Here is a 57,671-nt window from a genome sequence, read left to right as displayed (position 1 = left end):
CCAGTCCTTGCCGTTGGGTTATGAGCATGCCGCGCAATGTCGGGTTACGCGCTGCGCGCTAACCCGACCTACCCCTAACCCGACCTACCCGACCTACCCTATTCTTTCCTCCAACGCCATTCTTTGGTGCGCTCGCGCCTGCGAAACCGGTGCATCGCGCCTCACTTTGGTGATTGTTGCGACAAAATGCAAAAAGCCCCAAATGCGGCTTTGCGCCGTCTGTTTTTTGTTGTACCGTTCTTCACACGTACCGCCATTCGAAGCGGTTTCACGAGACGCCGCCGTATCTTTATCCATTGGAGAATGTTTATGCTGCTCAAGACCAAAGTCCTTCCTCTCGCCCTCGCCCTCGCTTTTGCCGGTCATGCGGGCGCGCAGGAAATCATCAAGATAGGCCACGTCGCCCCGGTCTCTGGCGCCAGCTCCCACCTGGGCAAGGATAACGAAAACGCGGCCAAGATGGCCATCGAGGATTTGAACGCCAAAGGCTTCAAGATCGATGGCAAAGTCGTCAAATTCGTGCTGGTGCCCGAAGATGACGCGGCCGATCCCAAGCAGGGCACGGCCGTGGCGCAAAAGCTCGTCGACGCCAAGGTCAACGGCGTGGTCGGCCACCTGAACTCGGGCACGACGATTCCCGCCTCGCGCATTTACTTCAATGCAGGCATTCCGCAGATTTCGCCGGCCGCCACCAACCCGACCTACACCCAGCAAAAATTCAACACGGCCTTCCGCGTGGTGGCCAATGACAACAAGCTGGGGGGCACTTTGGGCGCGTATGCCGTGGGCAAGCTGCAAGCGAAGAAAATCGCCGTCATCGATGACCGTACGGCCTACGGCCAGGGCGTGGCGGAACAGTTCGTCAAGGGCGCCAAGAAGGCGGCGCCTGGCGTGCAAATCGTCGGCAAGGAATTTACCAATGCCAACGCGACCGACTTCAATGCCATTTTGACCAGCATCAAGTCAAAAAATCCCGACCTGATCTTCTTTGGCGGCATGGATTCCGTGGGCGGCCCCATGCTGCGCCAGATGAAGGCGCTGGGCATCAAGGCCAAGTTCATGGGCGGCGACGGCTTGTGCACGGAGCCGCTGGGCAAGCTGGCCGGCGACGCCGTGGGCGAAGACATGGTCACCTGCGCGGAAGCGGGCGGCGTGACGGGCGCGCAGCAAAAAGGCATGGACGATTTCCGCGCCCGCTACAAGCAGAAATACAATATGGAAGTGCAGCTGTACGCACCGTACGTCTACGATGCCGTGATGACCATGGCCACCGCCATGGCCGACGCCAAATCGTCGAAACCGTCCGTCTACCTGCCATTCCTGGCCAAGGTGCACTACCAGGGCGTGACAGGCCCGATCTCGTTCGATGCCAACGGCGACATCAAGGATGGCGCGCTGACTTTGTTCACCTATCGGGATGGCAAGAAAACCAAGATGGAAGTCATCAAGTAAGCGATTGGCTGGCAACGTAAGCGCGTAAACCTTCGGCCAGCGCGTCGAAGGTGGCGCGGCAGCGCAGGCTGCCGCGCAAGTCTTCATGCATGGTGACCCAGGTTTCCATCGGCAGCGAAAACGCTTGCGGCAACACGCGCCGCAGGGCCGGATCGCGCGCCGCCAGCCCCGCCTGGCACACGCCGATGCCGGCGCCCGCGCGTATCAGGGCCAGTTGCGCCAGGTCGCTGTCGCTGCGCCAGGCAAAGTTGTCCCGCGAAAATCCCTGAAAGGCCGCGCCCGCGTTGCGCACGAAGGGACTCGCTTCGTCGTAGCCGATGATGGTGTGTTGCGCTAAGTCAAGCAATGCGGCTGGCGTGCCATGGCGCGCCAGGTAATCCGCGTGCGCGTGCAAGCCCAGTTCGATCTCGCCCACCTTGCGCGCCACCAGCTGCTCCTGACGCGGGCGCAGCATGCGCACGGCGATGTCCGCCTCCCGGCGCAGCAAATCCTGCACCTTGTTGCTCAATACCAATTCGATGGTCAAGCCCGGATGGCGTACGCGCAGGCGGGCCAGTATAGTCGGCAGCACTTCCACGCCCACCACTTCGCTGGCCGCGATGCGCACGACGCCGGTCACGCCCTGCCCCAGGCTGCTGGCGGCGCGCTGCATCAGGGCGGCAGTGTGCTCCATGGTCTCCGCATGGGGCCGCAGCGCCAGCGCCACTTCCGTGGGCAGCAAGCCCTGCTGGGAGCGCGTAAACAGGATCGCACCCAGTGCCTGTTCCAGAGCGGCGATATGCCGGCCGACGGTGGGCTGCGTGATGCCCAGCGCGCGGGCCGCGCCGGACAGCGAGCCGTGTTTCAGCACAGCCAGCAGCGAACGATAGTATTCCCAGGCAATCGAGGTAGTCATGCATAAATGTATAGCTTGTACTCGATGTTCGTCAATTCCCAATTAGCCTCGCGCGGCAGATACTGGCGCCATCAACCACTCGGAGGCCATGATGGAAAACACGAAAACAGTTTTGGTACTGGGCGCGACAGGCGGCATCGGCGGCGAGATGCTGCGCCAGCTATTGGCGGCGGGCTGGCAGGTGCGCGCCTTGACGCGGGGAGCAACGCCATCGCCACGCGGCGACGGCATTGAATGGCTGCGCGGCGACGCGCTGTCGCGCGCGGACGTGCTGGCGGCCGCCAAAGGCTGCGCCGTCATCGTGCACGCCGTCAATCCGCCCGGCTACCGCCACTGGGGCCGGCTGGTGCTGCCCATGCTCGACAACACCATCGCCGCGGCGATGGCCGAAGGCGCCACCATCGTGCTGCCCGGCACCGTGTACAACTTTGGCCCCGACGCCTTTCCCGTGCTGACGGAAGAGGCGCCGCAGCACCCGCAGACGCGCAAGGGCGCCATCCGCGTGGAACTGGAAGCGCGGCTGGAACGGGCCAGCACGCAGGGCGCGCGCGTGCTGATCGTGCGCGCGGGCGACTTCTTCGGCCCCCGCGCCGGCAACAACTGGTTTTCGCAGGGCCTCGTCAAGGCGGGCCGGCCGGTGCGCAGCATCCTGTATCCGGGCGCGCCCGGCGTGGGCCACCAGTGGTCCTACCTGCCGGACGTGGCGCGCACGATGCTGCAATTGCTGGCCATGCGCGCCACCTTGCCCGCGTTCTCCCGCTTTCACATGGCCGGCCACTGGGACCACGACGGCCGGCAAATGACGGGGGCGATTGCCCGCGTGGTGGCACAGGCCACAGGCACGCCTCCGGCCATCCGGCGCTTTCCGTGGTGGCTGGTGGCGCTGGCGTCGCCGTTCGTGGCGACCCTGCGCGAAATGCGCGAGATGCGCTATCTGTGGCAAACGCCCTTGCGCATGGAGAATGCGCGGCTGCTGGCCGTGCTGGGGCAAGAGCCGCATACGCCGCTCGACGAGGCGGTGCGGGCGACATTGCAGGGCATGGGTAATCTGCAAAAGACAACGGGCAAAAAAAATGCGCCGGGATTGCCGGCGCGCTGATTGCTGGTACTGCGGCACAGATTATTTCTGTGCCAGTACCCATTTGACCAAGGTGTGGGCTTCCGCCTCGCTCACTTGCGGGTTCGCTGGCATCGGGATCGCGCCCCAGGTGCCGGAACCGCCCTTCATGACTTTCGCCACGAGCTTGGCTTCCGCGTCTTTTTGACCGGCATACTTGGCCGCCACGTCTTTATACGCAGGACCCACCAGTTTCGTGCTCACCGCGTGGCAAGCCATGCAGTTTTTTGCTTTCGCCAGGTCCGGATTGGCCAATGCTGCTTGCGATGCCAGAGCCGATACGGTCAATACACTCACCAACATAAAACGTTTCATTGTCTTTTCTCCAAAGTTACTTCCTGCGGCATTTTACTGTGTTTCCGCAGATGCACCACGAGCCCAGATCAAGCGTTTCAATGTAGTAACGCAATGTAGTAGCGATTAGGCACTCATATTCTGCCCCATCTGCGCGCATCTGACCATGTTGTTTGTAAGGCGATGTAACGACAGGCGGCCCCGTGCGGTCAAACGGGGCCGGCCGTCGCACATATACAACAAATCAGCGTTTCTGCTTTTTCAGCTGCGACAGGTCGCGCACGGCGCCGCGGTCGGCCGACGTCGTCAGCGCCGCATACGCCTGCAGCGCCTGCGACACGTAGCGCTCGCGGTTGACGGGCAGCCAGGCATCGTCGCCCTTCGCTTCCATGGCGGCGCGGCGCGCGGCCAGCTGCGCATCCGTGACGCGCAGGTTGATGCTGCGCTCGGGGATGTCGATGTCGATGAAGTCGCCCTCTTCCACCAGGCCGATGGCACCGCCTTCGGCCGCTTCCGGCGAGGCGTGGCCGATCACCAGGCCCGAGGAACCGCCCGAGAAGCGCCCGTCCGTGAACAGCGCGCACGCCTTGCCCAGGCCCTTCGATTTGATGTACGAGGTCGGATACAGCATTTCCTGCATGCCGGGGCCGCCTTTCGGGCCTTCGTAGCGGATGATGACGACATCGCCCTCATGCACGGTATCGGCCAAAATCGCTGCAACAGCGGTATCCTGGCTTTCGAACACGCGCGCCTTGCCCGAGAATTTCAAGATGCTTTCATCGACGCCGGCCGTCTTGACGATGCAGCCCTTTTCGGCCAGGTTGCCGTACAGGACGGCCAGGCCGCCATCCTGCGAGTACGCATGGGCCTTGTCGCGGATGCAGCCGGTGGCGCGGTCCATGTCGACAGCGGCAAAACGCTCCGACTGCGAAAACGCCGTCTGCGTCGGCACGCCGCCCGGCGCGGCGCGGAACAGTTCATGCACGGCCGGATTGTCCGTGCACATGATGTCGTTTTGCGCGATGGCGTCGGCCAGGGTCGGCGCGTGGATCGTTGGCAAGGTCGTGTTCAAGAGGCCGGCGCGCGCCAGTTCGCCCAGGATGCCCACGATGCCGCCCGCGCGGTGCACGTCTTCGATATGGTATTTGTCGGTCATCGGCGCGACCTTGCACAGGCACGGTACCTTGCGCGAGATGCGGTCGATGTCGGCCATCGTGAATTCCACTTCCGCCTCGTGCGCGGCGGCCAGCAAATGCAGCACGGTGTTGGTCGAGCCGCCCATGGAGACGTCGAGCGCCATGGCGTTCTCGAAGGCCGCCTTGGTGGCGATGGAACGGGGCAGCACCGAGTAATCGTCCTGCTCGTAATGGCGCTTGGCCAGTTCGACGATCAGGCGTCCCGCGCGCAGGAACAGCTGCTGGCGGTCTGAATGCGTGGCCAGAATCGTGCCGTTGCCAGGCAGGGCCAGGCCCAGCGCTTCGGTCAGACAGTTCATCGAGTTGGCCGTAAACATGCCGGAGCAGGAACCGCAGGTCGGGCAGGCCGAACGCTCGATTTCCGCCACGTCGGCGTCGGACACGCTGCTGTCGCCCGCCTTGATCATGGCGTCGACCAGATCGAGCTTGATGATCTTCTGCGTGCCGTTGACCACCTTGACGACCTTGCCCGCTTCCATCGGCCCGCCGGAAATAAACACGACGGGGATGTTGATGCGCATGGCGGCCATCAGCATGCCCGGCGTGATCTTGTCGCAGTTCGAGATGCAGACCATGGCGTCGGCGCAGTGGGCATTGACCATGTATTCGACGGAGTCGGCGATCAGGTCGCGCGAGGGCAGCGAATACAGCATGCCGCCGTGGCCCATGGCGATGCCGTCATCGACGGCGATGGTATTGAATTCCTTGGCCACGCCGCCGGCCGCCTCGATTTCGCGCGCCACCATCTGGCCCAGATCCTTCAGATGCACGTGACCGGGCACGAACTGGGTGAACGAGTTGACGACGGCGATGATCGGCTTGTCGAAGTCGCCATCCTTCATGCCGGTGGCGCGCCACAGGGCGCGGGCGCCAGCCATGTTGCGGCCGTGGGTGGTGGTGCGGGAGCGGTATTGCGGCATGATGGGGTCCTTCCAAGGATGATTGATGCCTGACTGCGCGGATTTTCAACAAAACCCTGCATGCAGTGGGGGTACGTCAGATTGCCTTGCGCGCGCCCCACTGTCAAATATATGATGCACATGCCTGTGAGTCGTTTTGCATATCACAGCAATCAATCCGCATGGAAACACATATGAATCTTGAGCTGCGCCAGCTGCGCTACTTTGTCACCGTCGCCGAGGAATTGCACTTCGGCCGCGCCGCCGCGCGCCTGCACATGACGCAGCCACCGCTGTCGCAAACCATCATGGCGCTGGAAGAACTGCTGGGCGCACCGCTGTTCGTGCGCACCCGGCGCGAGGTGCAGCTGACGCCGGCCGGCACGGCCCTGCTGCCCGAGGCGCGCCGGCTGCTGGCGCAGGCGCTCGATTTGCCCGCGCTGGTACGGCGGGCCGCGCAGGGCGAGGCGGGGCGTCTGAGCCTGGCGTTTGTCTCCTCGGCCGACTACAGCGTGCTGCCGCCCCTGCTGCGCGCTTACCAGACCGCCTATCCGCAGGTGCAGATCGCGCTGCAGGAAGCCACCTCCGACTTGCAGCTCGATGAATTGCTGGCCGGGCGCACGGATGCGGGCCTGTTGATCCCGCCCCTGCCCGAAAAGGCGAAGGGAGAACTCGATTACCTGCCCGTGCTGGCCGAGCCGCTGGTGCTGGCCGCGCCGTCCGGCCTCGACATATTAAATACGCCGGGCCCCGTGCGCCTGCGCGACCTGCCGCCCCTGCCTTTGATCATCTTCCCGCGCGCGATATCGCCCGCCCTGCACGACGCGATCCTTGGCGTATTCCGCGCGGCCGGCATCACGCCGCAGATCGGCCAGGAAGCGATCCAGATGCAAACCATCGTCAGCCTCGTCTCGGCTGGCATGGGCATCGCGCTTGTGCCACAATCGGTATCGAATCTGATGCGCCCGGGCGTAGAATACAGGCCGTTGCAGGACGCCACGCCGCTGGTGGAAACGGGCCTGGCCTGGCGCCGCGACAATCCGTCCGCCGTGCTGCAGGGTTTCCTGGCGCTGCTGCGCAAGCAACTCAGCGCGACCGCCGATTAAATTAAGTGGCCGCTAAGGCAAAAACCCGCAAGCGCCCCCATACTACGCAACCTTGGCTTTAAACAAAGAAAGAAACCCCATGCTGATACACCCGATGCCCGACCCGATAGCCATCCAGATCGGCCCGCTCGCCGTGCACTGGTACGGCCTGATGTATGTGCTGGCCTTTGCCCTGTTCATTATCCTGGGCAGAGTGCGCATCAAGCAGCCGCACATCGCCGTGCTGGGCTGGAAGAAGGAAGACCTCGATGACATGCTGTTCTACGGCATGCTGGGCGTGGTGATCGGCGGGCGCCTGGGCGAAGTGCTGTTCTACCGCCCCGAATACTTCATGCACAATCCGCTCGAGATCTTCATGGTCTGGCATGGCGGCATGTCCTTCCATGGCGGCTTCCTCGGCGTCATCCTGGCCATGTATCTGTGGAGCCGCAAGGCGGGCCGCAACCTGTTCGACGTGCTCGACTTCATCGCCCCGCTGGTGCCGCTCGGTTATGCGGCCGGCCGCCTGGGCAACTTCATCAATGCCGAACTGCCGGGCCGCATCGCGCCGGACACCCTGCCGTGGGCCATGCAGTGGCCAGGCATTCCGTATCCCGTGCATCCGTCGCCGATCTACCAGATGCTGATCGACGGTATTTTGGTGTTCATCATCCTGTGGCTGTATGCGCGCAAGCAGCGCCCGCGCATGGCCGTGGGCGCCATGTTCACCCTGTTGTACGGCTGCGCGCGCTTCTTCACGGAATACTTCCGCACGCCGGACTGGGAAGTCGTCTGGCTGGGCGTGCCGATCACGTCGGGCCAGATGCTGTCGCTGCCGATGATCGTCGGCGCCATCGCGCTGCTGGTGTGGGCGTATAAAAGCCAGGTGATGGGCACGCCGCCCACCAAGGCGCGCGCAGCCTGATGAACAGTTAAGCCTGCAACTTACTTGTAATCACCTTCCATTGCGCCGGCGTCACCGGCGTGATGGACAAACGGCTGCCCTTCTTCAACAGCAGCATGTCTTCCAGTTCCGGCATCTGGCGCATCTCGGACAGGGGCAGCAGCGCCGTCTTCTTCACGCCGCGCACGTCGACACTGATCCAGCGCGGCTGTTCAGGCGTGGCCTTGGCATCGAAATACTTGCCACCTTCTTCAAACTGGCTGTGATCGGGATACGCGCCGCTGGCCACTTCGGCCACGCCCGCCACGCCCGGCTGCGGGCAGCTCGAATGATAAAACAGCACGCCATCGCCCGGCCGCATGCCATCGCGCATGAAGTTGCGCGCCTGGTAGTTGCGCACGCCGAACCACGGCATGGTGTGATCGGGCGCCGCCATCAGGTCGTCGATGCTCACTTCATCGGGTTCGGATTTCATCAGCCAGTATTGTTTCATGCAGACTCCGTGTGAAAGCGACAGACGTAAAAAAACGGTTGCGCAGGATGCGGCAACCGTTTTCAGTTGTACTTAGTTGTACTTACAAATGCAATGCAAATTAGGCCCCGCCTGTGCCGCTATGCCGGCATCCCGAACCAAACGGTTCAAGGTGGTCACGTTAGTTCAATTTCGGGTTCGTCGAACGAGCGACGCTCACTCCCATCAAACAAAATTCGCAACCGATGCGCATAAATGGTTCAAGGAATATATGGCAATCGCGAACACCGCAGGGTAGACCCAAGTTTACTCCTTTGCTCGCGCATCGCAAAGACAAATCGTCGCGTGCACGCCTAAAAAAGGTTTTCCTGGGGCGTCAGTGCGCTGTCGAGCACAGTGTGCATGGCCGAGATTTTCTGCTTCACTTCGAGGATCGTCAATTCCGACAGCGGACCTTGCGGCGACTTCACGGAGAGGAATTCCGCGGCCACGCCCAGTGCGGCCAGCACGGCGATGCGGTCGTTGCCCTTGACCTTGCCCGCGTCGCGGATGGCTTTCATTTTGCTGTCGAGATAGATCGCCGCTTCGCGCAGCGCGCGCTCTTCGCCGTCGCGACACACCATGCTGTAGGACTGGCCCATGATATTGACATCGACACGCGGCATTACGCTTCCTTCTCGTTCTCGGCAATATAAGCGCCCGCTTCCGAAGCGGCTTGCTCCAGGCCAGCTTGCACCAGTTCGGGAATTTTTTCCAGCAACGCTTCCACCCGCTCCTGCGCCTCGCGCATGCGTTGTACATACAGGGCGTTCTCGGCGGCCAGCGCGGCATTGTCCTTGCGCAGTTGCGCGTTTTCACGGCGCAGCGCATGGGTCATTTCGGCCAGCAGGCCTATTTTGTCGGATAATTCGTTGAATTCGGAAATCATCCCGCCACTATAGGGCGGACGCTCCATGGGCGTCAATCGAATCACGCCGCTGTCACACATATTTACATCAATGCAGGGCAGTTGGCGGACAATACACGCTTTTTCTGGCGCTTTTCGCCATCTGCACGCATCCGCCAGCGCCGCGATGACCGCGTTTTACTCGTCGACGTAATCGGCTTCGATATCGAGTCCGCCATAGCGGTTTTCGCAAGAGCGGCGCGTCAGCGTCTGTTGTCCGCCCTTGCCGTCAAGCACCATCGTCAAGTCGCGGCAAGTACGGCGGTAGCTGCCAGGTTTGGCGTCCGTCCGCGAGGGCGTCAGGCGCACTGCCAGCGGCGCCGCATTGCCCAGGCCCTTGTTGCTCCACTGGCGCGTCTTGCCATCCTCTTCATCTTTCAAGGTACGCACGGCGGCCGTCAGCAAGGCTTGTTTTTCCTTGGCATTGAGCTTGACGATGGTCACGTCGGACAGGAAAGGCGGATACACGACGGCGGCCGGGTCCTTGCCCTGCACATCCCAGCGGCCGCTGTTCTGCGAACAGGTGCGGCGGCTCAGGTCTTGCGACTTGCCTGCCGCCGTGACGACGAATTTCAGGTCGCGACAGACGTGCGCCTTCAGGCTGTGTTCCGTCATGCCGGAGTTGCTGAAGTTATACGCGACTTTCACCAGCACGCCGTTGTCGGCGCCGTTGTCCCACACATGGGCTTGCTGGTCGTCGTCATCCTTGTTGAGGTCGTTGAACAGGTCATTGAGCAGCATGTCCTTTTCCAGCGGCGTGAGGGTGGCCACGGTGATCTCGTCGACAATGGTGGGCGTTTGCGCGGCGACATTGCCCAGGCAGGCAAGGCCGACGACGGTAGCGCCCAGCAGGCGCAGCACGGGACGGGAAACAGGAAATGGCATGGCGTTCTTTCTGGAGCAAGTGGCGATATTGATATGCAATTGCAATCATCTTATCAAATTCCATAGTAAAACTCTGTTTCCTGCGCGTACAGGAACGCCCCCCATTCGTACGGCATGCTAGAGTCGCTGCTGTTGCTGACGCCCGGGAACGCGACTTGCGCTGGCGCAAACCCAGTGCAGATGCAGGCTCTGCAGACCATCTATCTTTATGCGCTACTTGAATTAGCACCACACCGTCCCTATAATTAGCACTCGTTAGTAGAGAGTGCTAACAAACTCTTTCGTAGCAATCCTCAGGACTGATGGTACTTGCCAGACCACTGCAGGGAACGCTACGCGGCGGGCGACGCCGCGATGCACCACTGCCGCAGACAGGCAAGAACAAGATGACCCGGGGTTTGCTTGACCGTTGCGGGCTGCTTTCAACGGCGGTCACTGAAAGCACGTCTGGCGCTGTGCCGGACATGTATTCATTTAGCAACACTTATCCATTGAACTTTAAGGAGTTTTGTATGAATCTGCGCCCATTGAACGATCGCGTCATCGTCAAACGCCTCGACCAGGAAACCAAAACTGCGTCCGGCCTCATCATTCCTGATGCAGCCGCTGAAAAACCGGATCAAGGCGAAGTCCTTGCCGTAGGCAATGGCAAGATTCTCGACGACGGCAAAGTCCGTCCTCTGGATGTCAAAGTGGGCGACCGCGTCCTGTTCGGCAAGTACGCCGGCCAAACCGTCAAAGTTGACGGCGATGAGCTGCTGGTCATGCGCGAAGAAGACATCATGGCGATCGTCGTCAAGTAATTGTTTCCACGTTGTAGACAGATACATCCCGAAACTCAGGAGAATTGAACATGGCAGCTAAAGAAGTAGTATTCGGCGACGCAGCGCGCGCCAAGATGGTCGAAGGCGTCAATATCCTCGCCAACGCAGTCAAAGTAACGCTGGGCCCGAAAGGCCGCAACGTCGTACTGGAGCGCTCGTTCGGCGCCCCTACCGTCACCAAGGATGGTGTTTCGGTAGCGAAAGAAGTTGAACTCAAAGACAAGCTCATGAACATGGGCGCGCAAATGGTCAAGGAAGTTGCTTCCCGCACCAGCGACAACGCCGGCGACGGCACCACCACCGCCACCGTGCTGGCCCAAGCCATCGTACGCGAAGGCATGAAGTTCGTTGCCGCCGGCATGAACCCGATGGACCTGAAGCGCGGTATCGACAAAGCAGTTGCTGCGACCGTCGAAGAACTGGCGAAAATCGCCCGTCCTTGCACCACGACCAAAGAAATCGCCCAGGTTGGCGCGATCTCGGCGAACTCGGACTACTCGATCGGCGAGCGTATCGCTGAAGCGATGGAAAAAGTCGGCAAAGAAGGCGTGATCACGGTAGAAGACGGCAAGTCGCTGAACGACGAGCTGGACATCGTTGAAGGTATGCAGTTCGACCGCGGCTACCTGTCGCCATACTTCATCAACAACCCAGAGAAGCAAGTTGCCGTACTGGACAGCCCATTCGTCCTGCTGTGCGACAAGAAAATCTCGAACATCCGTGACCTGCTGCCGGTACTGGAACAAGTCGCCAAAGCTGGCCGTCCACTGCTGATCATCGCAGAAGACATCGAAGGCGAAGCGCTGGCCACCCTGGTTGTGAACAACATCCGCGGCATCCTGAAAACGTGCGCAGTGAAAGCACCTGGCTTCGGCGACCGCCGCAAAGCCATGCTGGAAGACATCGCTGTCCTGACGGGCGGCCAGGTCATCGCTGAAGAAGTCGGCCTGACCCTGGAAAAAGTGACCCTGGCCGAACTGGGCCAGGCGAAACGCATCGAAGTCGGCAAAGAAAACACCATCGTCATCGATGGCGCCGGCGAAGCTGCCTCGATCGAAGCACGCGTGAAACAAGTGCGTGTACAGATCGAAGAAGCGACCTCGGACTACGACCGTGAAAAACTGCAAGAGCGCGTCGCCAAACTGGCTGGCGGCGTTGCCGTGATCAAGGTTGGCGCAGCCACCGAAGTCGAAATGAAAGAGAAAAAAGCCCGCGTTGAAGATGCACTGCACGCGACCCGCGCTGCCGTGGAAGAAGGCATCGTACCAGGCGGCGGCGTAGCCCTGCTGCGCGCACGCGCCAACATCACGGTCAAGGGCGACAATCCTGATCAAGACGCTGGTATCAAGATCGTCCTGCGCGCAATGGAAGAGCCACTGCGCATGATCGTGCAAAACGCTGGCGAAGAAGCTTCGGTCGTCGTGGCAGCCGTACTGGCTGGCACGGGCAACTACGGCTACAACGCTGCCAACGGCACGTATGGCGACATGGTGGAAATGGGCGTCCTGGATCCAGCCAAAGTGACCCGTTCGGCGCTGCAAAACGCCGCTTCGATCGCTTCGCTGATGCTGACAACCGACTGCATGGTCTGCGAAATCGCTGACGACAAAGCAGGCGGCGGCATGGGCGGCGGCATGGGTGGTATGGGCGGCATGGGCGGCATGGACGGCATGATGTAACCCCGGCGGCTCCGTGCGCAGGCGACGGCGCGCGCGGCCGCACACGCCGGGACGGGACAGGCAGACCAAAAGCTGCGTGCCCCTGCCCGGCGGCCCCGAAAGCCATCTTCTACGGAAGGTGGCTTTTTTTCGCCTATTCATTTGGCAAACCCGTTAGCAAGCCCGTTGGCAAGCCCGGCGATTGCCCGCCTGCGCGTTTTGCTTTAGCATGGCCGCCATCGTCCCTCTTTCTCACGCCACCATCATGCAGCCACGCGCCTCCTCTTCCAAAACCACCATCATCGCCGGCATCCTGGCCGGCTTGCTGGCCGCCGGACTCGGCGCCTTTTACCTGCACCAGCAGTCCGCGCCGCAGGGCGGCCATGCGCCTGGCGCGAGCGGCCAGACGGCCGCCGAAGCGCAAAGCGCGCGCGCCGTCGATGCGCTGATGGCTTTGCCGGAAATCAAGGCCTGGTCGGCGCATATCGAAAAGGCATCGGGCGGCCGCGCCCATGGCGCCGTGATGGAAACGTCGCCCGATGCGCGTCTCATCGATGGCAAGCCTTACTATGACCTGAACTTTGTGGAAAACACGCCGGACGCGGCGCACCGCTGGGAGAGTTTCGTCGTCTCCCAGGATGGCAAGCGCATCCTCGTCGACGACATCGTCAGCGGTGAGCTGATCAGCCTGGAACAATGGCGCAAGGACAGCGCGCCCATGCAGCGCATCGCCACGCAATAACGCCCCAGGTCGGCTGCGGGCGCGACGACCAGCGACGCTTGCGTTGCAACGCAAGGTTTACTTTCTGACATCGAAGCGCGATACTCGCCCACATGCCCGCCACCTCTGTCCGCCCCCTTGCACCAGACGACGCGCCCGCCTACCGCGCGCTGCGCCTGACCGGCATCGCCGAACTGCCCGCCGCCTTCTGCACCACGCACGCAGCGGAAAGCGGCTTGCCGCTGGCACAGATCGCCCAGCGCTTGCGCGCCACCTCGCACCAAATAATATTTGGCGCTTTCAACGAAGAGCAATTGATCGCCATTGCCGGCCTGCGCCGCGAACCGATCGCTGTCGTGCATGACAAGGCCAGCCTGTGGGGCGTGTATGTGGCGCCGCAGGCGCGTGGACGCGGCGCGGGACGGCAACTGGTGCAGGCCGCCATCGACCATGCCTGCGCCATTCCCGAGCTGGGCCGCGTGCGCCTGGCCGTGGCGCAGGACAACCACGCGGCGTTGAGCCTGTACCTGGGCTGCGGCTTTACCCTGGCGGACAGCCCCGCAGCGGATGGCATGCTGCCACTGCAGCTGTTGCTGCCCCGCCCCGCTCGTGCAAGTGCCTGTGCAAGCGCAAGTGCCGAAAGTAATGTCTTTATGAAAATCAATACCTTACAAATCCCTGCGAAATAGCGGAGAGGCCGTTTTTTCTGTTGCAAGCAAACGCGGCAGGCCTTAGCATCGCGGCTTACAAAAAAAACTTGGGGGAGAGCCAATGTCATCGGCCGAGACACAAACCGCCACGGGCAAAATGCCGCGGCAAATACCGTACATCATCGCCAACGAAGGCTGCGAACGCTTCAGCTTTTACGGCATGCGCAACATCCTGACGCCGTTCCTCATCAGCACCTTGCTGCTGATGATCCCGATCGACCAGCGCACGGGCGAAGCCAAGCACGTCTTCCACACCTTCGTCATCGGCGTGTATTTCTTCCCGCTGCTGGGCGGCTGGCTGGCCGACCGCTTCTTTGGCAAGTACAACACCATCTTCTGGCTCAGCCTCGTGTATTGCGCCGGCCATGCCTGCCTGGCCCTGTTTGAAAACAGCGTCAACGGCTTCTATTTCGGCCTGTTCCTGATCGCCTTCGGTTCCGGCGGCATCAAGCCACTTGTCGCCTCGTTCGTCGGCGACCAGTTCGACCAGACCAACAAGCACAAGGCCAAGCTGGTCTTCGACCTGTTCTACTGGATCATCAACTTCGGCTCTTTCTTCGCCTCGCTGCTGATGCCGGTGTTCCTGCGCGACTTCGGCCCGTCGATCGCCTTCGGCATTCCCGGCCTGATGATGCTGGCCGCCACCCTCGTCTTCTGGATGGGTGCCAAGAAATACGTGCACGTACCGCCTGCGCCGCCGAATCCCCACTCATTTACCCGCGTCGCCCGCACCGCCCTGCTGGCGCGCGTCGATGGCGGTTCGCGCCCCGGCCTGTATGTCGCCTACGTCGGCGTGATCGGCGCCCTGTATGCGTTCTACAGCATTCCCGAATGGGGCTTCGTGATTGCCGCATGTACCGCGCTGGTCCTGCTGCTGGCCTTCGGCAGCATCGGCACGGCCATGCAGCTGGAACGCGCGCGCGGCATCCACCCGGACGAAGCCGTCGAAGGCGTGCGCGCCGTCTTGCGCATCCTCGTCATCTTCGCCCTCGTCACGCCATTCTTCTCGCTGTTCGACCAGAAGGCCTCGACGTGGATCGTGCAAGCGAACACCATGGAAAAACCAAGCTGGTTCCTGCCGGCGCAGATGCAGGCGCTGAACCCGATGCTGGTGATGCTGCTGATCCCGTTCAATAACCTGGTGCTGTACCCGATGCTGAACCGCTTCGGCCTGGAAGCGACGGCCCTGCGCCGCATGACGGCCGGTATCGGCTTTTCCTCGCTGGCGTGGATCGTCATCGGCTTGCTGCAGCTGGCCCTCGACAGCGGCAACGCCGTCTCCATCATGTGGCAGATTCTGCCGTACGCCCTGCTGACGTTCGGCGAAGTGCTGGTGTCGGCGACAGGGCTGGAGTTTGCCTACAGCCAGGCACCCGTCTCGATGAAGGGCGCCATCATGAGCTTCTGGAATCTGTCGACCACGGTGGGCAACCTGTGGGTGCTGATCGTCAACCGCAGCGTCATGAACGAGGGCGTGATCGGCAAGATCTCCGAGAGCGGCATCAGCGTGACGGCCTTCCAGATGTTCTTCTTCGCCGCCTTTGCCGCCGTCGCCATGCTGGCCTTCGGCCTGTATGCAAGGCGCTACAAGATGGTCGACAACTACCGCCAGGCGGTTATCCCGGCAAAAGCATGATGCCGGCTTGATCCGACGTAAAAAAGGGCGCCCGAGGGCGCCCTTTTTTTTACGTCGTCACGCTCGGCGCATCGCGTCCCGTGCGCTCGCGTATGCGCGCCAACTTTTCCGCCACGGCGATCAGTCCCGCCAGCGCCTCCTGGGTCGGGATGCCGTGTTGCGCGCCATCGGCTTCGTAGCGCTCCAGGTACAGGCGCAGGGTGGCGCCCTCGGTGCCCGTGCCGGACAGGCGCAGCACGATGCGCGCGCCGTCCGTCATGATGATGCGGATGCCCTGCCGCGTCGCCACGGAACCGTCGACGGGGTCCGTGTAGCTGAAATCGTCGGCCAGCGCCACCGTGTAGCCATCGAACTGCTGGCCCGGCAAGGCGGCCAGCTGGCCGCGCACGGCCTCCATCAGCTGCGCCGCGCACGTGCTGTCGATGTCTTCGTAATCGTGGCGCGAATAGTAGTTGCGGCCATAGGTCGCCCAGTGCGCGCGCACGATGTCTTCCACCGATTGTTTTTTCTCTGCCAGCAGGTTGAGCCAGAACAGCACGGCCCACAGGCCATCCTTTTCGCGCACGTGGTTCGAACCCGTGCCGTAGCTTTCCTCGCCGCACACGGTGGCCATGCCGGCGTCGAGCAGGGTGCCGAAGAATTTCCAGCCCGTCGGCGTCTCGTGGCAGGGGATCCCCAGCGCGCTAGCGACCCGGTCGGCCGCGCCCGACGTGGGCATGGAGCGGGCAATGCCCTTCAAGCCAGCACGGTAGCCGGGCGCCACCGTGGCGTTGGCGGCCAGGATGGCCAGGCTGTCCGAGGGCGTCACGTCGAAGCGCCGGCCGACGATCATGTTGCGGTCGCCGTCGCCATCCGAGGCGGCGCCAAAATCAGGAGCCGCATTGTCACCATCATCGGCGGCCATGATGGCGATCAACTCCTGCGCGTTGACGGGATTCGGATCGGGATGACCGCCGCCGAAGTCGGCCAAAGGCACACCGTTGATGACGCTGCCCTTCGGCGCGCCCAGCATGCCTTCCAGGATGGCCGTCGCATACGGGCCGGAAACGGCGTGCATGCCGTCAAAGCAGATGCGCAAGCCGCCCGCGAACAGGGCGCGGATGGCGTCGAAGTCGAACAGCTGCTGCATCAGTTCAGCGTAGTCGAGAACCGGGTCGATCACTTCGACCGTCATCTGCTCGATGCGCACAGTGCCCAAGGCGTCGAGGTCGATGTCGGCAGCGTCGCTGATGCGGTACTCGGTGATGGTTTGCGTGCGCGCAAACATGGCTTCGGTGACCTTTTCCGGCGCCGGGCCGCCATTGGCGATGTTGTACTTGATGCCGAAGTCGCCATCGGGGCCGCCCGGATTATGACTGGCCGACAGGATGATGCCGCCGCTGGCGCCATGCTTGCGGATCACGCAGCTGACGGCCGGCGTCGACAAAATGCCGCCCTGCCCCAGCAGCACGCGCGCGTAGCCGTGCGCGGCCGCCATGCGCAGCACCGTCTGGATGGCCGCGCGATTGTAGTAACGTCCGTCGCCGCCCAGCACCAAGGTCTGGCCGCGGCAGTCGCCGAGCGTGTCGAACACGCTTTGCACGAAATTTTCCAGGTATTGCGGCGTGCTGAAGACCGCTACCTTCTTGCGCAAGCCCGAGGTGCCGGGCCGCTGGCCGGCCATCGGTGCCGTATTGATAACTTGAATACTCATGTTGCCTCCCTATTAACTTCCCATGTTAACCGATGCCGGCCGCGGGGCAAAGCGTTGTACGCCTGCCACGGTGCGGCAAGCCGCTTAACGCGACATCCCGGCATGCCATATAATGAGAATCATTCTCATATGCGGCATTCCTGGCTGCGGACTCATACATCGGACGCCGTGGTTGCACGCTATTACCAAGAACTGTTGAACTTTTGCTGGCGCAGCTTGCGCAACCGCGAGGCCGCCGCCGACCTGGTGCAGGAAAGCTATCTGCGCGTGCTGGGCGAAGCGGCCGTGCGCGAGCCGCGCGCGCTGCTGTACCACACGGCGCGCAACCTGCTGATCGACCAGCACCGGCGCGCCGCCTTGCGCCAGCACGAGGAACTCGATGCCCTGCCGGAAACGGCGCATCCGGCCGCGCCGCGCCATTTGCAGCCGGAGCACGCGCTGGAAAGCAGCCAGGACTGGCAAGCCTGCGTGGCCGCCATCGACGCCCTGCCGCCGCGCTGCCGCGACGCCTTCGTGCTGCACGTCTTCGAGGAATTGCCGCACGCGCAAATCGCCGCGCGCATGGGCATTTCCGTGAGCATGGTGGAAAAACATATCGCGCGCGGCATGCTCAGTTGCCAGGCGCAGTTGCATTCTTTGCGGGAAGCCACATAATGGCGCCCATGACCGCCCTTCCACCCCGCCATGCTTTCGGCCCCTCCGCCCAGGAGCAGGCGGACTTGCGCGAGCATGCCGCTTTTGCCGCCACGCAGGATGGCGTGGCGCTGGCGGCGGCCACCTGGTTCAGCCGGCGCGGCAACCTTGATACGCAGCAACAGGTCGAGTTTGCCGCCTGGCTGGCGGCCGATGCGCGTCACGCCCAGGAGTATGCGCAGCTCAAAGATACGCACCGCGCGGCGCGCACGATTCCCGCGCAGGTGGCCGCGCGCTGGACGGTGCCCCAGGCTCCCTCTGCGCCAGTGTCCGCTCCCCGCCGGCACTGGCTGCGTGCGCTGCCGTATGCGGCGGCCGCCATGCTGCTGCTCAGCGTGGGCGCGGGCGGCTACCAGTGGTGGCAGCAACCCACGTTCAGCCAGTCGTATGCCACCATGCGCGGCCAGCGCCTGGCCGTCGCCCTGCCCGACGGCAGCAAGCTGCAGCTCGATACGGCCACGCAGCTGCACGTCACCCTGTACCGCCAGCGCCGCGAAGTGCGCCTGGCGCACGGCGAAGCGCTGTTCCAGGTGCAAGCGAAGCAAGGACAAGCGTTCGATGTGCTCAGCGGTCCTGTGACGGTGACGGTAGTGGGCACGCAGTTTTCCGTGCGTAACACCCTGGCCCAGGACGGCCAGTTGCGCGTGGCCGTGCAGCATGGCCATGTGCGCGTGGCCGGTACGCGGCAGGAGCAAGTCGACCTGATGGCCGGCCAGGGCGTGACGGCCGACGCCGCCGGGAATTTATCGGCCGTCGCCAGCCTGGCTCCCGGCAGCGTGGCGCCCTGGCGCGACGGCAGGATCACCTTCGACAATGTGCCGCTGGGCGCGGCGCTGGCCGAATTCGAGCGCTATGGCGACACGGGCCTGGTCGCGCGCGATCCCGCCGTCGCCAGGCTGCGCATCGGCGGCAGTTTCAGCCTGACCCAGCTCGACCGCTTCGCCGCCGCCCTGCCCCAGCTGCTGCCCGTGCACGTCGTACGCGATGGTGCCGTCAGCGAGATCCGCATGGCGGCAAAAATGCCGGCGCAAGCCCCTGCGATGCGGCGGCCTGAAAAATAAATGCAAATAGTTCGCATTCGCAGGTGAGGATTTGGCTCGCTGCCGCGTCTACCAAGTTAATCGACAACAAATTAACCTGGAGAAATGCAACATGTGGTCCCCCCGCCTCAATTTGACACCCGCCCCCCTCGCCCTGGCCGCCATGCTGGCCATGAGCAACATTCCCCTGGCACAGGCGCAAACCTCGTCACCCGTCAAACTGTCCATCGCCGCCCAGCCGCTGGGCCAGGCCCTGAATGAACTGGCGCGGCAAGCCAATCTGCAACTGCTGTTTTCGCCCGAGCTGGTGGCCGGCAAAACGGCGCCCGCCGTCAGCGCCACCCTCAGCGTGGCCGACAGCCTGGAGCGCCTGCTGGCCGGCAGCGGCCTGCAAGCGTCCATCAACGGCAATGCCGTCATCATCAAGGCGGCGCCCAAGGCCACGGGCGAGACGGCGACCCTGGCGGAAATCACCGTCACGGCCAATGGCGAGCGCACGGCCACCAGCGAGGGCACGGGTTCTTATACGACGCGCGCCGTGACCCTGGCGGGTGCCGAGCGCTCGCTGCGCGAGACGCCGCAATCGGTGTCGGTGGTCACGCGCCAGCAGATGGACGACAAGAACCTGTTCACGCTGGACCAGGTGCTCGAGCAAAGCACGGGCCTGACGCGCATGAACCGCAGCTTCGGCTCGCATGAATTCCTGTCGCGCGGCAATGCACTGTCTTACCTGATCGATGGCATGCCCGGCATTTCCGACAATGCCACGGGCTGGCTGATCCCCGACATGGCCGTGTATGACCGCGTGGAAATCCTGCGCGGCTCGGCCGGCCTGATCGTCGGCGCCGGCACGCCGGGCGGCGTGGCCAATCTGGTGCGCAAGCGCCCGCGCGCCGAAGCGCACGCGGACGTGACGGCCACCGTGGGCAGCTGGCAGCAGCGCCGCGTGGAACTCGATGCGGGCGCGCCCCTGAACGCGGCCGGCACCGTGCGCGGCCGCGCGCTGGTCGCCTATGAAGACCGCGATTACTTCTATGACGCGGCGCACAGCCGCATGCCTCTGTTCTACGGCATCGTCGAAGCGGACCTCGACGCCACCACCACCATGCGCGCCGGCGCGCGCCGCCAGCACACGGTCACGGACGGCTACTGGCTGTTCGGCCTGCCCCGCTACAGAGACGGCGCCACCTTGCAGATCCGCCGCTCGACCTCGCTGGCACAGGACTGGAACCGCCACGACGCCACCATCGGCGAACTGTTCGCCGACCTCGAGCACCGCTTTGGCGGCGACTGGACGACCAAGCTTGCCATCAACCGCACCTATGGGGCCTTCGACCAGCAGGCGGGCATCGTGCGCGGCAGCATCGCCCCCGCCACGCAGCAAGGGGCGCGCCTGTACACGGTCAATTACCGCAAGCAGGATATCGTCACCACAGGCCTGGATGCCAACGTGGGCGGCAGCTTCCAGGCCTGGGGCGGCAGGCATGAGGTACTGCTGGGCATGAATGCCTCGCGCGCCGTCACCGACGACCATGCGGCCTCGACTTCGCCCGGCCTGCCGTTCGACGTCTTTCATCCGAACAATACGCTGCTCGCGCAGCCCGCGCATCCGGCCTGGGACTCGCTGCCGCACTTGAACGAGCAGCATTACGGCGCCTACGCCAGCACGCGCTGGGAACTCAAGCCGCAGCTGCACCTGCTGCTGGGCGGCCGCCTGAGCTGGTTCGACAAGCAGACCACGGGCAAGCTGGCGACCGACCCCGTCAGCCGCTACAAGGAAAGCCGCGAATTCACGCCGTATGCGGGCCTGGTGCAGGACCTGGGCAAGCAATGGTCCGTGTACGGCAGCTATGCCAGCATCTTCCAGCCGCAGAGCCTGTACTACACGCTGGGCGGACAGCCGCTGAAACCGGTCGTCGGCGATACCTATGAGGCGGGCGTGAAGGGCGAGCTGTACGACGGGCGCCTGAACCTGGCGCTGGCCGCCTTCCGCATCAACAAGCGCGACACGGCCGTGTACGACGAGGCCAGCAATGACGATTGCCTGAAGTGGGACATGACGGGCAGCTGCTACCGCAATGGCCGCCCCATCCGCAGCACGGGCATCGACGCGGACGCCAGCGGCGAAGTGCTGCCGGGCTGGCAGCTGTCATCCGGCTACACCTACAATATCGCGCGCGGCGAAGGCGACGAGACGCCGCCCACCGTCACGCCGAAGCACATGCTGCGCGTGTCGACCAGCTACCGCCTGCCCGGCGAGTGGAAGCACTGGACGGTGGGTGGCGGCGTCTCGGCGCAAAGCGGCTATGTCTATCGGGCCGATGACAATCCCGACGTGCGTTTCCGCAACGGCGGACGCGCGGTGTGGGATGCGCGCGCTTCGTACGTGTTCAACCGCCACTGGAGCGCCAACCTCAGCATCGCCAACGTAACGGACAAGACCTACTGGGCCGCCACGGGCGAATTGCGCCGCGGCAATTACTTCGGTGAACCGCGCAACATCATCCTCACCGTGCGCTACACGCCGACGCTGTAGGCACTGACTTTCAACGCCGCCGCATGCCTGCGGCGGCGTCATTGCCATACCGCACTCTTGCATGTCTCACAACCTCACATTATAATAAGAATAGTTCTCATTCACATTTGGACTCCAGCCGGAGTCCGCCTCCCGCATTTCCCGCCTGCCATCCATCCATCCATCGGCCGGCACGGCATGGCTGGTGCGCAGCTGGATGACACGCTGCGCCAGCCAGGCATCCTCGCCAAGCAAGCCTTCCCATATCCATCACCACAATAAGGAGGTTTCATGGCACCAACATGTACACTGGCCGCCGCGGTTTCTCCCGCCGCTTCCGCCCCGCAGTCCGGCAAGGATCACGGATGACCATGCACGCACCTGCCGCACTTGAAAAAATCGCGCGCCTGCGCCTGTCCGCTGGCGCGCGCTACCGCCTCGGCGTGGCGTCGCGCAGCGTGGCCGCCATCGTTGGCGGCTATGTGCTGGCCGCGCTGGTCACCATGCTGCTGTCGGTGAGCCTGCCCATGGCCCGTTCCGAAGCCGTCATGACGGCCACCCTGCTATCGTTTGCCATCTACACCTGCGTGGTGATGTGGGTCTTCGCCACGCGCAGCGCCCTGCGCGCCTGGCTGGGCCTGCTGATTCCCGCCGCCGTCATCGCCGCCATCCTGCAGTCGATGGACGCACTATCCTGGAGTCTCGCATGAAAGAAGGTTTTCGCCAGTCGATGGCATGGCTGCACACCTGGTCCGGCCTGCTCGTCTGCTGGATCTTGCTGCTGGTGTTTTGCGCCGGCACGGCCAGCTACTACCGCAATGAAATCACCTTGTGGATGCAGCCCGAATTGCACGGCGCCGCCGCCAGCCAGGTCAGCACCGAGGAAGCGGCCAAGGTCGCGCAACAAGCGATGCAAGAGCGCGCCACGGGCGCCACGCGCTGGTTCATCAGCCTGCCCGGCGAGCGCAATCCCGCCACGCAGCTGGGCTGGAGCAAACCCTCGAAGCCCGGTGAAAAGAAGCGCGGACGGCGCGGCAATTTTCATAGCGAAAAAGCCGACCCGGCCACGGGCGAGGTGCTGTCCAAGCCGCGCGAGACGCGGGGCGGCGAATTCCTCTATCGCCTGCATTTCGACCTGCACTACATGTCGGCCATCTGGGGCCGCTGGATCGTGGGTTTCTGCGCCATGTTCATGTTCGTTTCCATCATCAGCGGCATCGTCACGCACAAGCGCATCTTCAAGGACCTGTTTACCTTCCGGCCGAAAAAGGGCCAGCGCTCGTGGCTCGACGCGCACAACGTGACGGCCGTGCTGGCCCTGCCCTACCACATCATGATCACCTACACGGGCCTGGTCACCCTGATGTTCCTGTACATGCCGTCCGGCGCCACGGCCGCCTACAAGGGCGACCAGGATGCCTTCTTCGCCGAAGCGTTTCCCGGCCGCTCGGGCGACAGCAAGCCGGCCGGCGTGGCCGCGCCGCTGACGCCGATCGCCCCCCTCGTGCGCCAGGCGGAACAGCACTGGGGCGGCAAGGTCGAACGCATCTCCGTGAATCATCCGGGCGACGCCAACGCCACCATTTCGCTGACGCGCGCCGGCGGACGCGACATGTCGTCGAAGCAGCCATCGATGGAGTTCGACGGCGTATCCGGCAAGCTGCTCTCAAGCGATGGCGACGCGCAGCCCGGCGCGGCCGCCACGCAGGGCGTGATGGTCGGCCTGCACGTCGCGCATTTCGGCGGGCCGCTGCTGCGCGCCCTGTTCTTCCTGTCCGGCCTGGCCGGCTGCGCCATGGTCGCCACGGGCGCCCTGCTGTGGGCCGTCAAGACGCGCCAGAAGCAAGCCAAGGCGCTGGCCGCCGGCAAGCGCGCCAGCTTCGGCCTGCGCCTGGTCGAAGCGCTCAACATCGGCGCCATCGCCGGCATCCCGATCGCCTTCGGCGCCTACTTCTGGGCCAACCGCCTGCTGCCGGTGGCGCTGGAAGAACGCTCGAAGGAAGAAATTGCCTGCTTCTTCGGCGCCTGGGCCCTGGCCGCCCTCATCGCCCAGCTGCGGCCCTCGCGCGCCATGTGGCGCATGCAGCTGGCCGTGGGCGCCTTCCTGCTGGCGGCGCTGCCCGTGCTGAACGTCTTCACCACCAATTCGCACCTGGGCGTGACCCTGTTCCTGGGCCGCGGCCCCGTGGCGGTGGCCGCCTTCGACCTGGTGGTGCTGGCGCTGGGCCTGGGCCTCGCGTATGCGGCGTTCAAATTGAAACCGCTGCCCGCGAAGGCGGCCAAGGCGGCACCCGTAAAACCGGCGCCAACGATGGAGGCCGCGTGATGGAACTGTTAGCCAATTTCCTCGTCTTCGCGCTGTGCTATGCGGGCCTGTCCGCGCTGTGCCTGGCCATGGACCGCCACTACGCCGACCTGCACGGGCGCGGCGCCGAACCGCCCGCGCCGCTGCGCCGCCGCCTGCAGTGGGGCGGCTGGCTGGCGCTGGCGGCCGGACTGGCCTGGGCCATGCACATCGCCGGCGGCGGCTATGGCCTCGTCTACTGGGTCGGCAGCCTGACGGGCTGCGGCTTGCTGCTGATCTGGCTGCTGCCCTATGCGCCGCACCAGGCCATGCGCCTGGCGCGCATCATCGGCGTGGCCGCCGTGCTGGCCGCCGTCGCGCTGGCAGTGCTGTAACGATCATGGCCATGCCACCCCTGCTGCCCACGCAGCTGGAAAGCCATTACCGCGCACACCACGGCTGGCTGGCGCACTGGCTGCAGCGGCGCCTGGGCAATGCTTTTGATGCGGCCGACCTGATGCAGGACACTTTCATCCGCCTGCTGGCCGGTGCCCCCGCGCAGCCGCAAACGCCGGCCACCACGCGCGGCGTCGAGGCGGAAGTCTCGGGCCAGCTGCGTCCCGACTGGCAACTGACGGCCAGCTATGCCTACAGCCGCATCCGCAACGCCGCCGGCGCGCGCATCCAGACCAGCCAGCCGCAGAGCATGGCCAAGCTGTGGACCACCTGGCGCCTGGCGCAGGGCGTGCCTGGCCTGGTGCTGGGCGGCGGCGTGAACTGGCAGAGCGATATCTACATGGATGACCGCGGGCCGCATGGCGAACGCTTCACGCAGAAGGCGTATGCGGTGGCGGGGCTGATGGCGCAGTATCAGGTCAGTGCGCAGCTGCTGGCGACCCTGAACGTCAATAACGTCTTCGACAAGCAGTACTACTCGACGGGCATGGGCGGCTACTACGGCGATCCACGCAACGCCATGCTGTCGCTGCGCTATCAGTTCTGAATGGCTTCACTACTTTTGAGCAGCACCTCGATGCCCTCGGGCGCCATGGCGCGGCCCAGGTAGTAGCCGAACGCCTCGTCGCAGCCCATCTCGGCGAGCAGTTCCAGCTGCGCGCCGCTTTCCACACCGCCGGCGATGCTGCGCAGTCCGAGCGTGCGCGCCATCGCCACGATGGCGCGCACCATGGCGCCGTCGCCACCGGGCTTGCCCAGGTCGTCGACGAAACACTTTTCGATCTTCACGGCATCCGTGGGAAAGCGTTTCAGGTAATTGAGCGACGCGTCGCCCGTGCCGAAATCGCTGATGGCAATCGCCATGCCCAGCTGGCGGAACTGGCGCAGTATCAGTTCGCAGTTCTGGTTGCGGTCGATCAGGATGCCGGCGGCGATTTCCAGCTCGATGCAGTGCCCCGGCACGCCGGCCGCCTCCAGCGCGGCGGCGAAATTGCGCGCGATATCGCGCTGGTAGAACTGGCGTGCCGACAGGCTGACGGACACCGTCAGCACCTGCCCCCGCGCCATCCAGCTGCGCGCCTGTTCCACCGCCGTGGCCAGCACCCAGGCGCCCACCGGCAGGATCAGGGCGCTTTCCTCCAGCACCGGCAAAAAGTCGAGCGGCATCATGAGGCCCAGTTCCGGGTGTTTCCAGCGCAGCAGCGCCTTCACGCCCGTGATCGTACGCGTCTTCAGGTCCATGCGCGGCTGATAAAACAGGGCGAATTCGTTGCGTTCGAGCGCATGGCGCAGGGCCGTCTCGAGGATGGTGCGCGAATACGACTGCGTCTGCATGCGCGCGGCGTAGCGCAAACAAGTGCCCGGCGCGTGGCGCTTGGCCGCGTACATGGCCAGGTCGGCCTTCTCGATCAGCGCATTGACGTCGTCGTCATCGTCCGGGTACAGGGCCACCCCCACGCTGGCGGCCACCGACAGGCTGTATTCGCCGATGACGAAGGGTGCGGCGATGGCGGCGACGATCTTTTCGGCCACCCGCTCGGCATCGTGCGCCGTGCGCAGTTCCGTCAGCAGGATGATGAATTCATCGCCGCCCTGGCGTGCCACCGTGTCGACCTTGCGCACGCACTGCTGCACCCGGCGCGCGAACTCCGTCAGCACCTGGTCGCCCACGTCGTGTCCCAGGCTGTCGTTGATGGACTTGAAACGGTCGATATCGACGAACAGCACGGCCAGCAAAGCCTGGTGGCGGCGCGCGTAGGCGATGCCGTGCTCGAAGCGGATCTGGAAATGCAGGCGGTTCGGCAAGCCTGTCAGGCCGTCGTGGTGGGCGATGAATTCCAGCTGCTGCTCGGCGCGCCGGCGCGCCGATACATCGTGCAGCAGCAGCACCGCGCCGCCCTGCGCCAACGGCGCGCAGCTGTACTGCACGTCGATGCGCTTGCCGTCGAGATGGCGCAGCAGCACGGCGCCGCGCGCCACTTCCAGCACTTCCTGCCGCGCCACGCAGTCGCGCACCTGGCGCGCCGCATCGACGGGCGCGCCGTCATGAAACAGCGGCAGCAGCTGCGTCACGGGCTGGCCCAGGCCGTCGTCACCCAGCAGGCCACCCATGCCGCTGGCGCGGGGATTGAGGTACTGCACCACGCCATCGTGGTCGGTGCCGATGACGGCTGCCGGCAGCGCGTGCAGCAGCGCCAGCGCATCCGCCATGCGCTGCGCCTGCGCCGCCTGCAGCACCACGCCGATCGCATGGCGCATGCGCCACATGCGCGCCGCCTGCCACTGGCAGGCCAGCAGCGCGCTCAGCACCACGGCCAGGGTCAGGCACAGCGCCAGCAGCAGCGCCGTCATGCGTCACCCGGCAGGCGGAAAGTGAAGAACATGGTTTTCCTTTGCAACGCGCGCCATGCGGCCGGGCGCAGATCCATGCGGAAAGGAAATAGTATAAGAATTTCGGCGCGATATTTGCCTGATCGGACGCCGCTTGACTGGCATCAAGCGGCGCGGGGCGGGCCTGCGTCAGGTCAGCGACAGTCTCCGGGTCGGCGCGGCCACGCCGGGAACCGCATGCAGTTTGAAGATGCTGACGGCGTCGGCCAGGCTGGCCGCCTGCTGCTGCAGCGCGTCCGCGGCGGCGGCGGCCTGCTCCACCAGGGCCGCATTCTGCTGCGTCACGCCATCCATCTGGCTGATGGCGATGCTGATCTGCTCGATGCCGTCGCGCTGCTCCACGCTGGCTACGGCGATCTCGCCGATGATGGCGTTCACGCGCTGCACGCTGCTGACCACATCGTCCATCGTGCGCCCCGCCTGGCCCGCCAGCACGCTGCCTTCTTCCACCGTGCGCACGGATTCGCCGATCAGCTGCTTGATTTCCATGGCCGCCGCGGCCGACCTGTGCGCCAGGCTGCGCACTTCGCTGGCCACGACGGCGAAGCCGCGTCCCTGCTCGCCCGCGCGCGCCGCTTCCACGGCCGCATTCAGGGCCAGGATATTCGTCTGGAAGGCGATGCCGTCGATGACGGCGATGATGTCGACGATGCGCTTCGACGAGGCATTGATATGGCTCATGGTCTGCACCACCTGCGCCACGGCCGCGCCACCGCGCTGCGCCACGTCGGACGCGCCGCCGGCCAGCTGGCGCGCCTGGTCCGCGTTGTCGTTATTCTGCCGTACGGTGGAGGTCAGCTCGATCATCGCGGCGGCCGTTTCTTCCAGCGAACTGGCCTGCTCCTCCGTGCGCGAAGACAGGTCCATGTTGCCGCTGGCGATTTCGCCCGACGCCGTGGCGATGGAGTCCGTGCCGGCGCGCACCCGTCCCACGATGTCGGCCAGGTTGCCGCTCATCGCCTTCAGGGCACGCAGCAGGTCGCCGATTTCATCGCGGCTGCTGTCGGCCACCACGGCGCGCAAGTCGCCGGCCGCCACTTGCTGGGCGATGCCGACGGCCGCGCCCAGCGGCACCGTGATACTGCGGATCAGCCACCACACGGTGATGGACCCCACGACCAGCGTCACCAGCACGGTGGCCAGCATGGCGATGCTGGCGCTGCGGTGCGCGGCCGTGTCCTGCTCCTTCATCTGCGCCATCAGACTGTGCGACTGCTTGCCGATAGTGGCGACGATGGCGTCGATCTGGCGCGTCGGTTCGCGGTCCATGCCCTTGACCAGCGCATCGACCGTGTGGGCGCTGTCGGCACGCGCGCCATCATACTGCTGCAGCGCCGCCAGGTAGCTCACGCCCAGCGCGTCGTGCGCCTGCAAGGCCTGCGCCACGGGCGCCGTATCGAGTTTCAACGCGGCCATCATCGCCTGCAAGCCGGCCAGTTCCTTGCGCGTCTGCGCGCCGCTGGCGACAAACGCTTCGCGGTAGCGCTGGAAGGCGGCCGCATCGCCGCCGCGCAGCAGGATGTTTTTCCATTCCTGCACCTGGATCTTGAATTCCACCTGCGCGCTGCGCGCCGCGTCGACCGCTTCCGTCAGGGCCACGGAGCGCTGCATGGCTTCCGTGCTGCGCGCGCTGGCCGCATCGAGCGCGCTCCAGCCGCGCACGCCAACGAACACCAGCGCAAGAAAGAAGAAGGCGCCCAACAAACCCAGGCGGACGGAGATTTTCAGATTCGCGAGTTGCATGTGTTTCTCCCGGCGGCAAGAACAGGATGGCAACAAAGGCGCCGCCAAATCTATCCATTTCTCACCAAATAGGGAAATCATGCGGCGCGCCCCGTAAAAAACCAAGCGGTGCTTTCGTTAGAGAAACACTTTCAGCACAGAAACAACAAATTACACGGGAAGGTTGACTGTCTGGCCATATTGCCGGGCTCGCAGCATGGTCGGGCCGGCAATCTTGTTGGCAACGCTAGCGCGCCGCCGCGGCCGCACCCGCGAACTCTTCGCGCAGCAGCGGATACAAACGCCGGTAGCGCGCCAGCCGCTCGTCCAGCATGGCGGATGCCTGCGGCGCGATCGTTTCCTGCACGGGCGGGCGCGTGCACACCTGCGCCGGCGACAAGCCCGTCACCGCCATCTGCGCCAGGCGCGCCGCGCCGAGGGTGCCGCCGGCCACGCCATGGTCGTGCCGCAGCACGTTCAGGCCCGACGCATTCGCGCACAACTGGGCCCAGAAGCGGCTGCGCGAACCGCCACCGACGAACGACGCTTCTTCCAGCTGCGTGCCGGCGCTGCGCAGGGCCGCATTGCCGTCGGCCATGGCAAAGGCCACGCCTTCCATCACGCTGTAGGCCAGTTCCGCGCGCCCATGCTCCGTCGACAAGCCAAAAAACACGCCGCGCGCCGTGGCGTCGTTGTGCGGCGTGCGCTCGCCGCTCAGGTAGGGCAAAAAGATCGGCGCCGTGCGCGCTTCCACGCCTTCGGCCAGCGTCACCAATTCTCCGATGTCGGACGACTGCGTCAGCCGCGCCACCCAACTGAGGCTGGATGCGGCGCTGAGGATCACGCTCATCTGGTGCCAGCGCCCGGGCAGGCAATGGCAGAACGCATGCACGCCCTGGCCCGGATTGGGCGCGAAGCCATCGCTGCCGGCGAACAGCACGCCGGAGGTGCCCAGCGACAGCAGGCCGGCGCCCGCTTCCACCACGCCCAGGCCCACGGCGGCGGCGGCATTGTCGCCCGCGCCGCCGGCCAGCACCACCGCATGCGCGATGCCCCACTCCTGGCACAGCGCCGGGCGTATCTGCGCGGCGGCGGCGCTGCCTTCGACCAGGCGCGGCATGTGTTCGCGCGAGAGGCCCGTCGCCGCCAGCATGCGCTCGGACCAGTCGCGTTTGGCCACGTCCAGCCACAGGGTGCCGGAGGCGTCGGACATGTCGGAGACGCAGTCGCCCGTCAGGCGCAGCGCCACGTAATCCTTGGGCAGCAGGACTTTACTGATGGCGCGAAACAGCGACGGTTCGTACTTTTGCAGCCACAGCAGCTTGGGCGCCGTGAAGCCGGGCATGGCCTGGTTGCCCGTGATGGCGCGCGACTCGGGCACCAGCGCTTCGAGTTCCACGCACTCGGCAAAGGCGCGCGTATCGTTCCACAAAATGGCCGCGCGCAGCACGTGCTGCTGCTTGTCGAGCAGTGTGGCGCCATGCATCTGGCCCGACAGCGCGATGCCGCGCAAGCCGGAAAACGCCACCGGCTGGGCGCTGCGGATGGCCGCGATCACGTCCAGCGTGGCGTGCCACCAGTCCTCCGGATTCTGCTCCGACCAGCCGGGATGGGGACTCGATACGCGCAGGCTCACGCCGCTGCTGGCGAGAATGGTTTGCGCGTCGTCGGTCAGGATGGCCTTGACTTCGGAAGTGCCGATATCGATACCGAGATATGTCACGATGGTTCCATGTATAAAAGTGATTAAAGCCGGCCGTCAGGGGAAGGACTCGGGCATGTTCATGTGCAGGCAGGAGCGAAATTTCGACGGCGACATCCGCTTGTGGGCCAGGAACTGGCGATTGAAATTGGACAGATTGTTAAAGCCCGTGCGGTAGCAGATATCGGTGACCTTCATGTCGGTATTCATCAGCAGCTCGCAGGCCAGCGCGATGCGCTCCTGGTTCACGTAATGGATGAAGGAGGTGCCCGTATGCTTGCGGAAGAAACGCGTGAACTTGAGCGTGTTCATTTCCGCCACGTCGGCCACGTCCTGCTCGCAAAAATCGAGCGTGATGTTCTGCTTGATATACGCCAGCACCAGGTTGATGGTCGATGACATGTAGCGCCCCGCCTGCGCCAGATAGGTGACGCTGGCCAGAGGTCGGCGTTCGCGGCAGTCGCACAGCTCGCCGAACAGGCGCGCGAACAGTTCCACCCGGCGCGGGCCTTGCGCCGTCGTCAGCTCGAACATCAGCGGCGCCAGGCGCAAGCCCAGCGCGTCGGGAAACTGCAAGCCCCTGCCCGCCTCGCCCAGCAGGGTTTTCAGGGGCCCCATTTCCGGGAACAGCAGCGCGCAGCGGTCGATGAATTCACCGGAAAACTGCAGCACCAGGTCGCGCGCGGGCAGGCTCACGCCCTCGGCCAGCTCACTGACCCAGTTGTGCGGCAGGTTCGGCCCCGTCAGCACCAGGTTGCCCGGCGCGTAACTGCCGATATGGTCGCCAACAAAGAACTTGCCGGTCGACGTGGTGATGATGTGCAGTTCGTACTCGGGATGGAAATGCCATTTCGCCACCACATGCGGATAGCCGTGCGCCCACGCGCGAAACGATTCGTGTATCGGTTTGTGGATCAGTTCCAGGTCAGGCGTCACGGCGGTTCCCTTGCACAGTCTCGGTGGTGCCTATTCTAATACTTCAGCACTTACCGCCAGGGCCAGCTCGGTGTCGGCATCGAACAGATGGATGTGTTCTTCGTCGAAGGCCAGCGCCAGCATCTGGCCCACCTGGGCCGCGCTGTTGGCGGCGTTCGCCGGCAGCAGCGCCGACAGGGTCAGTGCACCGCACTGGAAGCTGATCAGCGCTTCCGCGCCCAGCAATTCCACCAGGTCGATCACGCATGCAAGGCCATGGCTTGCGCCGCCGCCAGGCTGCTGATCCTGCGGCGTGGCGGCGCGCAAGTGGTTAGGGCGCAAGCCGAACACCACCCGCGTGCCCGACTTGAGCGCCGCGAAACGGGGCGACGTCAATGGCCAGCGGTAGCCGGAGCAAATGAGCAGGGTGCGCGCGCCGTCGCTCTCGATCACGCCGTCGATGAAATTCATGGCCGGCGTGCCGATGAAGCCGGCCGCGAACAGGGTGCGCGGATGGTTGTACAACTGGGCCGGCGTGCCGATCTGCTCGATATGCCCGCCTTTCATCAGCACCACGCGGTCGGCCAGGGTCATGGCTTCCAACTGGTCGTGCGTCACGTACAGGGTGGTGGTGCGCAGGCGGCGGTGCAAGCGCTTGATGTCGGCGCGCAGCTGCGCGCGCAGCTTGGCGTCCAGGTTCGACAGCGGTTCATCGAACAGGAATACCTGCGGCGTCTTGATCATGGCGCGCGCGATGGCCGTGCGCTGCTGCTGGCCGCCCGACATGGCGCGCGGCTTGCGATCGAGCAGGCTGTCCAGGCTGAGGATGGCCGCCACCTCGCGCACGCGGCGTTCGATCTCGTCGTTCGGCACCTTCAGGCGGCGCAGGCCGAAGGCGATATTGTCGTACACCGTCATGTGCGGATACAGCGCGTAGTTCTGGAACACCATCGCCACGTTGCGCTCGCGCGGCGGCAAGTCGTTGACGACGGCCCCGCCGATCAGCAACTCGCCACCGCTGATGTCTTCCAGTCCCGCGACCATGCGCAGCAGGGTCGATTTGCCGCAGCCCGATGGCCCCAGCAGGACGATGAATTCACCGTCGTCTATCTCCAGGTCGAACGGCTGCAGCACCGCGGTCTTGTGGTCATAAGTCTTGTGCAGCTGCCTGCAGGCGATATTTGCCATGATCAGTCTCCTGCCAGTTCAATTTGTATCTTGACGTCGCGCGGGTGGCCCTTGGCCGCCTCCTCGAACGCCCGCACGCCGTCGGCGAAGTCGAAGGTGCGCGAGATGAAGGGCTTCACGTCGATCTTGCCCGAGGCCAGCAGCGCGATGGCGCGCGGGAAGATGTTCGCGTAGCGGAACACGGACTCGATGCGCGCTTCCTTGGCCTGGATGGCGACGATATCGAAGGGCACCTTATCGGGCGGCATGCCGACCAGCACCAGGCAGCCGTTGGGGCACAGCAGGTCGATGATGTCGTCGTAGGCGCGCATGCTGCCGCTGGCCTCGAAGACGATGTCGGCGCCCCAGCCTTGCGTCAGCTCGCGCACGCTATCAAACAGGCTGGCATGACGCACGTCGAGCGTGGTCACGGCCGGATTGCCGGCGAACAGCGCCAGTTTTTCCGGCACCAGGTCGGCCAGGATCACGCGCGAGCAGCCGCCCGCCAGCGCCGCCAGCGCAGTCATCGCGCCGATGGTGCCGGCGCCGATCACCACGGCCACGTCGCCCGGCTTGATGGCCGCCTTCTTGGCCGCCTGCAGGCCGATGGCCAGCGGTTCGACGATGGCGCCTTCGCCGAAGCTGACGTTGTCGGGCAGCTTGAAGGTGAACGCGGCCGGGTGCACCACATACGGCGTGAGACAGCCATGGATGGGCGGCGTGGCCCAAAAGCGCACGGCCGGGTCCAGGTTGTACAGGCCGCGCATGGTGGCTGGCGAATCGAAACGCGGCACGCCCGGTTCCATGCACACGCGGTCGCCCACTGTCAGGTGCGTGACTTCCGCGCCCACTTCGGCCACCACGCCGGAAGCTTCGTGGCCCAGCACCATCGGCGCTTCGACGGCGAAGGGGCCAATTTTGCCATGTTTAAAGTAATGTACATCGCTGCCGCAGATGCCCACCGTGTGTATCTTGATTTTCACGTCGCGCGCGCCGACGACGAGCGGCATGTCGATGTCGCGCAAGGTGATTTTTTCCGCCTGTTCCAGTACGAGTGCTTGCATGATGGTTTCCTTGTTTATTTATGTTTGAGCATGGAGTTGAGCAACCGCCCCAGGATGCCGACGAACAGCAGTGGCGGCAGCGCCAGCAGCACGGTGGACGCGTTCACCACGCCCCACGGCACTTCCTGGCCCATCGAGGTAAAGGCCGACGCCACCACGGGCAGGGTCATGCTCTTCGACGAGGTGAGCGCCAGCGCGATCATCAGCTCATTCCAGACCAGCACGAAGCTGAAGACGATGCCGCCCATCAGGGTCTTCGAGGCCACCGGCAGGGCCACGTGCCAGAACACCTGGTAGGGGCTGTAGCCGTCCAGCGCCGCCGCTTCCTCGATCTCTTTCGGGATACGGGCAAAGGCGGGAATCGACAGCCAGATGATGGTCGACAGGGTCACCAGCAGATACGTCACCACCATCGACAGGCGCGAGTCGTACAGGCCCAGGTCGATCCAGATCGAGATCAGGGGAATGGCGACGGCGACCGGCGGCAGGAAGCGCAGGGAGAGCAGGAAGAACTGGATATCCTTCTTCGCCGGGATCGGATAGCGGGCGATCGCATACGCGGCCGGCACGCCCAGCACGGCGCCGGCAAGCACGGCCAGGCCGACGATGGCCACGCTGTTGCCCAGGCCCGTCAGCACTTCCGGGCTGGCCAGCACCTGCTGGTAATTGGCCAGCGTCGGGCTGAAGAAAAAGCGCGGCACGGGCGTGACGATGTCCATCAGCTCCTTGAAGGAGTTGAGCACGGCCCACAGGATGGGGAACAGCGCCACCAGCACGATCAAGGTGGTGACGGCGGTGGTGGCGACGGCGCCCAGGCCGCGCGTCATAGTCAGTTTTCCCATTTGGCGACCCGCTTCCAGAGTAAAGTAAAGATGATGGTCGTGGCCAGCATCATCAGCACGGCCATGCTGGACGCATACGAGACCTTGCCCATCAGGCCGATGCCTTGCGCATACGCATACATGTCCAGCGTTTCGGTGGCGATGCCGGGGCCGCCCTTGGTCATCACGTAGATCAGGTCAAAGGAACGCAGCGACTCGACCATCTTGATGAACACCAGGCTCATGATGGGCACCTTCAGCATCGGCAGCGCGATATACGCATACACCTGCAGGGTGCCGGCGTAATCGAGGCGCGCCGCTTCCAGCGGTTCGGTGGGCAGCGTCTCCAGCAGTTTCAGGATGACGGCGCCGAAGAACAGGCCCCACTGCCAGATGTCGACCAGCGCCACCGCATACAGCGCCGTGGCGGGGTCGGACAGCAAGGCGCTGCCGCCCAGGCCCACGCATTCGAGCAGCCAGTTGAGGATGCCCATCAGGGGCGAATACATGAACTTCCAGATGAAGGCGGCCGAGACGCGCGGCAGCAGCACCGGCACGATCAGCAGCAGCGCGAGAAGATCGCGCGTGCGGCCCTTGATCCTCTCGAACAGGAACACGGCCAGCAGCACGCCGACGACCAGCGAGCCGGCCACGGTGACCACTTCCCAGATGGCCGACACCTGCACGGCATTGAGGAAGCGGCGGTCGCCGAACAGGCGGAGAAAATTGGCCAAGCCCACGTACTCGCTGTCGCTGTAGCGCAGCACGCGGTTTTGCAAGGCCAGGTTGATGGCGGCGATGCTGGGCACCAGGCCCAGGATCAGCAGGACCAGCAGCGGCAGGGTCAGAAAGACGGCCGGCAGCCAGGTATGGCGTTTTTTACGGATGGAGTGTGGCATAAGGATCAGCTTTCAGGCGAGGATAGGCAGGCGCTGGCTTTAACCCCAAGGCGAATACCGGGGTCGGACCCTCAGGGTCCGACCCCAGCTGTTCCGATGTTGGGGTAAAAATTACTTACGCTTTTGCGCCCGCTGCATCACTTCGGTCGCGTACTCGTTGGCCTCATCGAGCGCGCTCTGCACGTCGCCGCGCGTGCCCGTAAACACCTCCTCCAACACGACGCCCAGGTTGTCGCCGATGTCCGGCCACTCGGGGCTGGGCCAGATGGTGACGCGCGAGACGGGCGTGGTGTCCGTCAGGCCCGCCTGGATCTGCGGCTTGACGTGCTTGCGGAAGTACTCGCTGGCGATGGTGCTGCTGCGGTTGTAGTCGCTGAAGACGTTGTCCTTCAGGCGCGCCTGTTCCTGCTCCTTGCCCGTGGCCCAGGCGATGAACTTGCCGGCCGCCTGGCGCGTGCATTCATCCTTCGCGCCCGTGGCGGAGATGGCCAGGCCGTGGCCGTAAGCGGCCGACGGCAGCGGCGATGGCGGGCGCACATAGCCGACCTTGTCGACCACCGAGGATTTTTTCGGGTCTTCCATCCAGTCGGCGAACGGCGTCGACTCGATCATGAAGGCCACCTTGCCGGACCTGAATGCTTCGAGCGCATTGCTCCAGTCGTAAGTGGCGCCGCCCGGCGGCGAATACTTGAACAGCTCGCGGTACAGGGTGGTCGCCTTGACGGCCTGCGGCGAATTGAAAGTGGGCACGCCATTGTTTTCCCATTTGCCGCCGGCGGCCAGCATGAACGGCGCCCAGCGCCAGACATTCATGCCCGAGCCGCGCTGACCGCGCGCCGCCCAGCCGTAAACATTGGGCGGATTATTCAGTTTTTTTACGGCGGCGACCAGTTCGTCGAGCGTCTTCGGGACGGCGATGCCGGCCTTTTCCAGCAAGTCGCGGCGGTAGAACAGGAAGTCGCTGCCGCCGATCAGGGGCGCGAAATACGCCACGCCCTTGTAGGAAGCGACGGCGCGGCGGCCCGGCAGGAAGTCCTCGTAATCGGCGTCCTTGGGCAGGTATTTGAGCAGGGGAACGACCCAGCCGGCCGTGGCGAATTCGGCCACGTTGGCTTCGTCGATGTAATAGATCTGGTAGGAACCGGCCCTGGTCGAAGCGTCGAGCCTGGCCTTCGAGCGGCGGTCATTTTCGCCGAAATAGCTGATCTGGACCTTGGTGCCGTTTTTCTTTTCATACTCGGCCAGGGTCTTTTCCATCACCGTCAGCCCCAGGCTTTTTTGCGCCAGCACCTTGAGCACCGGCACCGAGCAGCTTTGCGCCGAGGCCGCCGACATCGACAGGCAGGCGGCGGACATGACGCCGCCCCATGCAATAGCAGTAACGATTTTCATCACGAGTCTCCATTTTTATAGTCCGGCGGTTTTCCACCGGTGAAGCAACTATAAAAATAAAGCGCCGGCGTCACCACTACAAAAGGCGCGGGTTTCCAAATACTATTTTTCACTTTCGCCAGCCGCGTACGCGTTGGCATCCGCCATGAACGGCCTGCGCGCCAACCGCCCTGACTCATAGTCAATAACTATTGCAATCATTAAAGTAATCAAGTTTCACATATTTACAACCAGGTATATAGTCACTCAGGCGATGGCAAGCAGCGCCTGAGCAATGACCTGAGCCGTCTGCCGCCTGTGCATGATTACCAGCACATCCCCCCTGCGCTCGCGCAGCCATACCACCCAGGAAAAAATCCATGTCAACTGAAGCAAAATGTCCGTTCTTGCACGTCGCCGGCAAAGGCACGGCAAACCAGGACTGGTGGCCAAACCAGCTGAACCTGAAGATGCTGCACCAGCAGGCATCGCAATCGGACCCCATGGGGAAGGATTTCAACTATGCGGCGGCATTCAAGAGCCTCGACCTGGAGGCCGTGAAGAAAGATCTGGTGGCCTTGATGACCGTCTCGCAGGACTGGTGGCCGGCCGACTTCGGCCATTACGGGCCGTTCTTCATCCGCATGGCATGGCACAGTGCGGGCACCTACCGCGCCGGTGACGGTCGCGGCGGCGCCGGTTCCGGCCAGCAGCGCTTCGCGCCGCTGAACAGCTGGCCCGACAACGTCAATCTCGACAAGGCACGCAGGCTGATCTGGCCTATCAAGCAGAAATATGGCCGCAAAATCTCGTGGGCCGACCTGATTGTCCTGACGGGCACCGTCGCCCTGGAATCCATGGGATTGAAAACCTTCGGCTTTGGCGGCGGACGCGTCGATGCGTGGGAACCGGACGGCGTCGACTGGGGCGCCGAAACCACCTGGCTGGCGGACGACAAGCGCTATGCCGGCGAGCGGGAACTCGACAATCCGCTCGCGGCCGTTCAGATGGGGCTCATTTACGTCAATCCGGAGGGTCCCGACGGCAATCCGGACCCGCTCGCGGCGGCCAGGGACATCCGCGAGACGTTCGCGCGCATGGCGATGGACGACGAAGAGACGGTTGCGCTCATCGCCGGCGGCCACACCTTGGGCAAGACGCACGGCGCGGCACCGCCGGTTCCCCACGTGGGACCGGAGCCGGAAGCGGCCGGCATGGAGGAGCAAGGCCTGGGCTGGAAGAACAGCTTCGGCACGGGCAACGGCGACGACACGATCTCGAGCGGCCTGGAAGTCATCTGGAGCCAGACGCCCACGCAATGGAGCAATAACTTCTTTGAAAACCTGTTCGGCTTTGAATGGGAGTTGACGAAGAGCCCGGCCGGCGCGCATCAATGGAAGCCGATGGGCGATGCGGGCGCGGGCGCCATGCCAGATCCGCGCGACCCGTCGAAGCGCCGCGCGCCGTCGATGCTGACGACCGACCTGTCGTTGCGCTGCGACCCCGCGTACGAAAAAATCTCGCGGCGCTTCCTCGCCCATCCCGATCAATTTGCCGATGCGTTCGCCCGCGCATGGTTCAAGCTGACGCACCGCGACATGGGTCCGATCACGCGCTATGTCGGCGCGGACGTGCCGGCCGAAGAGCTGATCTGGCAAGACCCGATTCCGGCGCTCGATCATGCCCTGATCGACGCGCTCGATATTGCCGCGCTCAAAAGCCAGGTCCTGGCATCGGCCCTGCCGGTGTCGCAACTGCTTGCCGTCGCGTGGGCGTCGGCATCGACCTTCCGCGGTTCCGACAAGCGCGGCGGCGCAAACGGCGCGCGCATTCGTCTGGCGCCGCAAAAGGATTGGCCGGCCAATCAGCCGGCGCAACTGGCGCAGGTGCTCGACATGCTCGAAGGTCTGCAGCGCGCATTCAACGGCGCGCAAGATGGCGGCAAGCGAGTCTCGCTGGCCGACCTGATCGTGCTGGCCGGCTGTGCGGGCGTCGAACAGGCGGCGAAAAATGCCGGACACGAGGTGCAGGTTCCGTTCACGCCGGGGCGCATGGATGCGTCGCAGGCACAGACCGATGCGGCCGCATTCGCGGTGCTCGAGCCGGTCGCTGACGGTTTCCGCAACTACATGCGGGGTCAGTATTCGGCATCGGCCGAAGTGTTGCTCGTCGATCAGGCGCAATTGCTGACGCTGAGCGCGCCGGAAATGACCGTGCTGGTGGGCGGCATGCGGGTGCTGAACGCGAATGCCGGACAGACGCCGCACGGTGTCTTTACCGACAGGCCGCAAGCGCTGAGCAACGACTTCTTCGTCAATCTGCTCGACCCGGCAACGCAATGGACGCCGGCAGCGGACGCGAAGGACGTGTTCGAAGGGCGCGACCGGGCGACGGGCAGACGCCGGTGGACCGGCACGCGTGTCGACCTTGTCTTCGGTTCAAACGCGCAGCTGCGGGCACTGTCCGAAGTGTATGCAAGTTCGGATGCGCGCGAGAAGTTCATCCACGACTTCATCGCGGCGTGGACCAAGGTGATGAATCTTGATCGCTTCGACCTGAAGTAAGCCTGGCAGACGCGCGCTCAATGGAGCGTGCGCAGTTTGGCGCCCCCGCATCCGGCGGCGGCGCCATTCGTATCGCTAATGGTGAAAATCCTTGCGGTAGATATTGGTATCCTTGCCCGCCGGCGGCAAGCGCGAAAAGCGCTCGAAGCGCAAGCCCAGTTTATTGAGCAAATTGATCGACGCCTGGTTCTGCGGCGAGGTGATGCCGTACAGGGTGGGGATGCGCAGCGTGTGCCGGGCATGCCGCACGATGGCCGCCGTCGCCTCCCAGGCATAGCCCTGGCCCCAGTAGACGGGCAGCATGGCGTAGCCGATGTCGGGGCCGGGCAGGCTGTCGCGGCGTATCATGCCGCCCATGCCGATGGCCGCGCCGTCGCTGCGGCGCTCGATAACGTAAAAGCAATAGCCATGCTCGCGGAACTGCGCCATCGGACCGGCCTCCAGCGCCGCGCGCGCCGCATCCACGGTATGGATGTTGCGGTCGCCGATATTGGCGATCCACGATGGTTCATTGATCAGCGCAAGGTAGAACGGCGCGTCCTCGGGCGTGAAGGTGCGCAGGCGCAGGCGCGGCGTCTCGATCACAGTGACGGCGCCGCTCATGCCGGCCACTGCATCGGATCGGTCAGCAGCTGGTACATCACGTAGGCGTCGACATAGCCCAGCTGCGCGTGGCGATAGGCCAGCGGCAGGGTGCCGATGATAGAAAAGCCCAGCTTTTTCCACAGGGTGACGGCGCCCAGGTTGGTGCTGACGACGAAGTTGAACTGCATCGCCAGGTAGCCCGCGCGGCGCGCTTCTTCCATGCAGTGCACGCCCAGCATGCGCCCCACGCCCACGCCCTGCGCGGCGGGATCGACCATGAACGAGGCATTGGCCACGTGCGATCCATGACCCGGCTGGTTCGCCACCAGCTTGTACATGCCCAGCAAGCGCTCGCTGCCCATCACGGCGACATGGCTTTGTATGCCGGGGCCGAACCAGTAGGCGTGGCACGCTTCGCGCGTAGTATCGGCGGGGAAGGTGTAGGTGTCGCCAGCGGCCACCAGGGTCTGGAAAATCGGCCACATGGCGTCGAAGTCGGCTTCCTGGGCCGGGCGGATATCAATTTCTTTCAAGGCGGTGCTCCCGATAACAAGTGATGGCCGATTGTATCAGCGCCCCAGGCGGAAGTTCACGCTGTCGGGCCGCCCCGGCAGGTGCAGGCGCGATTGCGCGCGCGGCGCCTCGCTGACGATTTTCCCGCGGCGCAGCACCAGGCGCCGCGCCGCGCGCAGGCGCAGCGCTTCCACCGTGGAGCCGCAATCGAGGATCAGCAAGTCCGCATGGCAGCCGGGCGCGATGCCGTAGCCGTCCAGGCCCAGGATGCGCGCCGGCGTCTGCGTCACGGCCAAAAAGCAGTCGTGCATCGCTTGCTGGCCCGTCATCTGCGCCACGTGCAAGCCCATGTGCGCCACTTCCAGCATGTCGCCCGAACCGAGGCTGTACCACGGGTCCATCACGCAATCGTGACCAAAGGCGACGGGAATGCCGGCGGCCAGCATCTCGGGCACGCGCGTCATGCCGCGCCGCTTCGGATACGTATCGTGGCGCGCCTGCAGGGTGATGTTGATGAGGGGGTTGGCAATCGCCGCCACGCCCGCCTCGCGGATCAGGGGCAGCAGCTTGCTCACATAGTAATTGTCCATCGAATGCATGGACGTCAGGTGCGAGCCCGTCACCCTGCCCTGCATGCCAAGGCGCTGGCTGTGGAAGGCCAGGGTTTCGATATGGCGCGACAGCGGGTCGTCCGATTCGTCGCAATGCATGTCCACCATCAGGCCCCGCTCGCAGGCGAATTCGCACAGCAGGCGCACCGATTCCGCGCCGTCTGCCATGGTGCGTTCAAAATGGGGAATGCCGCCCACCACGTCGACGCCCATGGCGATCGCGCGCTTTAAATTGTCGAAGGCGCCCGGGCTGCGCAGGATGCCGTCCTGCGGAAAGGCCACCAACTGCAAATCGAGATACGGCGCCACTTGCCGCTTGACGTCGAGCAGCGCTTCGACGGCCAGCAGGCGCGGGTCGCAGATATCCACGTGCGAGCGGATGGCCAGCAAGCCGCGCGCCACGGCCCAGTCGCAATACTGCAAGGCGCGTTGCACCAGCGCGTCCTGCGTCAGCTGCGGTTTCAGCTCGCCCCACAGGGCGATGCCTTCGAGCAGGGTGCCAGAGGCATTCACGCGCGGCAGGCCGTAGCTGAGCGTGGCGTCCATGTGGAAGTGGGCGTCGACGAAGGGCGGCGTGACGAGGTCGCCGGCGGCGTCGATCTCCTGCGCGCCCGTCACGGGCAAGGCGGGGCCGACGGCGGCGATACGGCCGTCCTCGATGGCGATATCGATGGCGCGGCGCCCGTCGGGCAGGCTGGCATTGCGGATGACTAGGTCCATGCGGACACTCCTTCGGTTGACATCTGTGTCTGGCGTTTCAGTTAATTGTCATTTCATATATTTCTCACGGATGCTGCAGTGCAAGAAACCAGCCACTGGCAAAAGCGTAGCCATAGATTTCCTGGCAACGCTTTGCGCCTGCGCAAACTTCCCGCAAATGCTGCCAGGCGCATGAATAGCGCAAACACACGGCGCACGCCCTTGAGAAAATAGCTTTCAACTAACTCGAATCACCGCTAGAATATTCATATTGCGTTGCATCATAAAAAGTCCATGATCAGCTTTTAACACGCTACCCACTTTACAAAACGCGGCCAACTCTGGTTTTCGGGATTTTGCAGAGCGTTTTGCCAGCATTTTAATCCGTACAAAGGAGTAAATATGTTTCCGCTTCCTGAACAATTTTCCAGCGCCGCCAAGTCGCAACTGGAAAGCCAGTTGCAAATCTTCAGCACCCTGACCAACAAAGTCTTCGAAAGCGCCGAGAAAATCATCGCCCTGAACCTGAACGCCGGCAAGGCCGCCCTGTCGCAGACAGCGGAAACGGCGCAGCACCTGCTGGCAACGCAGGACCCGCGCGACTTCTTCAGCTACAGCACCAGCCAGGCGCAACCGAATATCGAAAGCGTGCTGGCCTACAGCCGCCAGCTGTTCGGCATCGCCTCGGGCACCCAGGCTGAATTGCTGGCCTCGGCCAAGGCCCGCCTCGATGCGGCCGCACCTGCTGCCGTCCCGGCAGCGGCCAAGCCGGCGCTGGCCGCTGTACCTGCTACTGCGGCGCCTGCGCCCAAGCCGGCCGCCGCACCGGCACCGTCACCAGTGGCAGCGGCACCTGCGCCCGCCGCCAAGCCTGTGCCAGCCAAGCCGGTCGAAGTGGCCAAGCCGGTCGCCAAGGCAGCACCCGCCCCCGTTGCGGCTCCAGCAGCCAAGCCGGCGGCAGCACCGGCCAAGGTTGCCGAGAAGGCCGCCGACAAGCCCGCCGTGAAAGCCGTCGAAGCCAAGCCAGTGGCCAAGCCTGAAGCGGCCAAACCCGCACCGGCCCCCGCCGCGGCAGCAGCGAAAGTCGCTGCGCCAGCGCCAGCCAAGCCGGCCGCGAAACCATTTCCTTCCAGCAAACCAGTCGCCAAACCGGCCAGCGCCGCCGGCAAGACCGTGGCCAAGGCCGCCGTGAAGCATACCCCTGCGCCAGCCGCCAAGCCGGTAGCCAAGACAGCCCCCAAGGGCGCGCCATCGAAACAGCTCGACATGCTGGGCAGCGGCAAAGGCAACGGCCGCAAGTAAGAACGCCTATCAAAACCTACTGCGCGTCGTAATTTGCGCCCTGCGATGCTCACTGTACCTTCGTACAGTTGCGCTTCTCGGCCACAACTTCCTTCCGCTCGCTACGGTTTTGTTACGCGTTGCAAGCTCCGCGCACGCCACTGACGCAGCAAAACAACGGGCTACGGCCCGTTTTTTGCGTGCCCGTCCACAGCGCGCTTTTCCGCCCTGTTGTATCCTACGCGTACTTTCCGTCCGCGTGCCCGTCCTTCCGCCCCGCGACACCCCATTACTCAAAACAAAAGGTAACCATGAGTTTATCGAGGCTCATCGCCGGCTTCGTGCGTCAGCATTGGCCGGCGTATGCCGCCGCCGCCGTCATGCTGACAGGCGTGGCAACACTGACCGTCTGGATCCCGCGCCGCGTGGGCGCCATCATCGACGCGCTGGCCGCGCACCGCATGACGGCCGCCGAACTGTGGCTTGAGCTGCTGACCCTGCTCGCCGTCGGCGTCGTCATCTACTTCCTGCGCGTGGGCTGGCGCATCACCCTGTTCAAGGCCGCCTACCAGCTGGGCGTGATGCTGCGCACGCGCTTCTACACGCGCATGTCGCAGCAGGGCGCGTCGTTCTACCAGAACCAGCGCACGGGCGACCTGATGGCGCTGGCCACGAACGACATCGACGCCATCGAAATGGCCGCCGGCGAAGCCATGCTGGCCGGCTTCGACGGCACCCTGACCCTGCTGATGGTGCTGGGCATCATGCTGCTGGGCGTGGACTGGCGCCTGGCCTGCATCGCGCTCTTGCCCTTCCCGCTGATGGGACTGGCCTTCTGGCGCATTTCCAGCCATATCCATACGGCGTCGACGGATTCGCTGCAACGTTTTTCCGCGCTGAACGACCATGTGCAAGAGTCCTTGTCGGGCGTGCGCACCTTGCGCGCGCTGGGCCTGGAAGAGCGCAGCAGCGCGCAGTTTTCCACCCTGGCAGGCCACGCGGCCAACGCCAGCCTGACGGCGCAGCGCTGGGAAGCGGCGTATGAACCGGCCGTCGGCCTGACCCTGACGGCCGCCACGGCGCTGACCCTGGGCCTGGGCGGCTACCTCGTGTGGCACGATCAATTGACCATCGGCGCGCTGACGAGCTTTTCCATGTACCTGGGCCAGCTGATCTGGCCCATGTTCGCCGCCGGCTGGGTACTGTCATTGATCGAACGGGGCCGCGCCGCCTGGCAGCGGCTGCAACCGATGCTCGACGCGCCATTGGCCATCGACGACCATGGCACGATCGATACGCTGACGCCCGGCCCCCTGCAATTGCAGGATATCGGCTTCGCGTACGCGGGCCAGACGGCGCCGGCCCTGTCCGGCATTTCGCTGCTGTTGCAGCCGGGCCAGACCCTGGGCCTGGTCGGTCCCACGGGCAGCGGCAAGTCGACCCTGCTGCGCGTGCTGCTGCGCCAAGTCACGCCCCAATCGGGCACGGCCACGTGGAATGGCCAGGCGCTGGACGCCTACACCCTGCATGCGCTGCGCGCGGCCATCAGCTGGGTGCCGCAGGAATCGTTTTTATTCTCCGCCAGCATCGCCGACAATATCGCCCTGGCCCGTCCCGGCGCCACGCGCGAGGAAGTGGAACGGGCGGCGCAGCTGGCCGACATCCATGCCGACATCTTGCAATTCCCGGACGGTTATCAAACGCACGTGGGCGAAAAAGGCATCACCCTGTCCGGCGGCCAGCGCCAGCGCGTGGCGATCGCGCGCGCCCTGCTGGCCGACAACGGCCTGCTGCTGCTCGACGATGCCTTATCCGCCGTCGACACGGGCACGGAAACGCGCATCCTGCAGCACCTGGAAGAACTGCGCCGCAAGCGCCCCGAGCGCAGCGCCATCATCGCCAGCCACCGCCTGAGCGCCGTCGTCAACGCCGACCTGATCCTGGTGCTGCGCGATGGCCACGTGACGGAAACGGGCAGCCACGACGCGCTGATGCAGCGCGACGGCTGGTACGCCAGCCAGTGGCGCTATCAACAACTGGAGGCCAGCCTCGATGCCATCTAAGACCGACCAAGCCAACACCACCACGCCATCCGTGCGCCGCCAGGCCGCGCAAGCGATCGGCCTGCTGCGCCGCGCCGCCGCGCCCGACCTGCGCCATTTATACTGGGCCACGTTCTGGCTGATCCTCGCCGCCGCGCTGGAAGTGACGGGGCCCATTTTGGGCAAGGCCCTGATCGACCAGCATCTGCTGCCGCGCCACCTGGACTGGACGCGCATGTCGCTGCTGCTGGGCGGCTGCCTGCTGACGGGCTGGGTCGCTTCCGGCCTGCGCTACCTGCAGCTGGTGCGCCTGTCCGGCCTGGCCATGCGCTCGGTGCAGCGCCTGCGCGAAACCGTGTATCAGCACGTGCTGCGCCTGCCGATGGCCTTTTTCGACCGCGCCATCACGGGGCAATTGGTCAGCCGCGTCACCAACGACACGGAAGCGGTGAAATCGCTGTACGTGCAGGTGCTGTTCGTCATCCTCGACAGCTCCATCGTGCTGGTCGGCACCATGGCCGCCATGGCCTTCCTCGACTGGCGGCTGATGCTGATCGTGCTGGCCCTGCTGCCGGCCGTGCTGGTGATCGTCTTTTTGTACCAGCGCTGGAGCGCGCCGGCCGTCACGCGCGCGCGCGCCCTGCGCAGCGAGATCAACGGGCAGATCGCCGAATCGATCGGCGGCATGAGCGTGCTGCAGGCGAATAACGCGGAAAAGCGCTTCGGCCAGCGCTTCACGGGCATCAACCAGGACCACTACACGGCGCGCATGCAGGAGTTGCGCGCCAACGCCTGGCTGCTGCGCCCCGCGCTCGACATGCTCAACATCGTGCTGCTGGCCGTCGTCATCTTCAGCTTCGGCCAGCGCGACATGGGCGCCCTGGAAGTGGGCGTGCTGTATGCGTTCATCAGCTATATCGCGCGCGTAATCGAGCCGCTGATCCAGATCACCATGCAGTTCAGCCAGCTGCAGCAGTCGGTGGTGGCGACGGCACGCGTCTCGGCCCTGCTGGATGAAGCGCAGGCGCTGGAACACGCGCAGGGAAGGGAAACGCCGGCCCTGCGGCAGGCGACAGCGGACAGCGACGTGCCCGCCGTGGACATCGCGCGCCTGACCTTCGCCTACGTGGAAAACCAGCCCGTGCTGCACGAGCTGTCGCTGAGCATTCCGCAAGGCGCGTTTTTTGGCATCGTCGGCCACACGGGCAGCGGCAAGTCGACTTTGCTCTCGCTGCTGCTGCGCTTTTACCCCGTCACGCAGGGCAGCATCGCCATCAATGGCGTCGCCCTCGACAGCATCGACAACGAGCACTTCCGCGCCGACGTGGGCCTGGTGCCGCAAGACCCCTTCCTGCTGGCCGCCTCGGCGCGCGAAAACATCGACATGGGCCGCGGCTACACGCAGCAGCAGATCGAGACGGCGGCACGCGCCGCGCATGCGCACGACTTCATCGCCGCGCTGGAACACGGCTACGATACGCCGCTGGGCGAAGGCGGCTCGCGCCTGTCGTCGGGGCAGAAGCAGCTGATCGCGATTGCCCGCGCGCTGGCCGGCCAGCCGCGCATTTTGCTGCTGGACGAAGCGACCTCGCGCATCGATAGCCAGACCGAGCAGATCGTGCAGCTGGCCTTGAACGAGTTGCGCGGCAAGGTGACCATCATCGCCATCGCGCACCGCCTGTCGACCATCCGCGAGGCCGACCGTATCATCGTGCTCAATCACGGCCGCATCACGGAAGCGGGACCGCACGAGGAATTGATGCAGATCGAGGGCGGTTTGTACCAGCGCCTGTACCTGCTGCAGCAACTGGCAGTGTGATAGGCACGGGGCGCCGTTGCATGGCGCCACTATTTTTCTGTACGGCATTAAAAATGCCGTACAGACGGGAGTATATTCATCTGGCGGGCAGCGCCGACGGCCCCAACCACACTTCCGGGGGACGCCATGCGCAGCAAATTGTCGATCAGGAATATCTTTGCCGCCATCTTCCTGCTTAGCCTGGCGCTCTCCATCGTCAGCCTGTTGGCCCTGTTCCGCGTCGCCACCAAACAGGCCGAAGCGAACCAGGTCACTGAAACGCGCTTCCAATCCTATCTGCTGGCCGATGAATTGCGGCAAAGCTCGGACGACCTGACCCGGCTGGCCCGCACCTACGTCGTCACGGGCGACGCCAGCTACGAGCAGCAATACATGGACATCCTCGACATCCGCAACGGCAAGAAGCCGCGCCCCGCCCACTACGAGCGCATCTACTGGGACTTCGTGGCGGCGGGCATGCCCGTGCCGCCGTCGACGGGCCCCAGCGTGCCACTGGCCGAGCTGATGCGCAAAGCCGGCTTCAGCGAGCAGGAATTTGCCAAACTGCAAGAGGCCCAAGCCAATTCCGACGGTCTGGTGAAGACCGAGGTGATCGCCATGAACGCCGTCAAGGGCTTGTTCGACGATGGCAGCGGCAACTTTACCAAGAAGGGTCCGCCCGACCCGGAAATGGCCCGCACCATCATGCATGATGCCCAATACCACCGTAACAAGGGCAAGATCATGCAGCCGGTGAATGAATTCCTCACGCTGCTGGACCAGCGCACGAGCGCGGCCGTGCAGACGGCGACGGGCGGCACCATGGCGGCCTATTCCGTCACCGTCGGCGTGCTGCTGGTGTCGGTCATGGTTTCGCTGCTGTGCCTGTTCCTCGTGTACCGCCACATCAAGCGCAGCCTGGACCAGGCGATCGCCACGGCGCAATTGATCGCCGGCGGCGACCTGAGCATCGATGCCGTCATCGAACGGGCCGATGAAATCGGCGTGCTGTTGCTGGCGATGAACACCATTAACGCCAACCTGACGGGGCTGATCGGCGACATCCGCAGCAGCACCGGCGAAATGTCGGTGGCCACGCACGAAATCGCGCTGGGCAATGCCGACCTGTCGGCGCGTACTGAAGCGCAAGCCAGTTCCCTCGAAGAAACGGCCAGTTCGATGGAAACGCTGACGGCGACGGTGCGGCAAAACGCCAGCAACGCCGGCGAGGCGAACCAGCTGGCCGCCACCGCCTCGGCCGTTGCCGTGCAGGGCGGCGCCGTCGTCGCCCAGGTGGTCAGCACGATGGGCGCCATCAAGGAAAGTTCGAGCCAGATCGCCGACATCATCGGCGTCATCGACGGCATCGCCTTCCAGACCAACATCCTGGCCCTGAACGCCGCCGTCGAGGCGGCGCGGGCAGGCGAACAGGGGCGCGGCTTCGCCGTCGTCGCCGGCGAGGTGCGCAGCCTGGCCCACCGCAGCGCTGCCGCCGCCCAGGAAATCAAGACCCTGATCGGCGCCTCCGTGGAACGGGTCGACGCCGGCAGCAAGCTCGTCGACGAGGCGGGGCGCACCATGGCGCTGGTGGTGGAATCGATCCAGAAGGTGGCCGCCATCATGAGCGAGATTACCAGCGCCAGCCACGAACAAAGCGCGGGGATCAGCGAGGTCAACCAGGCGGTCACGCAGATGGACAACATCACGCAACAGAACGCCGCCCTGGTCGAGCAGGCGGCCGCCGCTGCCGAAAGCCTGCAGGAACAGGCGCAAGCCCTGATCGAGGCCGTCGCCATCTTCCGCCTGAAGGGCAGCCCGCCGGCCACGGCCGCCCTGGCCATGCGCTGACGTGCGGCCAAAGTGTGCATTTTTGCAAAAATCTGCACATGCCATGATATTTCTTGATTGCAACATCATATAATCGCTGCAGACAAGCATGATCATTGCGGGGGCGGGACGTTGGCAGGCAGACAGAGACGGGCATCATGGCGAAAGGCGCATTGGCTGCTGGCATTGGCCTGCTTGCTGCCGCCTGCCGTCCAGGCCCAGGTCGGCGACCTCAAGCAGTATCTTGCCGCCGTGCGCGACGATGGCCGTTTCGTGCCCGCGCGCGCGCTGCAGCGCCTGCAAGAGGTGGAAACGCAGGCGCGCAGCGCCCCCCTGCCCGTGCGCGCGGAATTCCTTACCCAACTGAGCAACGCCCGCATGCGCCTGGGGCAGAACGACATCGCCATGCAACTGGCCGAGGAACTGATCGCCTACGCCCGCATGAACAAGAGCGACGTGGCGCTGGCAAAAGGCATACTCAACAAGGCCTACATCACGTTTGCCCGCAACGAGCGCCGCGCTTCGCACCTGCTGGCCTTCGAAGCGGAAAAGATCGCCAACCGCACGGACGACCTGCCCGTGCGCGTACAGGCCACCATCAGCGCGGGCCAGTCGTGGGCCGAGGAAGGCAATTTCCCGTTCGCGCTGGCCAAGCTGCAGGCGGCCGTCGACCTGGCGCGCCAGAGCAATTCCGCCTCCAGCCTGGCCGCCGCCCTGAATGCCCTCACCCTGCTGTACACGCAGATGCGCGAATACGACAAGGGCTTCGAGGTGCTCGACGAGCTGCTGGCCGTCTCCACCACCCTGGCATCGGCGGGCCGCATGGCGCAGGCAAAGAATACGGAATACGGCCTGGCGCTCGACGCGCAGCAGCCGCAACGGGGCCAGCGCGCCCTGCTGGCGGCCCTGGCGCTGGAACGCCAGCTGGGTGCCCGCGGCATGGTGGCCGTCACCCTCGTCAACCTGTCGGACAGCTATCTGAAGGAAGGCGACTACGCGCGCGCCTTGCGCTATGCGAATGAAGCCATCACGGCGGCGCGCCTCGTCAACGATGAACAGGTGGAGGCGACGGCGCGCCTGAACATCGGCCAGGCGCTGATCGGCCAGGGACGGCTGCAGGAAGGCAAGCAAAGCGTGGCCACGGGCCTGGCCTACTACGAACGCACGGCCAACCAGCCGGACATGCAGGCCGTGCTGCTGGAATACGGCATGGCGCTGGAAAAGGCGGGCGACATGCGCGGCGCCGTCACGGCCTACCACCGCGAGCGGGGCATTTCCAACCAGCTGTTCGAAAAGCAGCGGCAGAAGGCCGTGTATGAATTGCAAGAAAAGTATGAGGCGGAAAAGAAGCAGCGCCAGATCGAGCTGCTGAGCCGCGAAAATCAGCTCAAAAGCACGGAAATCGACAACCGCCGCCTGCAGCAGCGCGTGTGGTGGCTGCTGGCGCTGGTGCTGGCCATGGCGTCCGTCATCGTCGGCTTGCTGTACCGCAAGGTGCGCCATGCGAACGTGCAGCTGAAGGTAAAAAACCAGGAACTCAAGCGCCAGAGCTCGCGCGACCCGCTGACGGCACTGTACAACCGCCGCCATTTCCAGGAATTCATGCGCAGCCATGCGGGCAAGTCACAGCCCTCCTATGCCGGCGCCGATGTCGTGGGGGCGCTGTTCCTGCTCGACGTCGACCACTTCAAGCACATCAACGACCGTTACGGCCATGCGGCGGGTGACCTGGTGCTGACGACGATCGCCGAAACCTTGCACGAGGTGCTGCGCGAAACGGACATGATCGTGCGCTGGGGCGGCGAGGAATTCCTCGCCTTCCTGCCCGCCGTCGCGCGGGACGGGCTCGACGATATCGCGCGGCGCATCCTCAACGGCATGGCGGCGCAAGTCATCCATTACCAGGGGCAGGCCATCGAAGTGCACGTGTCCGTGGGCTTTGCGCCCTATCCGCTGGCGCCGCTGGGACGGCCGCTGACGTGGGAACGCAGCGTCAACCTGATCGACATGGCGCTGTACCTGGCCAAGGCGCACGGGCGCAACCGGGCATATGGCTTGCGCGGTTTTCAGCAGGTGGAAAGAACGACGCTGGAAGCGGTGGAGCAAGACCTGGAACGCGCGTGGCGCGACGGCTTTGTCGATTTGAGCGTGGTGCTGGGGGGAACGGACGGGATGGACGGTGCGGATACAGCGACTGCGGCGCATGGCAGGCAAGCTGGCGCCAAAGATGGCATCGCCGCAGCCGCCATCACCTGACGGCAGCGGCGGGCGCGCTGATTGCGATGATTACTTGTGCGCGGCGTCCTGCATCTTTTCGCCGGCTTTTTCCACTTTCTTGCCCACGGCATCGGCCGCTTCGCTCATTTTCTTGTCGGCGTCAGCGGCGACCTGGTCCATCTTGGCGCCCGTATCGGTGGCAGCCTTGCTCATGGCGTCGTCAGCCTTGGTAGCGGCGGCCTTGATGTCGGCTTCAGCCTTGGCAGCGGCGGCATCGATCTTCTGGCCAGCTTGTTCAGCAGGACCAGCGGCGACATCGCTCTTCTTCTGGCAGGCAGCCAGTGCCACAACCATCATCCCGGCGGCGCACACGGTCATCCAATTTTTGCTTACTTTCATGATATTCCCTTTCATTATTATCAAAAGACACAGATCAGTTCGCAATATACACCTGCCTAAAATTTTCTAGCGTGCGCTAACGCACATAAAAACAGGCTTTTGTGGCGTAATTGTAAGCAATGGTATCTTGATATTTTTTAGTATCCCGTTCAGTGCGTGGCAGGGACCGCTTGATAGCCATCCGTCAAGGTGTGCAGGAAAACGATCACGTCGGCGATCTCCCGCGCGTTCAGGGCCGGCGCCTGGCCCGGCTGGCGGTCGAACGGCGCTGCCACATTCACGTTCGCTGCCAGACCGGGCGGCAGATCGTCGTATTTGCGCACCTTGCCGTTTTTATCTGTCGGATACCATTTTTGCGGCGCCGTGTCGCGCTGCACGTAAAAACGCAGCACCTGCTCCAGGCTGTCAAAGCTGCCATTGTGAAAGAACACCTTGCGCAGGGCGACATTGCGCAGGGACGGCGTCTTGAAGCTGCCGCAATACTCCTTCTGCTGCATCAAGTCGGTGCGGTCCGGGCCGCACAATCCCATGTCGAAGAAGGCCGGGTCCCTATTCGCCGGCAGTCTGGCATTGCGCGGCACGCCGATATTGATCAAGCCGTAGTCGGTAAATTGGGGAAAGGCGCCGCCGGAGCTCACCTGGCTGATGTGGCAGGAGGCGCAATTGCCCTTGCGCTCATCGTTGAACAGGGCCAGGCCGCGCGCTTCCTGCGGCGTCAGGCTGGCCTGCTTGCGCAGGAAGGCATCGTACTTGCTCGTGTACGGATAGAAATCTGGCGGGCTTTCCTGGAACACTTCCAGCGACATCAGCGCCCAGCGCAGCGCCTGGCCCGGCTGTTCGAAGATATCGGCGCCATACGTCTGGCGGAACTGCGCCGCCAGGGGGCCGCCCCGCAGTTTGGCGACCACGGCCGCCGCATCGCGGTTGCCCATCTCGCGCTTGGATAACAGGGGCGCCAGCGCCTGTTCGTGGCCGGACTGGGCGCGGCCATCCCAGTTGCGCCCGCCCGTGGGCCCGGCGTCGACGCTGTCGTCGCCATCGTCGTCGTGGTAATGCTCGGTAAACGGCGGCGCGTTCTGGAGATAGCGCAGCGAGGGCGCGGCGCGCGTGCCCGCATCCTTCAATGCCGGGCCGCCCAGCTGCACCGCCAGCGCGTTCGGCGGACCGTACGCGTGTTCGGGACTGTGGCAGCTGGCGCACGACATCTTCCCGGACACGGACAGGCTCGGTTCGAAAAACATGGCGCGGCCCATGGCCGTCATTGCCGCCACCGAAGGCTGGCTTTTCAGGGTGGGCGCATACGCGCCCGCGTCTTTTGGCGGCGCGGGCTGGCAGGCGGACAGCACGCACATGGCGAGCAGCAGGGCAGGTATCGTTTTCATCATGGGCTGGCAGCGTAGCAAGGGCATGTGACAACTGCGTGACAAGCCCCCGCAAAACGTCATGTATCAAATCCGTACATTACGTCATGTAACAGACGCTGACATGTCACGCAGCTGACATATTGCCTGCCTAGCATGCGACGTTTTCCACCCAGAAGGCATGAACATGAACTTGCACGCAAAAACTTCTTTACGGCCCCTGCCGTTGCTACTGTCGCTGGGCCTGGCCGCCTGCGGCAGCGACTACGCCGTCACGCCCCATATCACGGGCCAGGTCATCGGCAGCTACTATGAAAACGCCCAGGTGTGCCTGGAAAGCGGCACGACCAAGCTGACCTGCGACAGCGGCTCGGCGGCCGTGCGCACGGCCGCCGACGGCAGCTACACGCTCGATGGTCAGGGCGCCGTGCTCGTGACCATCGGCACGGATGCCATCCGCCACGAAGCCATCGGCGACGCCGGCAGCAAGGTCACGCAAAAGCTGCTGCTGCGCGCCCCCGCCGGGCACAGCGCCTTCGTCAGCGCCCTGTCGACGGAACTGGCGCAAGTCATGGACGGCAACGGCGGCGACTTTACGGCTGCCAGCGGCAAGCTGGCCGCGCGCCTGGGCGTGTCGGAAGCGGGCCTGGCATCGGACTTCAACAAGGCCAGCGGCGACGAGCTGGCGAAACTGAAGGCGGAAAACGCCAGCGTGACGGCCTTGATCGCCAGCGCCAGCGCACAGGCGGCACCGGCCGACGCGCTGGCCGCCCTGAACGGCGCCCTGGCGCTGAACAATATCCAGACCATCGTCGTCATCTACGCGGAAAACCGCGGCTTCGACAATCTGTACGGCCTGTTCCCGGGCGCGAATGGCGTGCCGGGCGTCAATCCCACGTCCAGCTCCGCCTACGTGCCGCAGAAAGACTATGACGGCAGCACCCTGCCCGTGCTGCCGCCCACCTGGGGCGGCATGACGGCGGCCGGCCAGAGCACCGTCATCACCCAGGCGCAGTCGGCCAACCTGCCCAACAAACCGTTCCAGATCGACGATGCCGGCAGCCCCCTGTACCTGCCGCAATCGGTCATCACGCGCGACCTGGTGCACCGCTTCTACAACAACCAGATGCAGATCAACGGCGGCGCCAACGACAAGTTCGCCGCGTATTCCGACGCGGGCGGCCTGTCCATGGGCTATTACGACGGCAGCAAGATGCAGCTGTGGGACATCGCCAAACAATATGCGCTGGCCGACAATCTGTTCATCGGCGCCTTCGGCGGCTCCTTCCTCACGCACCAGTACCTGATCTGCGCCTGCGCGCCCACCTATCCGAACGCGAACACCTCGGTGGCCAAGGGCTCGATCGCGAAGATCGACGTCGACGCCAACGGTAACTTCGTGCGCCTGACGCCGTCCGCCACGGCGCCGAGCACCGTGCTGAACGGCGCGCCCGCCTATGCCAACGACGGCGCGCTGACGCCGGCCGACGGCACCGGCATGTTCTACGCCGTCAACACCATGCAGCCGCCGTTCCAGCCCAGCAGCAACGCGCCCGCGTCCGGCGACAGCAGCAAGCTGTATGCGGACACGGGCAAGGCCAACACCCTGCCGCAGCAGACGCAGACGAATATCGGCGACTTGCTCTCTGGCAAGAACATCGACTGGGCCTGGTATGCGGGCGCCTGGAAGGATACGACGGCCCTGGCCACGGCCAGCGCGCGCGCCGGCAGCTTCCCGAATCCGCCCAACTTCCAGTTCCACCACCAGCCGTTCAATTACTTTGCCAACATGGACCCGGTGAAGGCGCCCGCCTACCGCGCCGCCCACCTGCGCGACTTCGACAGCCAGTTCCTCGCCGATGCCAGCGCCGGCAAGCTGCCGCCCGTGGCCTTCTACAAGCCGCAGGGCAATTTAAACCAGCATGCGGGCTATGCCAGCGTGGCCGACGGCGACGCGCATATCGCCAGCGTCATCGCCCAGCTGAAAAAAAGTCCGCAGTGGAAAAACATGCTGGTCATCGTCACCTACGATGAAAACGGCGGCTTTTATGATCACGCCGCGCCGCCGAAGGGCGACCGCTGGGGTCCGGGCACGCGCGTGCCGGCCATCCTCGTCTCGCCGTACGTGAAAAAGGGCTTGGTTGACCATACGCAATACGATTCGGCCTCGATCCTGCGCGCCATCACGCACCGCTTCGGCCTGCCCGTGCTCGACGGCCTGAGCACGCGCGACAAGGCGCTGGTGGCCAATGGCGGCAAGCCCATGGGCGACTTCAGCGCGGCGCTGGCGCTGGTGCCGCAAGAGTAAGGCTGCGTAAAGTGCGCCCGCCCGGCCTGGCCGCGGCGGGCGTTTTAGTTGTTGGCGCTACTGGCCTGGTGACGCATCGAGCAGCGAGCGTTCGAGCAATTGCGACAAAGCCGCGCGCAGCGCCTGCGTGCGCGCCGCCAGTTCCGGCCGTTTATAGCGCTCGGCGGCGATCAGGCTGTTTTCCAGGCAGACGCGGTCGCTTTTCGCCAGGCAGGCGTCGGCCAGGTCGAGCTGGACACTGGCCAGCGCCACTTTTACTGTGGCATCGAGTTCCAGCGTATCGGGATCGTCGCCCCAACGCTTCACGTAGGCGGCCAGGCGCGTGGCGGCCAGCTCCGGCTTGCCCGCATCGAGCGCCTGCCTGACGCTGTCTTGCAGCGCCGTCCACGCCTGCGTCCGCTGCTGTTGCCGGTCGCACGCGGCGGCGGACTTGCTGATATTCGCCTGCAAGCGCTTGATCTGCGCGGCGGGCGCCCTGGCGCTTTTCAGCACGGCCAGCGCGCTGCGCGCCCCGTCCAGGTCGCACTGCGCCGCCAATGCAGTGGCGGCCTCGACCTGTTCCGCCACGCTGGCCGGCTTGTCGGCCGGCTTGTTATAAAACCAGATACCGGTCAGCACCACGGCCGCCGCGATCCACGTGCGCAAGCGCACGGGAGCGCGTGGCGGCGGTACCGAAGCCCTGGCGGCCGGTTTCGCGGGCGGCGCCTTGACTGGCGCGGATGCCGGTGGCGGGACAGGCTGGGGGGCAGGAGCAGGCCGCGGCGCGGCTTGCGGTGCAGGAACGGGCGGGGCCACGGGCACCGGCGGCGGCATGCGCGGCAGCGGGGGCGGTGCTGGCACTTTCTCTAATACAGGCGCTGCAGCCACCTGGCGCGCGCCGCAAAACGGGCAATGCGCCACGCGCAGCGGCAAGGTCCGGCCGCAAGCGGCGTTGATGCAAACTTCATTCACTTTTTCAGACACGTTCCAACCTTTTCCTGGATTTACTCAGCTGCATTCTGCCGCAATCTTACCCCACGCAGGCGCCGCCACGGCGTGCCTGCGCAGCGATCCGCAGACTTGATGCCGATCAAGAGGCCAGGGCCGCCGCGGCCTAAGCTACAAGCACCGGCCACGGACAAGGAGATTGCCATGTCAGCCCACCTGATCATCGAAGACGGCCAGCCCTGGTGGTGGGACAGCGCCGATATCTGGGTCGTGCCCGGTAATGATCCGAATGGCCCGCCCGGCGCGCCCATTGCCGGCACCAGCAATTACCTGTGGGGCCGCGTGCACAACACGGGCAACAGCGCCTCGAATGGCGTGCGCGTGGACTTTTACTGGGCCGACCCGTCCGGCCAGATCGCCGTCGGCACCGCCACGCAGATCGGTTCCGCGTTTGCCGACCTGCCGCCCGGCGCCACGCAGGAAGTGCTGTGCCTGGTGCCCTGGGTGCCCGTCATCGTCAATGGCGGCCACGAATGCCTGCTGGCCGTGGCCCACGGCGCGGGCGACATCAACCCGCTGCCCGACCCGCTGCCCAACGATTTCCCCTTCCAGCCCACCTTGCACGAGCAGATCGCCCAGCGCAACGTCACCGTGGTGCTGGCGGCCAGGCGCGCGCAGCTGCTGGCCATCACGGTGGCGGCCCTGCCCCGCGCAGCGAGGAAAGTGGAATTGCACATTGAACAGGGTGGCGAACTGCCGGCGCGTTTGCTGGCCACCCTGGGCCTGGACAGATGGCAGCCGGCCAAAGAAGCGCGCCTGACAGCGGGCCTGGCACGCACGCCCCACTGCAACGGCGATGTGCCCGGCGAGCAAAAATTGGAGCTGGAAGTGCCGCGCGGCCAGGCGCAGGCCGCGTACCTGAGCCTGCGTGCCGAAGCCTTGCCGCCACGCCAGTATGCGCTGCTGCGCGTGCTGGAGAACCAGGACGGCAAGGTACTGGGCGGCATCACGTATGTCGTCACCGCTCTGGAGAAAGAGCAAGCTCAAGAGCAGGCGCAAGAACAGCACAGCCCCGAGGAGCAAGCATCATGAGCGACACCCCCATGCAGGTGCTGACGCGGCCGTTCGCGATCGAGCCCGTCACCAATATCATGCTGCCCGATGGCATTTTCGACAATGCCATCTATGGCTTGCGCATCGCCGCCCACGTCACCAACATGTCCAGCAGCGCGATGACGAATGTCACGGTGTACCTGGAAAGCGTGGGCGACCCCGGCATCGTGCCCGTGGCGCGCACCTTTTTCTTTGCCAGCATTCCCGCCGGCGCGGCCATGCTGGTGATGTGGGACGCCGACTTCCAGCATGCGGCGCCCGGCAAGAGACTCGTCAGCTTTGTCGCCAAGGCCGACGGCTACACGCCGCGCCGCTCGATCCAGCAAATCTTCGTCTCGCAGACGCGCTTCGACAGCACCACCAACACCTACACGTGCACGGTCGAGGAAGGCACGCTGGAACTGTCCAAGCCGCAAGGCCACCTGCCGGGCAAGCGCTGGGGCAGCACGGGCAATGATGGAAAAGAGTGCCGCTGCCCGCCCGGTCTGGGACCCATCGTGCCAACCGGCATGACCCTCGTCTGGACGCCGAACCCCGCCTACGCGGGCACGCATGGCGAGCTGCCGTTTTCCGACCCGTGGTGGAAGATACTCGCCATCATCATCGCCATCATCGCCGCGCTGGTGGCCATCATTGCCGCCGCGCTCGGCTCCGGCAAGGCCAGTTTCAGCGTGGGCGGCAGCTTCGAGGAAACGGAGCCCGACGTGCATTGCTGTTCGCTGGAAGGGGCCGGTTCGGGCCAGCCCGAATTCACGGTGGCGGGCGTGGCCTCGGCCATCGCCTCGGGCGCCATCGCCGTCGCCTGCTCCGATATCGCCGACCCGTTCTGGCGTGGCCAGGAAGCAACACCACCGGCCGCCAGCGAACTGACCCTGGCCGAACGCGTCGTGGCGCAATGGGTGTTGCCGGAAGCGCCGAACGCGGGCCTGCCCTACACGGCCGACATCAGCTGGGAGTATCAACGTTTCACGACGGGCGCCACCTACCAGCATGCGGTGA

At 64.6% G+C, this 57,671-nt stretch carries 48 protein-coding genes and 1 other RNA gene; 25 read left to right on the top strand and 24 right to left on the bottom strand.

All coding sequences use genetic code 11. From position 1 onward, the window contains the following. Positions 1-309: 309 nt before the first annotated feature. On the top strand, positions 310-1,452 hold the full coding sequence (locus tag K0F86_RS23935) for a branched-chain amino acid ABC transporter substrate-binding protein (protein WP_071075745.1): 1,143 nt from the start codon (positions 310-312) through the stop codon (positions 1,450-1,452). Here the strand turns inward: K0F86_RS23935 and K0F86_RS23930 are convergent. Continuing rightward, complete coding sequence (locus K0F86_RS23930; RefSeq protein ID WP_219136647.1) at positions 1,445-2,347, bottom strand: LysR family transcriptional regulator; 903 nt, start codon at positions 2,345-2,347, stop codon at positions 1,445-1,447. The genes K0F86_RS23935 and K0F86_RS23930 overlap by 8 nt on opposite strands. Before the next feature lie 91 nt (positions 2,348-2,438). Here K0F86_RS23930 and K0F86_RS23925 point away from each other — a divergent pair, with 91 nt between their 5' ends. Beyond that, on the top strand, positions 2,439-3,446 hold the full coding sequence (locus K0F86_RS23925) for an NAD-dependent epimerase/dehydratase family protein (RefSeq protein ID WP_219136646.1): 1,008 nt from the start codon (positions 2,439-2,441) through the stop codon (positions 3,444-3,446). Between the two features lie 21 nt (positions 3,447-3,467). On the opposite strand, the gene K0F86_RS23920 is transcribed toward K0F86_RS23925, so the two are convergent. Both K0F86_RS23920 and ilvD read right to left on the bottom strand, forming a co-directional pair. After that, the gene (locus K0F86_RS23920; RefSeq protein WP_092713693.1) at positions 3,468-3,779 is read right to left on the bottom strand and encodes a c-type cytochrome; all 312 of its coding nucleotides are present in this window, start codon (positions 3,777-3,779) and stop codon (positions 3,468-3,470) included. Between the two features lie 223 nt (positions 3,780-4,002). Further along, positions 4,003-5,874 (bottom strand): dihydroxy-acid dehydratase, encoded by a 1,872-nt coding sequence (gene ilvD, locus K0F86_RS23915; protein WP_219136645.1) that lies wholly within the window; start codon positions 5,872-5,874, stop codon positions 4,003-4,005. A 173-nt stretch (positions 5,875-6,047) separates the two neighbouring features. Between ilvD and K0F86_RS23910 the strand changes: the two genes are divergently transcribed. Then, positions 6,048-6,959 carry a LysR family transcriptional regulator gene (locus K0F86_RS23910; protein ID WP_219136644.1) on the top strand — a complete coding sequence of 304 codons (912 nt, stop codon included), beginning with the start codon at positions 6,048-6,050 and terminating at the stop codon, positions 6,957-6,959. Positions 6,960-7,038: 79 nt separating this feature from the next. Beyond that, entirely contained in the window at positions 7,039-7,863 is an 825-nt protein-coding gene (lgt, locus tag K0F86_RS23905) for a prolipoprotein diacylglyceryl transferase (RefSeq protein ID WP_219136643.1), read from the top strand. A gap of 7 nt (positions 7,864-7,870) precedes the next feature. Here lgt and K0F86_RS23900 read toward each other — a convergent pair whose 3' ends face one another. From K0F86_RS23900 to K0F86_RS23880, 5 genes are all read right to left on the bottom strand, one after another. Then, positions 7,871-8,335, bottom strand: coding sequence for an EVE domain-containing protein (locus K0F86_RS23900; protein WP_219136642.1), 465 nt, complete (start codon positions 8,333-8,335; stop codon positions 7,871-7,873). A 100-nt stretch (positions 8,336-8,435) separates the two neighbouring features. Continuing rightward, a non-coding RNA gene (ssrS, locus tag K0F86_RS23895) (6S RNA) lies at positions 8,436-8,613 on the bottom strand. A gap of 54 nt (positions 8,614-8,667) precedes the next feature. Then, positions 8,668-8,979 carry a cell division protein ZapA gene (locus K0F86_RS23890; RefSeq protein ID WP_034747344.1) on the bottom strand — a complete coding sequence of 104 codons (312 nt, stop codon included), beginning with the start codon at positions 8,977-8,979 and terminating at the stop codon, positions 8,668-8,670. Continuing rightward, complete coding sequence (locus K0F86_RS23885) at positions 8,979-9,269, bottom strand: DUF904 domain-containing protein (RefSeq protein ID WP_306594795.1); 291 nt, start codon at positions 9,267-9,269, stop codon at positions 8,979-8,981. Before K0F86_RS23885 ends, K0F86_RS23890 begins: the two co-directional genes overlap by 1 nt. A 129-nt stretch (positions 9,270-9,398) precedes the next feature. Further along, on the bottom strand, positions 9,399-10,145 hold the full coding sequence (locus K0F86_RS23880; protein ID WP_219136641.1) for a hypothetical protein: 747 nt from the start codon (positions 10,143-10,145) through the stop codon (positions 9,399-9,401). Between the two features lie 512 nt (positions 10,146-10,657). Here K0F86_RS23880 and groES point away from each other — a divergent pair. The 5 genes from groES to K0F86_RS23855 all read left to right on the top strand — a co-directional run bounded on the left by groES (position 10,658) and on the right by K0F86_RS23855 (position 15,694). Continuing rightward, complete coding sequence (groES, locus tag K0F86_RS23875; RefSeq protein WP_010400979.1) at positions 10,658-10,948, top strand: co-chaperone GroES; 291 nt, start codon at positions 10,658-10,660, stop codon at positions 10,946-10,948. Between the two features lie 50 nt (positions 10,949-10,998). Next, positions 10,999-12,648, top strand: a complete 1,650-nt coding sequence (gene groL, locus K0F86_RS23870) for a chaperonin GroEL (RefSeq protein WP_010400981.1) — start codon at positions 10,999-11,001, stop codon at positions 12,646-12,648. Between the two features lie 208 nt (positions 12,649-12,856). After that, a complete protein-coding gene (locus K0F86_RS23865; RefSeq protein WP_257572331.1) occupies positions 12,857-13,369 on the top strand; it encodes a hypothetical protein in 513 nt (170 codons plus the stop codon). A 92-nt stretch (positions 13,370-13,461) separates the two neighbouring features. Next, on the top strand, positions 13,462-14,037 hold the full coding sequence (locus K0F86_RS23860; RefSeq protein WP_219136640.1) for a GNAT family N-acetyltransferase: 576 nt from the start codon (positions 13,462-13,464) through the stop codon (positions 14,035-14,037). A gap of 118 nt (positions 14,038-14,155) precedes the next feature. Beyond that, entirely contained in the window at positions 14,156-15,694 is a 1,539-nt protein-coding gene (locus tag K0F86_RS23855; RefSeq protein WP_219136639.1) for an oligopeptide:H+ symporter, read from the top strand. A 49-nt stretch (positions 15,695-15,743) separates the two neighbouring features. Here the strand turns inward: K0F86_RS23855 and K0F86_RS23850 are convergent, their stop codons facing one another. Next, positions 15,744-17,387, bottom strand: a complete 1,644-nt coding sequence (locus K0F86_RS23850) for an alpha-D-glucose phosphate-specific phosphoglucomutase (protein ID WP_219136638.1) — start codon at positions 17,385-17,387, stop codon at positions 15,744-15,746. Positions 17,388-17,555: 168 nt separating this feature from the next. Between K0F86_RS23850 and K0F86_RS23845 the strand changes: the two genes are divergently transcribed. The 7 genes from K0F86_RS23845 to K0F86_RS23815 all read left to right on the top strand — a co-directional run bounded on the left by K0F86_RS23845 (position 17,556) and on the right by K0F86_RS23815 (position 24,922). Further along, positions 17,556-18,041 carry a sigma-70 family RNA polymerase sigma factor gene (locus K0F86_RS23845; RefSeq protein WP_219136637.1) on the top strand — a complete coding sequence of 162 codons (486 nt, stop codon included), beginning with the start codon at positions 17,556-17,558 and terminating at the stop codon, positions 18,039-18,041. 8 nt (positions 18,042-18,049) lie between these two features. After that, positions 18,050-19,141, top strand: coding sequence for a FecR domain-containing protein (locus K0F86_RS23840; protein ID WP_219136636.1), 1,092 nt, complete (start codon positions 18,050-18,052; stop codon positions 19,139-19,141). A gap of 91 nt (positions 19,142-19,232) precedes the next feature. Further along, entirely contained in the window at positions 19,233-21,656 is a 2,424-nt protein-coding gene (locus tag K0F86_RS23835; RefSeq protein WP_219136635.1) for a TonB-dependent receptor, read from the top strand. 350 nt (positions 21,657-22,006) lie between these two features. Next, positions 22,007-22,345: a DUF3649 domain-containing protein gene (locus K0F86_RS23830; protein WP_219136634.1), complete on the top strand. Its 339-nt coding sequence runs from the start codon at positions 22,007-22,009 to the stop codon at positions 22,343-22,345. Continuing rightward, a complete protein-coding gene (locus tag K0F86_RS23825; protein ID WP_219136633.1) occupies positions 22,342-23,961 on the top strand; it encodes a PepSY domain-containing protein in 1,620 nt (539 codons plus the stop codon). Before K0F86_RS23830 ends, K0F86_RS23825 begins: the two co-directional genes overlap by 4 nt. Continuing rightward, positions 23,961-24,314, top strand: a complete 354-nt coding sequence (locus tag K0F86_RS23820; RefSeq protein ID WP_219136660.1) for a DUF3325 domain-containing protein — start codon at positions 23,961-23,963, stop codon at positions 24,312-24,314. Before K0F86_RS23825 ends, K0F86_RS23820 begins: the two co-directional genes overlap by 1 nt. Before the next feature lie 11 nt (positions 24,315-24,325). Then, complete coding sequence (locus tag K0F86_RS23815; RefSeq protein WP_219136632.1) at positions 24,326-24,922, top strand: TonB-dependent receptor domain-containing protein; 597 nt, start codon at positions 24,326-24,328, stop codon at positions 24,920-24,922. On the opposite strand, the gene K0F86_RS23810 is transcribed toward K0F86_RS23815, so the two are convergent. The 9 genes from K0F86_RS23810 to K0F86_RS23770 form a co-directional block, all read right to left on the bottom strand. Beyond that, positions 24,913-26,727: a bifunctional diguanylate cyclase/phosphodiesterase gene (locus K0F86_RS23810; protein ID WP_219136631.1), complete on the bottom strand. Its 1,815-nt coding sequence runs from the start codon at positions 26,725-26,727 to the stop codon at positions 24,913-24,915. The two genes, K0F86_RS23815 and K0F86_RS23810, sit on opposite strands and share 10 nt — an antisense overlap. A 168-nt stretch (positions 26,728-26,895) precedes the next feature. Next, the gene (locus K0F86_RS23805; RefSeq protein ID WP_219136630.1) at positions 26,896-28,509 is read right to left on the bottom strand and encodes a methyl-accepting chemotaxis protein; all 1,614 of its coding nucleotides are present in this window, start codon (positions 28,507-28,509) and stop codon (positions 26,896-26,898) included. 226 nt (positions 28,510-28,735) lie between these two features. Further along, positions 28,736-30,211, bottom strand: a complete 1,476-nt coding sequence (gene xylB / locus K0F86_RS23800) for a xylulokinase (RefSeq protein ID WP_219136629.1) — start codon at positions 30,209-30,211, stop codon at positions 28,736-28,738. 36 nt (positions 30,212-30,247) lie between these two features. After that, positions 30,248-31,126: an AraC family transcriptional regulator gene (locus tag K0F86_RS23795; RefSeq protein ID WP_219136628.1), complete on the bottom strand. Its 879-nt coding sequence runs from the start codon at positions 31,124-31,126 to the stop codon at positions 30,248-30,250. 30 nt (positions 31,127-31,156) lie between these two features. Beyond that, a complete protein-coding gene (locus K0F86_RS23790) occupies positions 31,157-32,293 on the bottom strand; it encodes an ABC transporter ATP-binding protein (protein ID WP_219136627.1) in 1,137 nt (378 codons plus the stop codon). Positions 32,294-32,295: 2 nt separating this feature from the next. Continuing rightward, positions 32,296-33,336, bottom strand: coding sequence for an NAD(P)-dependent alcohol dehydrogenase (locus K0F86_RS23785; RefSeq protein WP_219136626.1), 1,041 nt, complete (start codon positions 33,334-33,336; stop codon positions 32,296-32,298). Positions 33,337-33,350: 14 nt separating this feature from the next. After that, positions 33,351-34,178: a carbohydrate ABC transporter permease gene (locus K0F86_RS23780; protein WP_219136625.1), complete on the bottom strand. Its 828-nt coding sequence runs from the start codon at positions 34,176-34,178 to the stop codon at positions 33,351-33,353. Next, positions 34,166-35,056, bottom strand: a complete 891-nt coding sequence (locus K0F86_RS23775) for a carbohydrate ABC transporter permease (protein ID WP_219136624.1) — start codon at positions 35,054-35,056, stop codon at positions 34,166-34,168. Before K0F86_RS23775 ends, K0F86_RS23780 begins: the two co-directional genes overlap by 13 nt. Before the next feature lie 111 nt (positions 35,057-35,167). Continuing rightward, a complete protein-coding gene (locus K0F86_RS23770; RefSeq protein WP_219136623.1) occupies positions 35,168-36,448 on the bottom strand; it encodes a sugar ABC transporter substrate-binding protein in 1,281 nt (426 codons plus the stop codon). A gap of 359 nt (positions 36,449-36,807) precedes the next feature. Here K0F86_RS23770 and katG point away from each other — a divergent pair, with 359 nt between their 5' ends. Next, positions 36,808-38,991, top strand: a complete 2,184-nt coding sequence (gene katG / locus K0F86_RS23765) for a catalase/peroxidase HPI (RefSeq protein ID WP_219136622.1) — start codon at positions 36,808-36,810, stop codon at positions 38,989-38,991. Between the two features lie 75 nt (positions 38,992-39,066). Here katG and K0F86_RS23760 read toward each other — a convergent pair whose 3' ends face one another. Genes K0F86_RS23760 through K0F86_RS23750 form a run of 3 tightly spaced genes read right to left on the bottom strand, consistent with a single transcriptional unit; the run spans position 39,067 to position 41,420 of the window. After that, positions 39,067-39,594, bottom strand: coding sequence for a GNAT family N-acetyltransferase (locus K0F86_RS23760; RefSeq protein ID WP_219136621.1), 528 nt, complete (start codon positions 39,592-39,594; stop codon positions 39,067-39,069). Continuing rightward, positions 39,591-40,109 carry a GNAT family N-acetyltransferase gene (locus tag K0F86_RS23755; RefSeq protein ID WP_219136620.1) on the bottom strand — a complete coding sequence of 173 codons (519 nt, stop codon included), beginning with the start codon at positions 40,107-40,109 and terminating at the stop codon, positions 39,591-39,593. The genes K0F86_RS23760 and K0F86_RS23755 overlap by 4 nt, the downstream gene beginning before the upstream one ends. A gap of 36 nt (positions 40,110-40,145) precedes the next feature. Then, positions 40,146-41,420: an amidohydrolase family protein gene (locus K0F86_RS23750; protein ID WP_219136619.1), complete on the bottom strand. Its 1,275-nt coding sequence runs from the start codon at positions 41,418-41,420 to the stop codon at positions 40,146-40,148. A 381-nt stretch (positions 41,421-41,801) separates the two neighbouring features. On the opposite strand from K0F86_RS23750, the gene K0F86_RS23745 reads away from it, so the two are divergent. The 5 genes from K0F86_RS23745 (at position 41,802) to K0F86_RS23725 (ending at position 50,603) form a co-directional block, all read left to right on the top strand. After that, positions 41,802-42,701, top strand: a complete 900-nt coding sequence (locus tag K0F86_RS23745) for a phasin family protein (protein ID WP_219136618.1) — start codon at positions 41,802-41,804, stop codon at positions 42,699-42,701. 290 nt (positions 42,702-42,991) lie between these two features. After that, positions 42,992-44,743, top strand: a complete 1,752-nt coding sequence (locus K0F86_RS23740) for an ABC transporter ATP-binding protein (protein WP_219136617.1) — start codon at positions 42,992-42,994, stop codon at positions 44,741-44,743. Next, positions 44,733-46,541 (top strand): ABC transporter ATP-binding protein, encoded by a 1,809-nt coding sequence (locus K0F86_RS23735; protein ID WP_219136616.1) that lies wholly within the window; start codon positions 44,733-44,735, stop codon positions 46,539-46,541. The genes K0F86_RS23740 and K0F86_RS23735 overlap by 11 nt, the downstream gene beginning before the upstream one ends. Positions 46,542-46,667: 126 nt before the next feature. Continuing rightward, positions 46,668-48,368 (top strand): methyl-accepting chemotaxis protein, encoded by a 1,701-nt coding sequence (locus K0F86_RS23730; RefSeq protein WP_219136615.1) that lies wholly within the window; start codon positions 46,668-46,670, stop codon positions 48,366-48,368. Between the two features lie 174 nt (positions 48,369-48,542). After that, on the top strand, positions 48,543-50,603 hold the full coding sequence (locus K0F86_RS23725; RefSeq protein ID WP_306823225.1) for a tetratricopeptide repeat-containing diguanylate cyclase: 2,061 nt from the start codon (positions 48,543-48,545) through the stop codon (positions 50,601-50,603). A 30-nt stretch (positions 50,604-50,633) separates the two neighbouring features. On the opposite strand, the gene K0F86_RS23720 is transcribed toward K0F86_RS23725, so the two are convergent. Both K0F86_RS23720 and K0F86_RS23715 read right to left on the bottom strand, forming a co-directional pair. Next, positions 50,634-50,963, bottom strand: coding sequence for a hypothetical protein (locus K0F86_RS23720; protein ID WP_219136614.1), 330 nt, complete (start codon positions 50,961-50,963; stop codon positions 50,634-50,636). Positions 50,964-51,112: 149 nt separating this feature from the next. Further along, complete coding sequence (locus K0F86_RS23715) at positions 51,113-52,348, bottom strand: cytochrome-c peroxidase (RefSeq protein ID WP_374197317.1); 1,236 nt, start codon at positions 52,346-52,348, stop codon at positions 51,113-51,115. 163 nt (positions 52,349-52,511) lie between these two features. Between K0F86_RS23715 and acpA the strand changes: the two genes are divergently transcribed. Next, positions 52,512-54,632 (top strand): acid phosphatase, encoded by a 2,121-nt coding sequence (gene acpA, locus K0F86_RS23710; RefSeq protein WP_219136613.1) that lies wholly within the window; start codon positions 52,512-52,514, stop codon positions 54,630-54,632. Between the two features lie 57 nt (positions 54,633-54,689). Here the strand turns inward: acpA and K0F86_RS23705 are convergent, their stop codons facing one another. Next, complete coding sequence (locus K0F86_RS23705) at positions 54,690-55,595, bottom strand: hypothetical protein (protein WP_219136612.1); 906 nt, start codon at positions 55,593-55,595, stop codon at positions 54,690-54,692. Between the two features lie 168 nt (positions 55,596-55,763). On the opposite strand from K0F86_RS23705, the gene K0F86_RS23700 reads away from it, so the two are divergent. After that, entirely contained in the window at positions 55,764-56,651 is an 888-nt protein-coding gene (locus K0F86_RS23700) for a hypothetical protein (RefSeq protein ID WP_219136611.1), read from the top strand. Further along, positions 56,648-57,671 (top strand): hypothetical protein (locus tag K0F86_RS23695; RefSeq protein ID WP_219136610.1); only part of this gene is annotated, 1,024 nt, incomplete at its 3' end. The genes K0F86_RS23700 and K0F86_RS23695, both read left to right, overlap by 4 nt.

The organism is Janthinobacterium sp. UMAB-60, from assembly GCF_900095235.1.
Taxonomy (GTDB): domain Bacteria; phylum Pseudomonadota; class Gammaproteobacteria; order Burkholderiales; family Burkholderiaceae_D; genus Janthinobacterium.
Note: the sequence above shows the minus strand (reverse complement) of the source record. Positions and strands in the feature narration are given on the sequence as shown.

Coding starts and splice junctions, on each gene's coding strand:
- katG (WP_219136622.1), top strand. CDS start 36,808: ATGTCAACTGAAGCAAAATGTCCGTTCTTGCACGTCGCCGGCAAAGGC.
- K0F86_RS23825 (WP_219136633.1), top strand. CDS start 22,342: ATGAAAGAAGGTTTTCGCCAGTCGATGGCATGGCTGCACACCTGGTCC.
- K0F86_RS23890 (WP_034747344.1), bottom strand. CDS start 8,979: ATGCCGCGTGTCGATGTCAATATCATGGGCCAGTCCTACAGCATGGTG.
- K0F86_RS23885 (WP_306594795.1), bottom strand. CDS start 9,269: ATGGAGCGTCCGCCCTATAGTGGCGGGATGATTTCCGAATTCAACGAA.
- K0F86_RS23715 (WP_374197317.1), bottom strand. CDS start 52,348: ATGATGAAAACGATACCTGCCCTGCTGCTCGCCATGTGCGTGCTGTCC.
- ilvD (WP_219136645.1), bottom strand. CDS start 5,874: ATGCCGCAATACCGCTCCCGCACCACCACCCACGGCCGCAACATGGCT.
- K0F86_RS23925 (WP_219136646.1), top strand. CDS start 2,439: ATGGAAAACACGAAAACAGTTTTGGTACTGGGCGCGACAGGCGGCATC.
- K0F86_RS23860 (WP_219136640.1), top strand. CDS start 13,462: ATGCCCGCCACCTCTGTCCGCCCCCTTGCACCAGACGACGCGCCCGCC.
- K0F86_RS23775 (WP_219136624.1), bottom strand. CDS start 35,056: ATGCCACACTCCATCCGTAAAAAACGCCATACCTGGCTGCCGGCCGTC.
- K0F86_RS23735 (WP_219136616.1), top strand. CDS start 44,733: ATGCCATCTAAGACCGACCAAGCCAACACCACCACGCCATCCGTGCGC.
- K0F86_RS23855 (WP_219136639.1), top strand. CDS start 14,156: ATGCCGCGGCAAATACCGTACATCATCGCCAACGAAGGCTGCGAACGC.
- groES (WP_010400979.1), top strand. CDS start 10,658: ATGAATCTGCGCCCATTGAACGATCGCGTCATCGTCAAACGCCTCGAC.
- K0F86_RS23760 (WP_219136621.1), bottom strand. CDS start 39,594: ATGAGCGGCGCCGTCACTGTGATCGAGACGCCGCGCCTGCGCCTGCGC.
- lgt (WP_219136643.1), top strand. CDS start 7,039: ATGCTGATACACCCGATGCCCGACCCGATAGCCATCCAGATCGGCCCG.
- K0F86_RS23865 (WP_257572331.1), top strand. CDS start 12,857: ATGGCCGCCATCGTCCCTCTTTCTCACGCCACCATCATGCAGCCACGC.
- K0F86_RS23770 (WP_219136623.1), bottom strand. CDS start 36,448: ATGAAAATCGTTACTGCTATTGCATGGGGCGGCGTCATGTCCGCCGCC.
- K0F86_RS23700 (WP_219136611.1), top strand. CDS start 55,764: ATGTCAGCCCACCTGATCATCGAAGACGGCCAGCCCTGGTGGTGGGAC.
- groL (WP_010400981.1), top strand. CDS start 10,999: ATGGCAGCTAAAGAAGTAGTATTCGGCGACGCAGCGCGCGCCAAGATG.
- K0F86_RS23750 (WP_219136619.1), bottom strand. CDS start 41,420: ATGGACCTAGTCATCCGCAATGCCAGCCTGCCCGACGGGCGCCGCGCC.
- K0F86_RS23815 (WP_219136632.1), top strand. CDS start 24,326: ATGCCACCCCTGCTGCCCACGCAGCTGGAAAGCCATTACCGCGCACAC.
- K0F86_RS23810 (WP_219136631.1), bottom strand. CDS start 26,727: ATGACGGCGCTGCTGCTGGCGCTGTGCCTGACCCTGGCCGTGGTGCTG.
- K0F86_RS23850 (WP_219136638.1), bottom strand. CDS start 17,387: ATGAGTATTCAAGTTATCAATACGGCACCGATGGCCGGCCAGCGGCCC.
- K0F86_RS23740 (WP_219136617.1), top strand. CDS start 42,992: ATGAGTTTATCGAGGCTCATCGCCGGCTTCGTGCGTCAGCATTGGCCG.
- K0F86_RS23830 (WP_219136634.1), top strand. CDS start 22,007: ATGCACGCACCTGCCGCACTTGAAAAAATCGCGCGCCTGCGCCTGTCC.
- K0F86_RS23780 (WP_219136625.1), bottom strand. CDS start 34,178: ATGGGAAAACTGACTATGACGCGCGGCCTGGGCGCCGTCGCCACCACC.
- K0F86_RS23790 (WP_219136627.1), bottom strand. CDS start 32,293: ATGGCAAATATCGCCTGCAGGCAGCTGCACAAGACTTATGACCACAAG.
- K0F86_RS23920 (WP_092713693.1), bottom strand. CDS start 3,779: ATGAAACGTTTTATGTTGGTGAGTGTATTGACCGTATCGGCTCTGGCA.
- K0F86_RS23930 (WP_219136647.1), bottom strand. CDS start 2,347: ATGACTACCTCGATTGCCTGGGAATACTATCGTTCGCTGCTGGCTGTG.
- K0F86_RS23910 (WP_219136644.1), top strand. CDS start 6,048: ATGAATCTTGAGCTGCGCCAGCTGCGCTACTTTGTCACCGTCGCCGAG.
- K0F86_RS23935 (WP_071075745.1), top strand. CDS start 310: ATGCTGCTCAAGACCAAAGTCCTTCCTCTCGCCCTCGCCCTCGCTTTT.
- K0F86_RS23745 (WP_219136618.1), top strand. CDS start 41,802: ATGTTTCCGCTTCCTGAACAATTTTCCAGCGCCGCCAAGTCGCAACTG.
- K0F86_RS23835 (WP_219136635.1), top strand. CDS start 19,233: ATGTGGTCCCCCCGCCTCAATTTGACACCCGCCCCCCTCGCCCTGGCC.
- K0F86_RS23880 (WP_219136641.1), bottom strand. CDS start 10,145: ATGCCATTTCCTGTTTCCCGTCCCGTGCTGCGCCTGCTGGGCGCTACC.
- K0F86_RS23820 (WP_219136660.1), top strand. CDS start 23,961: ATGGAACTGTTAGCCAATTTCCTCGTCTTCGCGCTGTGCTATGCGGGC.
- acpA (WP_219136613.1), top strand. CDS start 52,512: ATGAACTTGCACGCAAAAACTTCTTTACGGCCCCTGCCGTTGCTACTG.
- K0F86_RS23805 (WP_219136630.1), bottom strand. CDS start 28,509: ATGCAACTCGCGAATCTGAAAATCTCCGTCCGCCTGGGTTTGTTGGGC.
- K0F86_RS23785 (WP_219136626.1), bottom strand. CDS start 33,336: ATGCAAGCACTCGTACTGGAACAGGCGGAAAAAATCACCTTGCGCGAC.
- K0F86_RS23900 (WP_219136642.1), bottom strand. CDS start 8,335: ATGAAACAATACTGGCTGATGAAATCCGAACCCGATGAAGTGAGCATC.
- K0F86_RS23720 (WP_219136614.1), bottom strand. CDS start 50,963: ATGAAAGTAAGCAAAAATTGGATGACCGTGTGCGCCGCCGGGATGATG.
- K0F86_RS23730 (WP_219136615.1), top strand. CDS start 46,668: ATGCGCAGCAAATTGTCGATCAGGAATATCTTTGCCGCCATCTTCCTG.
- K0F86_RS23840 (WP_219136636.1), top strand. CDS start 18,050: ATGACCGCCCTTCCACCCCGCCATGCTTTCGGCCCCTCCGCCCAGGAG.